Annotated in this window: 44 protein-coding genes and 1 tRNA gene (1 of these 45 running past the window's edge); 23 read left to right on the top strand and 22 right to left on the bottom strand. The window is 51.2% G+C overall.

Translation table 11 applies throughout. The features are described 5' to 3' along the window. Window positions 1-200: 200 nt before the first annotated feature. The gene (locus tag EZJ44_RS07815) at window positions 201-455 is read right to left on the bottom strand and encodes a DUF4235 domain-containing protein (RefSeq protein WP_131282109.1); all 255 of its coding nucleotides are present in this window, start codon (window positions 453-455) and stop codon (window positions 201-203) included. A 226-nt stretch (window positions 456-681) separates the two neighbouring features. Here EZJ44_RS07815 and EZJ44_RS08845 point away from each other — a divergent pair, with 226 nt between their 5' ends. Further along, complete coding sequence (locus tag EZJ44_RS08845; protein ID WP_206661884.1) at window positions 682-1,125, top strand: TM2 domain-containing protein; 444 nt, start codon at window positions 682-684, stop codon at window positions 1,123-1,125. A 100-nt stretch (window positions 1,126-1,225) separates the two neighbouring features. Here the strand turns inward: EZJ44_RS08845 and mnhG are convergent, their stop codons facing one another. The 7 genes from mnhG to dcd form a co-directional block, all read right to left on the bottom strand. Beyond that, window positions 1,226-1,612, bottom strand: coding sequence for a monovalent cation/H(+) antiporter subunit G (mnhG, locus tag EZJ44_RS07825; RefSeq protein WP_241658645.1), 387 nt, complete (start codon window positions 1,610-1,612; stop codon window positions 1,226-1,228). Continuing rightward, the gene (locus EZJ44_RS07830; protein ID WP_206661885.1) at window positions 1,609-2,013 is read right to left on the bottom strand and encodes an MrpF/PhaF family protein; all 405 of its coding nucleotides are present in this window, start codon (window positions 2,011-2,013) and stop codon (window positions 1,609-1,611) included. Before EZJ44_RS07830 ends, mnhG begins: the two co-directional genes overlap by 4 nt. Further along, window positions 2,006-2,797, bottom strand: a complete 792-nt coding sequence (locus EZJ44_RS07835; RefSeq protein ID WP_131282113.1) for a Na+/H+ antiporter subunit E — start codon at window positions 2,795-2,797, stop codon at window positions 2,006-2,008. Before EZJ44_RS07835 ends, EZJ44_RS07830 begins: the two co-directional genes overlap by 8 nt. Continuing rightward, window positions 2,794-4,347 (bottom strand): Na+/H+ antiporter subunit D, encoded by a 1,554-nt coding sequence (locus EZJ44_RS07840; RefSeq protein ID WP_131282117.1) that lies wholly within the window; start codon window positions 4,345-4,347, stop codon window positions 2,794-2,796. Before EZJ44_RS07840 ends, EZJ44_RS07835 begins: the two co-directional genes overlap by 4 nt. Beyond that, window positions 4,344-4,832 (bottom strand): Na(+)/H(+) antiporter subunit C, encoded by a 489-nt coding sequence (locus tag EZJ44_RS07845; RefSeq protein WP_165496151.1) that lies wholly within the window; start codon window positions 4,830-4,832, stop codon window positions 4,344-4,346. Before EZJ44_RS07845 ends, EZJ44_RS07840 begins: the two co-directional genes overlap by 4 nt. After that, window positions 4,832-7,945 (bottom strand): Na+/H+ antiporter subunit A, encoded by a 3,114-nt coding sequence (locus EZJ44_RS07850; RefSeq protein WP_131282125.1) that lies wholly within the window; start codon window positions 7,943-7,945, stop codon window positions 4,832-4,834. The genes EZJ44_RS07845 and EZJ44_RS07850 overlap by 1 nt, the downstream gene beginning before the upstream one ends. A 284-nt stretch (window positions 7,946-8,229) precedes the next feature. Beyond that, window positions 8,230-8,817 (bottom strand): dCTP deaminase, encoded by a 588-nt coding sequence (dcd, locus tag EZJ44_RS07855; protein ID WP_131282131.1) that lies wholly within the window; start codon window positions 8,815-8,817, stop codon window positions 8,230-8,232. A 264-nt stretch (window positions 8,818-9,081) separates the two neighbouring features. Between dcd and EZJ44_RS07860 the strand changes: the two genes are divergently transcribed. From EZJ44_RS07860 to EZJ44_RS07880, 5 genes are all read left to right on the top strand, one after another. Further along, window positions 9,082-10,410, top strand: coding sequence for a ferredoxin reductase family protein (locus EZJ44_RS07860; RefSeq protein WP_131282136.1), 1,329 nt, complete (start codon window positions 9,082-9,084; stop codon window positions 10,408-10,410). A gap of 158 nt (window positions 10,411-10,568) precedes the next feature. Then, the gene (locus EZJ44_RS07865) at window positions 10,569-11,147 is read left to right on the top strand and encodes an FMN-binding protein (RefSeq protein WP_131282139.1); all 579 of its coding nucleotides are present in this window, start codon (window positions 10,569-10,571) and stop codon (window positions 11,145-11,147) included. A 49-nt stretch (window positions 11,148-11,196) separates the two neighbouring features. After that, window positions 11,197-12,102 carry an FAD:protein FMN transferase gene (locus EZJ44_RS07870; protein WP_131282142.1) on the top strand — a complete coding sequence of 302 codons (906 nt, stop codon included), beginning with the start codon at window positions 11,197-11,199 and terminating at the stop codon, window positions 12,100-12,102. A gap of 154 nt (window positions 12,103-12,256) precedes the next feature. Further along, a tRNA-Gly gene (locus EZJ44_RS07875) sits at window positions 12,257-12,327 on the top strand. A 645-nt stretch (window positions 12,328-12,972) separates the two neighbouring features. Further along, the gene (locus EZJ44_RS07880) at window positions 12,973-13,152 is read left to right on the top strand and encodes a hypothetical protein (protein WP_131282145.1); all 180 of its coding nucleotides are present in this window, start codon (window positions 12,973-12,975) and stop codon (window positions 13,150-13,152) included. Between the two features lie 239 nt (window positions 13,153-13,391). Here EZJ44_RS07880 and EZJ44_RS07885 read toward each other — a convergent pair whose 3' ends face one another. Both EZJ44_RS07885 and EZJ44_RS07890 read right to left on the bottom strand, forming a co-directional pair. Further along, window positions 13,392-14,606 carry an AAA family ATPase gene (locus tag EZJ44_RS07885; protein WP_131282148.1) on the bottom strand — a complete coding sequence of 405 codons (1,215 nt, stop codon included), beginning with the start codon at window positions 14,604-14,606 and terminating at the stop codon, window positions 13,392-13,394. A 392-nt stretch (window positions 14,607-14,998) separates the two neighbouring features. Continuing rightward, window positions 14,999-21,556 carry a DUF7507 domain-containing protein gene (locus EZJ44_RS07890; protein WP_165496152.1) on the bottom strand — a complete coding sequence of 2,186 codons (6,558 nt, stop codon included), beginning with the start codon at window positions 21,554-21,556 and terminating at the stop codon, window positions 14,999-15,001. A gap of 330 nt (window positions 21,557-21,886) precedes the next feature. Between EZJ44_RS07890 and EZJ44_RS07895 the strand changes: the two genes are divergently transcribed. Continuing rightward, the gene (locus EZJ44_RS07895) at window positions 21,887-23,029 is read left to right on the top strand and encodes a hypothetical protein (protein WP_131282155.1); all 1,143 of its coding nucleotides are present in this window, start codon (window positions 21,887-21,889) and stop codon (window positions 23,027-23,029) included. Window positions 23,030-23,370: 341 nt separating this feature from the next. On the opposite strand, the gene EZJ44_RS07900 is transcribed toward EZJ44_RS07895, so the two are convergent. Together EZJ44_RS07900 and EZJ44_RS07905 are read right to left on the bottom strand one after the other, a co-directional pair. Next, window positions 23,371-24,468 carry an SdrD B-like domain-containing protein gene (locus EZJ44_RS07900; RefSeq protein ID WP_131282160.1) on the bottom strand — a complete coding sequence of 366 codons (1,098 nt, stop codon included), beginning with the start codon at window positions 24,466-24,468 and terminating at the stop codon, window positions 23,371-23,373. 203 nt (window positions 24,469-24,671) lie between these two features. After that, the gene (locus EZJ44_RS07905) at window positions 24,672-26,132 is read right to left on the bottom strand and encodes a peptidase U32 family protein (protein WP_131282163.1); all 1,461 of its coding nucleotides are present in this window, start codon (window positions 26,130-26,132) and stop codon (window positions 24,672-24,674) included. 259 nt (window positions 26,133-26,391) lie between these two features. On the opposite strand from EZJ44_RS07905, the gene EZJ44_RS07910 reads away from it, so the two are divergent. The 6 genes from EZJ44_RS07910 to EZJ44_RS07935 all read left to right on the top strand — a co-directional run bounded on the left by EZJ44_RS07910 (window position 26,392) and on the right by EZJ44_RS07935 (window position 31,717). After that, window positions 26,392-27,504 (top strand): ATP-binding protein, encoded by a 1,113-nt coding sequence (locus EZJ44_RS07910; RefSeq protein ID WP_131282166.1) that lies wholly within the window; start codon window positions 26,392-26,394, stop codon window positions 27,502-27,504. Beyond that, window positions 27,501-29,222 carry an aminotransferase class V-fold PLP-dependent enzyme gene (locus EZJ44_RS07915; RefSeq protein WP_131282169.1) on the top strand — a complete coding sequence of 574 codons (1,722 nt, stop codon included), beginning with the start codon at window positions 27,501-27,503 and terminating at the stop codon, window positions 29,220-29,222. The genes EZJ44_RS07910 and EZJ44_RS07915 overlap by 4 nt, the downstream gene beginning before the upstream one ends. Before the next feature lie 139 nt (window positions 29,223-29,361). After that, window positions 29,362-29,700 carry a helix-turn-helix domain-containing protein gene (locus EZJ44_RS07920; RefSeq protein WP_131282172.1) on the top strand — a complete coding sequence of 113 codons (339 nt, stop codon included), beginning with the start codon at window positions 29,362-29,364 and terminating at the stop codon, window positions 29,698-29,700. A gap of 12 nt (window positions 29,701-29,712) precedes the next feature. Continuing rightward, window positions 29,713-30,531, top strand: a complete 819-nt coding sequence (locus EZJ44_RS07925) for an ImmA/IrrE family metallo-endopeptidase (protein ID WP_131282176.1) — start codon at window positions 29,713-29,715, stop codon at window positions 30,529-30,531. A 17-nt stretch (window positions 30,532-30,548) separates the two neighbouring features. Beyond that, complete coding sequence (locus EZJ44_RS07930) at window positions 30,549-31,136, top strand: PIN domain-containing protein (protein ID WP_131282179.1); 588 nt, start codon at window positions 30,549-30,551, stop codon at window positions 31,134-31,136. Window positions 31,137-31,261: 125 nt separating this feature from the next. Beyond that, a complete protein-coding gene (locus tag EZJ44_RS07935) occupies window positions 31,262-31,717 on the top strand; it encodes a carboxymuconolactone decarboxylase family protein (protein ID WP_131282182.1) in 456 nt (151 codons plus the stop codon). Between the two features lie 59 nt (window positions 31,718-31,776). Here EZJ44_RS07935 and EZJ44_RS07940 read toward each other — a convergent pair whose 3' ends face one another. Then, the gene (locus EZJ44_RS07940; RefSeq protein WP_131282185.1) at window positions 31,777-33,114 is read right to left on the bottom strand and encodes an MFS transporter; all 1,338 of its coding nucleotides are present in this window, start codon (window positions 33,112-33,114) and stop codon (window positions 31,777-31,779) included. A gap of 410 nt (window positions 33,115-33,524) precedes the next feature. On the opposite strand from EZJ44_RS07940, the gene EZJ44_RS07945 reads away from it, so the two are divergent. From EZJ44_RS07945 to EZJ44_RS07975, 7 genes are all read left to right on the top strand, one after another. Continuing rightward, the gene (locus tag EZJ44_RS07945) at window positions 33,525-34,685 is read left to right on the top strand and encodes an ABC transporter substrate-binding protein (protein WP_131282188.1); all 1,161 of its coding nucleotides are present in this window, start codon (window positions 33,525-33,527) and stop codon (window positions 34,683-34,685) included. Continuing rightward, the gene (locus tag EZJ44_RS07950; protein WP_131282191.1) at window positions 34,682-35,752 is read left to right on the top strand and encodes a FecCD family ABC transporter permease; all 1,071 of its coding nucleotides are present in this window, start codon (window positions 34,682-34,684) and stop codon (window positions 35,750-35,752) included. Before EZJ44_RS07945 ends, EZJ44_RS07950 begins: the two co-directional genes overlap by 4 nt. After that, window positions 35,749-36,525 (top strand): ABC transporter ATP-binding protein, encoded by a 777-nt coding sequence (locus tag EZJ44_RS07955; protein WP_131282194.1) that lies wholly within the window; start codon window positions 35,749-35,751, stop codon window positions 36,523-36,525. The genes EZJ44_RS07950 and EZJ44_RS07955 overlap by 4 nt, the downstream gene beginning before the upstream one ends. A 78-nt stretch (window positions 36,526-36,603) precedes the next feature. Further along, window positions 36,604-37,635, top strand: coding sequence for an iron-siderophore ABC transporter substrate-binding protein (locus tag EZJ44_RS07960; RefSeq protein ID WP_131282197.1), 1,032 nt, complete (start codon window positions 36,604-36,606; stop codon window positions 37,633-37,635). A 15-nt stretch (window positions 37,636-37,650) separates the two neighbouring features. Continuing rightward, the gene (locus EZJ44_RS07965; protein ID WP_131282200.1) at window positions 37,651-38,640 is read left to right on the top strand and encodes a FecCD family ABC transporter permease; all 990 of its coding nucleotides are present in this window, start codon (window positions 37,651-37,653) and stop codon (window positions 38,638-38,640) included. Window positions 38,641-38,756: 116 nt separating this feature from the next. After that, on the top strand, window positions 38,757-39,710 hold the full coding sequence (locus EZJ44_RS07970; protein WP_206661886.1) for a FecCD family ABC transporter permease: 954 nt from the start codon (window positions 38,757-38,759) through the stop codon (window positions 39,708-39,710). A gap of 11 nt (window positions 39,711-39,721) precedes the next feature. After that, window positions 39,722-41,491: an ATP-binding cassette domain-containing protein gene (locus EZJ44_RS07975; RefSeq protein ID WP_131282203.1), complete on the top strand. Its 1,770-nt coding sequence runs from the start codon at window positions 39,722-39,724 to the stop codon at window positions 41,489-41,491. Window positions 41,492-41,512: 21 nt separating this feature from the next. On the opposite strand, the gene EZJ44_RS07980 is transcribed toward EZJ44_RS07975, so the two are convergent. The 9 genes from EZJ44_RS07980 to EZJ44_RS08015 form a co-directional block, all read right to left on the bottom strand. Further along, window positions 41,513-42,196 carry a response regulator gene (locus EZJ44_RS07980; protein ID WP_206661887.1) on the bottom strand — a complete coding sequence of 228 codons (684 nt, stop codon included), beginning with the start codon at window positions 42,194-42,196 and terminating at the stop codon, window positions 41,513-41,515. Next, entirely contained in the window at window positions 42,174-44,930 is a 2,757-nt protein-coding gene (locus EZJ44_RS07985; RefSeq protein WP_131282209.1) for an ATP-binding protein, read from the bottom strand. The genes EZJ44_RS07980 and EZJ44_RS07985 overlap by 23 nt, the downstream gene beginning before the upstream one ends. Before the next feature lie 68 nt (window positions 44,931-44,998). Beyond that, window positions 44,999-45,613 carry a potassium-transporting ATPase subunit C gene (locus EZJ44_RS07990; protein ID WP_131282212.1) on the bottom strand — a complete coding sequence of 205 codons (615 nt, stop codon included), beginning with the start codon at window positions 45,611-45,613 and terminating at the stop codon, window positions 44,999-45,001. A gap of 79 nt (window positions 45,614-45,692) precedes the next feature. Then, window positions 45,693-47,891, bottom strand: a complete 2,199-nt coding sequence (gene kdpB, locus EZJ44_RS07995; protein WP_131282215.1) for a potassium-transporting ATPase subunit KdpB — start codon at window positions 47,889-47,891, stop codon at window positions 45,693-45,695. Continuing rightward, window positions 47,888-49,531 (bottom strand): potassium-transporting ATPase subunit KdpA, encoded by a 1,644-nt coding sequence (kdpA, locus tag EZJ44_RS08000; protein ID WP_131282218.1) that lies wholly within the window; start codon window positions 49,529-49,531, stop codon window positions 47,888-47,890. The genes kdpB and kdpA overlap by 4 nt, the downstream gene beginning before the upstream one ends. Beyond that, window positions 49,528-49,617, bottom strand: coding sequence for a potassium-transporting ATPase subunit F (locus EZJ44_RS08005; protein WP_131282221.1), 90 nt, complete (start codon window positions 49,615-49,617; stop codon window positions 49,528-49,530). Before EZJ44_RS08005 ends, kdpA begins: the two co-directional genes overlap by 4 nt. Then, on the bottom strand, window positions 49,617-49,754 hold the full coding sequence (locus tag EZJ44_RS08770; protein ID WP_165496153.1) for a hypothetical protein: 138 nt from the start codon (window positions 49,752-49,754) through the stop codon (window positions 49,617-49,619). The genes EZJ44_RS08005 and EZJ44_RS08770 overlap by 1 nt, the downstream gene beginning before the upstream one ends. A gap of 119 nt (window positions 49,755-49,873) precedes the next feature. Further along, window positions 49,874-51,130 (bottom strand): Nramp family divalent metal transporter, encoded by a 1,257-nt coding sequence (locus EZJ44_RS08010; protein WP_131282224.1) that lies wholly within the window; start codon window positions 51,128-51,130, stop codon window positions 49,874-49,876. 296 nt (window positions 51,131-51,426) lie between these two features. Then, entirely contained in the window at window positions 51,427-52,467 is a 1,041-nt protein-coding gene (locus EZJ44_RS08015) for a LacI family DNA-binding transcriptional regulator (protein ID WP_131282227.1), read from the bottom strand. Window positions 52,468-52,585: 118 nt separating this feature from the next. On the opposite strand from EZJ44_RS08015, the gene EZJ44_RS08020 reads away from it, so the two are divergent. The 3 genes in view from EZJ44_RS08020 to EZJ44_RS08030 are tightly spaced (at most 54 nt apart) and all read left to right on the top strand, a layout consistent with a single transcriptional unit that may run on beyond the window. Beyond that, entirely contained in the window at window positions 52,586-55,858 is a 3,273-nt protein-coding gene (locus EZJ44_RS08020; protein WP_131282230.1) for an alpha-mannosidase, read from the top strand. Then, window positions 55,855-57,045, top strand: coding sequence for a glycoside hydrolase 5 family protein (locus EZJ44_RS08025; protein ID WP_131282233.1), 1,191 nt, complete (start codon window positions 55,855-55,857; stop codon window positions 57,043-57,045). Before EZJ44_RS08020 ends, EZJ44_RS08025 begins: the two co-directional genes overlap by 4 nt. Before the next feature lie 54 nt (window positions 57,046-57,099). After that, window positions 57,100-57,671 carry the beginning of an ABC transporter substrate-binding protein gene (locus EZJ44_RS08030; RefSeq protein ID WP_131282237.1) on the top strand. It continues 709 nt past the right edge of the window, so the window shows 572 of its 1,281 coding nt (coding positions 1-572); its start codon is at window positions 57,100-57,102; the stop codon falls past the right edge of the window.

Consider the following 57,671-nt stretch of genomic DNA (forward strand, 5'->3'; position numbering starts at 1 on the left):
TCCATCTTAGTACATTGTCGATTCTATTTCAAATCAACAATGCCCAACTCCTTGGAGATCTGTGCCACACGCTCGGGAAATTCGGTGTTTACCAACTTTCCGTTCGTTTGGCGACAGGAAAATACTTTATGTGGACACGCAGGTCAGGGTCAAATTCAGACGTCGTGTCACTACTCACATAAACGAAGTACTGGAAATTATTACTTGACGTTTGGGTCTTTGCCGTACGCCTTTGTTGCCTTTCGGCGCAAAATTTCCGTTACCGCAGCATTCACTGCCGCAGTCACAGCGGTAAATACAATAACCTGCACCGTTGGCAACTCGTCGTCGGACTCATCGCCTTGAGGCACTGTGTTACCTAGACCTTTTGACCAAACCGTCTCCACAATCTTTTGCGCAACGAAACCAGATCCAGCTGAGATTCCAAGCGTTACGAGCTTCCAGCCAATATTCATTTTTCCTCCACTCTTTCAAGACCAATCCATTATCTCAATATTTTGGAACAACTGCAGGTTTTCATTGGCATTCCCCTGTGCGCGCAAATGTTTTCTATAGTATTGTTCTAAAAAATGCACGAATAAGTTGACCTTTCAGAATGATGAGATCCTGCTTTCAAGCACGGATTGACGCATTCAACCAACAGATCAATCCATAGCACTACCAAACAGATAAGAGGATCAAATGTCCACCCCTCCGAGCGGAAACGCATGGCAAATGCCGCATGACAAGCAAAGCGGCACGTCACGGCCCTTCAACCCGCAACAGCAACCTTTCAACCCACAACAACCCTTCAATGCCCAGGAACCACAAGGCCAACCTTACGGTCAAACTCCGCCTTATACACAGACTCCCCCGTACGGACAGTACCCACCGCAGGGCGCATACTACGGCCAGCCACCTATGCAAGCTCGTTCACGACTTGTAGCTGGTTTGCTCGGGATTTTCTTAGGCGGATTCGGAGTACATCGCTTCTATCTGGGATACTCGAAGATCGGTATTCTCCAGATTGTCGTCACCATCCTTACTCTGGGTGTAGGCTCTCTTTGGGGCTTCATCGAAGGAATTATTATCATCGCAAACGCAGGTTTCCCAACCGACGCCGAAGGCGTTCCCCTTACAAATTAGTGTGGTTGCGAAACAACGCCCTCACAGTTAATAGCTTTAAGAGACTAGCGTCGGAAAAAACGAAGAGCTGCCGACGCTAGTCTCTTATTTCACGCGTCGTTCATGCTTCACGTCCAGTTGAAGCTCCCATATCCTCTCCGAGCTCGTCAATAACCAGCTCATTTTTACGCACATGACCAGCTCTATAGCCGGCACGCGACATCATATGAGCCGAAATTGGTGACGACACCAATTGGAAAGCAATCACCGCGAGAAGAGTCCATGTGATTGAGTTTTCCCGCACGAGCAGTATTACTCCCAGCAAAAACATAATCACCGAAAACACCTGCGGTTTCGTGGCAATATGCTGGCGTGACAACAGATCCGGATAACGCAGCATACCAACAGCTGCAATGACGGTGAACACCGTGCCAATACATATGAGGAAAAGTCCCACCGCGTCTGCTACACCAGCCCAGTTCACATACATAAAGTTCACAGTTTTCACTCTCCCTCGCTCATTTTCCGCGTTTCCTGAGATCCAATTCCCGATGATCTATTGGACGATGCCGATCCATCCGCACCCAGCGATTGTTCCGTCTGCTCTTGCCGCGTTTTTCGCTCACCTAATTCCCCTGGTCTGCGTCGGTTGTTGCCACGCACTGAGAAGCGCGCGAGCGTCGTCGATCCGAGGAACCCGACAATCGAAAGCACGATAAACACCGGCAAGAGATCCAAACGCCTCGTGTGAGCTGCGAGAAGGGAACACGCACCGACGAAAATCGCCGTCATCATATCTACGGCCACCATTCGGTCGAGCGTGCTTGGACCTCGCACGATTCGGATGAGTACCAATACAGCGGAGAGTAAGAGCAACCCGGCACACATTCCCAGAACGATATTAACCACGACGGCGCTCGCCCTCCTCTCGTATTTCCGCACGTATTTCGGTGTCTGTTTCGCCTTGCGTTCCGTTGTACGTGCCACGGCGTTCGTCGTCTGCCGCTACATGTTGCGTGCGATCTTGCCCTTCGTCACACGTGACGTCGTGCGCATCGCCGCGTTCGTCGTCGCCCGTTTGTGGAGCGTACGGCGTCGGCAACTTGCCTGATGACGGCGATGAGCCTGGCACGTATCCCGCCGCCACCAGCTCATCATGGGAAGCGAAAGCACGCAATACTCGTTCTTCTTGCTCTAGGAGCGTTCGATGCACGCCTTCCACACCTCCCACAAGCTCAGTGTCAAATACGTGAACGTACAACGTCCCAGACGCTTGATGTGAATCCACCACAACTGAGCCAGGCACCAGACCAGTCATTCCTGCCACCATCGCGAGGTACACATCAGAATGAGAACGAAGCTGCACGCGAATAATCGCACCATGTGGTCGTTTTTGGGCTAGTACGAATGCGGCTTGTATCCACGAAGCGCGCACGATGTCCCATAGAAAAATAGCTACTAACCGCACCACACCCCAAGGCCGGAATCGCCCATCGAAAGGCGCGGCAGGAAATGGTGCCACCGTCGTCACCAGAAGCGCAACGAGGAAACCCGCAAGGAAATTTCCAGTGGTGACGTCGCCCCACAACATAACCCACACGATTGTTAACCACACGAGCGTTCCCATTGAAGCATGCGGAAAGCGCCCCGGCCGCCGCGTGGCACGCTTGATCGTTTCAGCCGCTTTCGTCACTTGATGTCACCTCGCTCGCCAGACGTTACTTTCTCGGAAATTCCTGAGCCACGCAGACCGTCAGGCAGCACGGACGTTACATAACTACCACGTTCATAGAGTTCCGAAGCAGTTTTATAAGTAAAGTTATTGATTGGTCCAGCTAGCACCGAGATGCCAATAGTGACTGCGAGCAAGGTAGCAGTAGCACTCACCATGCCCGCTGGCGTTGGTTTTGACGGCAATTCTTCTGGCGCGTCTTGCCAAAAAGCCATATTCCAAGCGCGCATTACGGCATATAGCGTGAGCAGGGAAGAAATGATCCCTGCGGCCACGAGAATCCAGTCGATATGCGTTCCACGCTGAACTGAGGCCTGCATTAGACCAATTTTTCCGAAAAAGCCCGAGAAAGGAGGAACGCCAGCTAGGTTAAGCGCCGGCAGCAGGTAAAGCACAGCTATCACTGGTGCCGTTTTCGCTAATGCGCCAAGTTTTTCAAGCGACGTCGATCCACCGCGGCGTTCTATTAGGCCCACCACGAGGAACAATACTGTCTGGACGGTAATGTGATGGACGGCGTAAAAGATTCCAGAACTCAGCCCAATTGTTGAAGCAGTTGAGATACCCCAGAGCATGTAGCCGATATGCGACACAAGCGTAAATGACAGCAAACGCTTGATATCCACCTGAGCCACTGCGCCAAGAATCCCGATAATCATGGTGAGCACCGCAAAGATACCGAGCACATTGTTCAGATTACCGGACGGGAAGAGCAGAGTTTGCGTCCGAATAATCCCATACACTCCCACTTTAGTGAGCAAACCGGCAAATACGGCAGTCACTGGCGCAGGAGCAATCGGATAGGAATCAGGCAACCATGCAGATAGTGGAAATATCGCAGCTTTAATGCCAAATCCGATAAGTAGCAGAACTTGGATCAACAATCGGACGCTGGCATCTACCTCAGGAAGTCGTAGCGAGAGTTGCGCTAAGTTCACGGTGCCGGTAGCAGCGTAAACCATCACGATTGCCAGCAAAAACACTGCCGACGACACAAGCGATACCACCACATATACCGTGCCAGATCGGATTCTGTCACGAGTACCGCCAAGCGTAATAAGCACAAATGATGCGAGTAGCAGCATCTCGAAACCGACGTAAATATTGAATAAGTCGCCAGAAAGGAAAGCATTCGAAACACCAGCAGAAAGGATCAAAAACGCCGGATGATAAACCGCCAGCGTTACAGCTTCGTCGCCGTCTGAAACACCTTGGGAAATCGAGTAAAGCAACACCAAAAACGTGACACATACCGACGTAAGCAGCATAATTGATGAGAGTTTATCCGCGACTAAGGTGATACCCAGCGGAGCTGCCCAGTTACCAACGTCCAAAACCACTGGTTGCGAGCGTGCCATCCAAAGCAACGCCGCTGCCACAACGAGAACCGCAGCCATCACCGCAACCGAAACGATCAGTTGCAATTTTCGCCGCGACGCAAATGCCAAGGAAACGCCCGCTCCAAACAGCGGTAAGACGACGGGTAGTGCAGTTATGTAGTTCAACATCATCGATGCCCTCCCCACCGTTCACCGTGATCGTCGGATACGCCCAGCGCATCCTCAGTTTCGTCGTGGGAAGCCGGAGCATCTTCTTCGAGCGGAAGTGGCACGTCAGCGCGGGCAGCGAGTCTATCCTTCGCATTTTTCCGCGCTATACGGCGATCTTCCATATCGTCTTGTACTTCGTCGTTTCCGTCGAGTTGCCACGAACGGTATGCCATCGCAAGCAAGAAACCGATGGTAGACACACCAATAACGATCGCCGTGAGCATCATAGCCTGCACCAATGGGTCTGCCATTTCCTCAGCCTGGGCCTGCCCCACAATTGGTGGGGCACCTGCTTTTCCACCCGCCACTAGGAACAAAATATTTATTCCGTTAGTGAGATTGGCAAATCCGAGCACGACTCGAGCCAAAGAGCGTTCAAGAATCAAGTACACGCCAACTCCGATCAGCACCGCACCCAACATGAGAAGCGCAAATGAAACATTCATCATTGACCTCCTGCTTTGCGTGTTGACACAGTGCCCAATGACGTTACAGAGCGCGTACCGTGGTGAACAGTTGCGCCGTCGTCATCCTCCTGTTGTTTCGCTGCTTCCTGCGCGTCCCGTTCCTCACGACGACGGTCAGGCGCGGGCAAAATCTGCACCGAATCCGTATACATGCTCGAATCCATATCGCCGTGTCGATCGATTTCAGCACCTAGTGAGCGCAAAACTTCCAAAACCAAGCCAGTCACGATCAAATACACGCCCACGTCAAAGAACAGCGCAGTGGCAAGCTTGACTGGGCCAAAAGCGGGCAAAACGGCTTCCAATTTCACCGTCTGCATTATCGTTCCGCCAAAGAGTATGGGGAACAGCGCGTAAATCGCGGCGAGCAACAGGCCACTACCCATTAAATGACCTGGATGGAGTGGCAAAGCCGCACCCAGCTCATAGCGCCCGCCAGCCACATACCGCAAAACCAGCGCTACGCCGGCCATGATTCCGGCAGCAAAGCCACCACCTGGATTATTATGGCCGGCAAACAGGAAGAACAGCGAAACTATTACCATTGTGTGAAAAATGACCCGCGTTCCAACCTCAAAGATCTCCGAACGGCGCGCAGCCGGCAAAGTGCTTGATCCAGCAAGCCAAAGTCTGTTTCGTCTGCTAGGCAACTGCGTGTCAGAGTAACGCTCAGCGCCAGATTCTTGCGACACGCGCGTCTGTGCTCGCGTGAGTTGCGAATGGAGGGTGCCGACGGCGTCGTCGAACTTGGGGAGATTACGGAAACGGTCGATTCGTCCGCTGCGGTCACGGATAAATAAGAGGGAAGAGATTCCCACTGCTGCAGCAATCACCACTGAAATCTCTCCGAAAGTGTCCCAAGCTCGGATATCAACCAAGGTCACGTTCACGATGTTCTTTCCATAGCCGTAATGCTGGGCTTCGTCATGGAAAGTTTGCGTCATTGAAGCGGCCATGCGGGCATTTGCCGCCAGCCATGCCATCGCCGCTGCTACCAGCCCCACACCAGTTGCGAGAGCAATTCGCATCCAACGATTCCACCGGATCGGACGCGAGGAGAAATATTCAGGTAACCGCCGCAACACCAAGATGAAGACGACGAGCGCCATTGTTTCCGCCAGAGTTTGCGTCAAAGCGAGGTCAGGTGCGCCATGCAGGCCATAGATCAGCGCCACCGCATAGCCAGAGACGCCGGTAAGTAGCACTGCTTTCAGACGATGACGAGCACGCGCACTCAAGAGCGCTGCTACCGCAGCGATTACCGCGACGCCGAGTTGAGCAGGTGCGTCGTAAGCACGCAACTGAGCGTTGTTGATACCGCCCGAATAGATATAAGCTATGCCGATGCTGATCAGTATAAATGTAAAGATTGTGGACAAATACACTGGCAAAGAGCCACGTTGCACAAGTGACGTGGTGAGGCGTGAAATCTTTTCGAGGCCTTCAACGCAGAGTTGGAATACCCGATCGGCACGCACTGGAAAATCAAATTTGTGTAAAGCAGCGGCCCAACGGCCGTTAATCACAAAGAGCACTGCCCCCACCGTGAAGATTCCGAGACTGATCATTAGCGCGGGATTGACCCCACTCCACAGCGCAAGATGACCGGCCTTCCCAGGTAATTGCGCTGCATAAGGAGCAAAAATACTGTCAACCCAACCATAGAACGGCCCGCAAGCAATACCCGCGCCAACGAGCACCCCGATTGGGCTGAGCATAAGGGCCGAGTTCTTGTGGACGTCTGTAACGCCCGACCCTGACTTGTGCGCAAAAGCTCCCCACCAAAATCGAATCCCGTAGGCAACGGTAAATGCTGAACCAAGTGCAATGGCAATCAAAATCCAGTACGCCACTACGCCACCGTGGAGAAGCGCATGGAGGGCGGCCTCTTTCGCCACGAAACCCAAAAATGGCGGCAAACCTATCATTGATGCCGTGGCAATTGCTGCCATAGTTGCCACAACAGGCATCTTGCGCCCTAATCCGCTGAGCTGACGCAAATCTCGGGTTCCAGTTGCCCAATCGACCACACCCACGCACAAAAATAAGGCAGATTTGAACAGGGCATGCGCGACTATCATCGCAAGACCAGCGAGCATCACCGGTTCGGTGCCATAGCCCACGAGCAAACTCAACAGTCCGAGCTGGGAAACTGTACCGAACGCCAGCACCAATTTCAGATCTGTTTGTTTTAGTGCCCGATATCCGCCCAGTATAAGCGTGGCGCTACCCGCCAGAAGAACTGCCCACCGCCAAATATCAAGCGATGCGAAACCCGGCGCAAAGCGAGCGATCAGATATATTCCCGCTTTCACCATCGCAGCTGAATGCAGATAAGCCGACACTGGGGTGGGCGCCGCCATTGCCGCCGGTAGCCAAAAATGAAAAGGAATAATCGCCGACTTCGTAAAGGCGCCAATTAGCACGAGCGCCACAGCTATGCTTACCAGCGACGACGAAGCAAAACTACCGTTGGTGTACGCCATGCTTCCCGTGCCAAGGCGAGCATGCACAACCAACTCAGCAATATCAAAAGAACCGCCGGGAATTGTGCCAAGAATGATTAATCCCGTGAGCATGGCAAGTCCGCCGGTAACAGTGATGATGAGAGCTTGCATAGCTGCGCGACGCGAGAAACTCCGATTGTAACTATGCCCAATGAGAAGAAAGGACAATACCGTAGTGAGCTCCCAAAACATATACAGCGCCAGAGTATTGTTGGTAGTCACTAAACCGAGCATGGCACCGGTAAAAGCAACAAAAACGGCAGCAAAGCGCCCCAATCCCTGCGCCGATTCGGAAAAGTACCTGCTCGAATACACCAAAACTAGCGCACCGATACCTGTAACCATCAGCGCTAATACGAACGATAACTGATCAAGCCGAAAACTGAGTACGAAGCCTAGTTGGGGCGCCCACGCCAAACTGCTCGTTGGGAACGCACCGCGTACGACGTCGTCATAACAGCTTGCGACGTAAAGAAAAGATGCGGCTGAAACCGCTGCCAATATCAGAAAGCCGAGCCGACCACGACGCATAACGATAGGTGCAAAAAGAACGGTTACCACGTATAGCGTCAGCAGTGCGAGCATTGTCCTCCAAGATAGCAACAGTTAATACTCGCAAGTGCCATTTTGAGAGGTTTAATCCTTGTAGTTAGTGCGCAGTAAGTTCGCGACACTACACAGTGGCACCCACGAGGTGCGAGCCCTAGAAACCAGCGTAATTCCTAGCATTCAGCACAAGGCGTCGCTATTAGTTTATCGGAACGATGCTGCACCATTCGAGAGTTTGAGCTATCAGCTCAAAGCGCGCGGCAATGGCACATGGCTAGCGCACGGCGAGTCTCATAGCTAGAGGCATCAGCACGGCGAGCTCAAAGCTCGCGCGAAACGTCGATTCGGTGAAAGTTCAAGTGCGAGCGCGAAGCAGTTGGCCCACGTTGACCTTGATAACGCGATCCTGTTGCGCCTTGACCGTACGGCCGCTCAGCCGCGGAGGAAAGCTGGAAGAAGCACAGCTGCCCCACCTTCATGCCCGGATAGAGCTTAATCGGCATAGTTGCGGTATTCGAGAGCTCAAGAGTTACATGTCCAGAAAAACCAGGATCAATGAATCCCGCAGTTGAGTGAGTGAGCAATCCGAGTCGACCGAGCGAGGATTTGCCCTCAAGCCGCGCAGCGATGTCGTCCGCTAGTGTGACCTGCTCAAAGGTTGCACCGAGTACAAATTCGCCAGGATGCAGTACGAAAGAACCATCTGCGGGAACTTCGATCCGCGTGGTCAAATCGGACTGATCAGCAGCTGGGTCGATCACATCGTAACGATGGTTATTGAACAGCAAGAAATAGCGATCCAAATGAACATCGACCGAGGAAGGCTGGATCATTTGCGGATCCCACGGATCTAGCGCAATACGTTCGTTTGCAACAGCGGTACGGATATCACGATCTGAAAGTAACACCCTTAAATTGTGTCATGAACACCCGCGAATCGACAATAACGGTCAAAGAATAGGCCACCGACCAACTGTGCCACATGCCACATTCCCATCTTAGGAACCCCTTATCGCCAACAAACACTGCCACGACAAGCACGGCATTTCCCTGACGAACCGAGACAACCATCCGCCCAATTCTCAATAAGACCCCCAATAAGACAATCACGTCCAGATAACTCCCAGAAAACTCCTAGGGTTGCCAGAGTCTGCCATTCTCTAATTGATTTCATGAAAACGAAACGTGATACCCGGCGACTCGACCGCCGTGCGCTACTGGCTCTGTGCGGCGTCGGACTAATCGGCGGCATCCTACTCGGCCTCACTCTCCTCAATCTCGCGAGCGCGAGCGGGACATGGATTTACAATATGTCGGTGCTCGCCGCAGTTGTTGGTAGCTACGGCATTCTCATCATGTTGCTGCTCATATCACGTCTTCCGATTATTGAGCGTGCTTACGGTCAAGATCGACTCGTTGTATGGCACAAGCGTTACGCCCCATGGGCATTGTGGCTGATTATTGCACACGTTTTTCTGGTTGTGCTCGACGCCGCGGGCGGTTTCTCGGCTATCAGCGGCTGGTTTAGCGCTCTGTGGAACGACGTACTCACAATGGAATGGGTATTTGCCGCACTCATCGGCTTAATCCTTTTCTTCGTCGCTGGAATAACGTCGTGGAATCGCGCACGCAAGCACCTCAAGCACGAAACGTGGTGGACGATTCATCTCTACATGTATCTTGCAGTCGCGTTCTCTTTCCTCCACCAAGTCGAAATTGGTGGACCGTTCGCAGACGGCTTCGGCAAGGTGCTGTGGGCAGCGTGCTACGGCGTCGTCTTTGGCATGATCGCGTGGTACCGCGTTGCTGTGCCTTACCTGCGTTCACGTAAGCACAAGCTCACTGTTGAGAAGGTGATCCGTGAGAGCGACGACGTCGTTTCCGTGGTCGTACGCGGCTCCCAGTTGCGTAAGCTCAAAGTTGCACCTGGACAGTTCTTCAATTGGCGATTCGATGCTCCAGGCTTGGCCTACGAATCCCACCCATATTCAGTGTCGGGAACGCCCGTTAATGACCGGATGAGAATCAGCGTCAAGAATTTGGGCGATGCTTCAGGCGCGCTTGCGAGCATAAAGCCTGGTACGCGCGCTTATATTGAAGGTCCTTATGGCGCTTCCACTGATGCACATTCGCGCGATACGAAGCGCACGGTGCTGATTGCCGGTGGAATTGGGATTTCCCCAATCATCTCGTTGGCACGGGCTATTGCCGATAAGCAACCAGTTGACCTGGTGTATCGCGTGTCAAACAATGCAGAAGTTGCACTTCGGGCAGATCTCGAAGCGTTGGAAGAAATTCCATACGTTCGTGTGCATATTCTTCCTGGTTCGCGCGCCATTTACCCGATGGATTCGCAGATGTTAGGCACACTGCTTGGCGACGTGCGCAACGCCGCGGTATATATTTGCGGCCCAAATGCCTTTAACGAAACCGTTCACGGAGCGTTCAAAAAGCTTGGCACCCCCGCTGAAAACGTCCACATCGAGCATTTCGACTGGTAAGAGCGCTGTGGACGGTACGTATCAGAGCAAACGGTACGAAACCGGAAATCTAGACAACTTGCACTAGCGTTCAGCAAGTCTTCGAAACTCGAACGCACTCCCGAGCATTCACACTCAATTCACACAAACTCCACGACTTAACAAGATAGGAAAACATCATGAAAGCAACACGAAAAGGCATCGCTATTGGAAGTGCAACTTTGCTTGGCACGCTCGGCGTACTTGCCTCCCACCCGGTTCTGCAGCTCGTTCAAAACTCTCAAGGACCAGACCAAGGACCAGACGCTTTTGCTCAGGCAGAGCAAGACCCCGGAACAACGGTTGGTGCAAATGCTGGGCAATCCACAACGAAATCCGCACAGAAGGCGAGCACCAGCGCGAACAACTCGACAGTGTCATCGTCCGGTTCGTCGTCTGGTTCGTCATCGTCCGGTTCGGCGTCGTCGTCCACCAGCTCGGCACAAGGCACCGCCTACGAAGGTACCGCACGCAATAAATACGGAACCACACAGGTCCGTGCGTGGGTTAACAACGGAAAAATCACCGACATCAAGGTGTTGAAAGTTCCTGGCGACCACGAATCGCAGCATATCAACAGCCGGGCAATGCCAACTCTCGTGGAAGAGGCGTTGCAGAAGCAGTCGGCACAAGTGTCGGGTATTTCCGGCGCTACGTACAGCGTGAAAGCGTTCAAGCAATCGCTGCAGGCAGCTTTGGATCAGGCTGGCATTAATTAATTGGAACGTTGATTAACTGGAGACAAGCGACGGAAATCGAAATTGTGCTATGAATGTTGAACTTTTTCAGGCGAACACGCGAGCGCGTAGGCACCGCGAAGACATCTGGGGTACCGTGGTGACGATCGATGTGCGAGAGCTACCTAGTAGCGAACTACCAGCGGATTCGCAGATTGACCGAGCGTTTGCGCGATGCGTCGATTTCATGCACGACGTCGATGCAACGCTGTCTACTTTCCGCTACGATTCCGCCGTTACCGCGTATCGCAGCGGTTGGCGCAAACGCTACGAACTCAACCGGCATAATCGCGCCGACGCCATGCTGCTTGAGGTGATCGAAGCCTGCGAATGGGGAAAGGTAGCCACTCAGGGCACTTTCGATCCATGGGCTGTACCAGGAGGTTTTGACCCGTCGGGCTACGTCAAAGGATGGGCTGCCGAGAAAATGGCGCTCATTTTGGGCGAGCATGGGATACACAATTTCAGTGTTAACGCAGGTGGAGACGTCGTCAATCGCGGATATGCGGGAGTAGCTGGCGACAGTGTGGCTACTGAGACGGGTGGTACTGGTGAGCTGGTCGGTGAGGCAGGGCTGTACGGCGTTGGCGGGGAGTCGAAGGCAGAAAGCACGCTCGTACCGTGGCGGATCGGCGTGCGGCATCCCGACGACGCCAGCGCGATCGCGGCAAGTTTCGAGGTCACGAACGCAGCGATTACGACGTCGGGCACTTACGAGCGCGGAATGCATATCGTGAATCCGTTTGGCGCAAACGGATTGCGCGCACGCTCTGCCACAGTGATCGGGCCCGACGCCGGAGTGGCAGAGATAGCTTCAACAGCCCTAGTGGTTTGTGGACGCGAAGGAGCCCAATGGTTTGGTGAGCTTGGCGAATACAGCGCTTTCGGCGTCGACACTGGGGACACCGAGCATGCTTGGCGGATAGGTGCGCAGTGAACGTGGAGTGAGGCCGCAGTTAGTGCGCGGTAAGTGCGTAGTGAGATGGAAAGCGACGTGCGCTGTGCAGAATTGAAGGGACATGACGCGTGCTGCGCAGAATTGAATCTTCGCACGTGGATGGAATAAGATTTACTGGCACGCAAACGCGTTCGCGGGTGTAGTTCATCGGTAGAACGGCAGCTTCCCAAGCTGCAGAGGCGGGTTCGACTCCCGTCACCCGCTCAGATTATTTATCGGTTGGCATAAAGCTGGTTTTAGTGGCTGAAACAGGCTGTTTTTATTCCTGGGGCGAACTCTTTGTTGTTGGCTCAAAGTTAGTTGTGCTTTGTTGTGCTCTAACTTAGGCGCTGGTTTACTCATCGCGCTATATACGCGCGATGCCCCGAGAATTGCTTAACTTAGGGAAGACCTCACACACTATCCATGTCGGGATATGTTTATTACAATATATAACTAGGTTGCACCAGCCCCCGTCTCACGCAAAATCAATACGCGAGACAAATTCAGGCGTTCCGGCATCCAATTTAATGCAATGTGACTGGAGAGAAATGACTTCCGTATTGACTAGTTAAGCCAGGACGATTCGCATGCGGGATCAGCCCCGCGCGGTCGGCGCTATATGATGGCACAGAAGAACCGCCTAAACTAAGCGATAATCTTTTTGCTGTTTTCCACCTTTCGGCAAAACGGTACTGAACCGGTACTGAGCATACTGCTATTCGCACGAAAGCTACCGTGGTACAATTCTTTCAAGTAATTTGTTGTGCACGGAGTTGCCGCGACGCTGATCGCCTTAGCATTGAGCATCTTGGCAGCTGCATTTCATTGAAGAAATCACGGCACGGAATCAAGAAACCAAGGAAAACCATGAACAATAAACTTACATCCAAAATAATGCTTGTTGCTGCCGTTTTTGCGTTCATCCTTTCAGCAATTGGTTTTGCTCCAGGAGCTGGTCTTGCACTGCTTGTTTCCCTGTGGTGCGCTCTCATAATTGCCGGCACAAAAATGAGTAACATTTACCGGCGTTATCGGGCACGCGGCTAACATCACCTTAGCAATGTTTTTGGCAGATATCTCGGAGCGAAGTCACTTATTCGATTTACTCGGTTCTCAGTCAATTTCGTATGACATATAGAGTTCCTAGCAACTAGTCAGCTAGGTAGGAAGATCGGCAACATCGCGACACATTCACCTATTCTGATAACGCTACATAATTAAATGAGCTTGTGAAATTAAAAGGTGAAAGCCTTCAAGATAATGCGTTTTCCATATCCACGCGTAGATCATTTATATTTCTTGGATCGCACAGGGGGAACAACTAGCTCAGGCATAGCTCTTTTAAGGAACTGATCAAAATGCGGAACAGTAAAACTAGCATATCCGTGATCAGGTGCATACAGCAGCCCCATATCAATGAGCGATTTTCGAACTGGAGCTAGATTTTGCGAACTCCGTCCCATAACTTCGGCAACATCGGCAGCTTTTTGTGGACCCGCTCCCAACTCCGCCATTGCTCTCATGTATGCACGTTGAAGCTCAGTTGCCCGATCAAGACGGACTCTAAAAAACGATTCATCTAGTTTACTTTCATACCGCGGAATTACTTGGTCAATGTCAGCGATCGTAATATTGTCACCATCTGCAATAGACCACACCGCATATCCCAATTCTTGAAGGAAATATGGATATGCACCCGAAATTTCAACGGCTCGATCTAATGCATCCTCATCAAATTTTACACCCTCTTCTTCTGCAGGAAGCTTGAGAGCTTGTTTGGCATCCATGTATGACAACTCTTTAATATTCGGAAACTTAAATAACCGCTCGGCGTAAGACTTTGCATCTCCCGCAAGTTCAGCAATCTGAGGCAACCCAGCACCCACAAAGGTAATAGGAAGCTCTCTCTGGACACACTTGTGTAAAGCTTGAATTAACGCTTCAAGCTGATCTGCTGCGAGAAACTGCACTTCATCAAAGAGAAGCACCACTCCTCGCTTATTCTCTTTTGCAGCTTCACCAACCGCGATAAACAAGTCAGCAAGATCCATCGTCAAGTCTCCGTGGTCGGCATAACCATCAAGAGAATCGACATCGAACCCAAAGCTCATTGATCCAGTATCACTTACAGTAAAATTAAAATTCTTGAGCACCTGTGCCGCATGCTTAAGCCCTTCCGACCATTTTCTCCCAGGTGCGAGTTCGAAAAGCGCCGTCCTCATACGAGCTGCAATATCTCGACGAAAATCTCGGTCATTATGTTTCTGCGCTTCAAGTTCCACAACAACCCAACGTTGCTCCAAAGCCTTCATTCGGAATTGACCAAGCAAAACAGTTTTACCAACACCTCTAAGACCAGTGATAATCATCGATTGTTCCGTACGGCCTCGCTGCAAGCGTGCCAAGAGAATATCGAAAAGTTCAAGCTGATCATCACGGCCAACTAACACTTGCGGTCGAGCTCCAGCATTTGGCGTATACGGGTTTGTTCGTGGATCCATACAACAAGTTTATTTATTTTATGTAGGTTTATCAAGATCCAATAAACCTACATAAAATAAATAAAGTTCCATGAACGCATATATACGGAATATGAATTTAAGCTGCGTTACAGCTGCTTCAGGACGGGGCGAACACAAACTGCCCGCACACAAAACAAATCGTTTTAAGGCCTATCCCTACGGACACTTAGAATAGCTAGTGTTCAGTCCACAGACACACATTCTGGCCTTTAACCCTAAAAAGTGCTCACATCACGTAGAAGTTGGGCGACGTGGATTAACCGCGTCGCCCAACTTCTATTCACTGAGCTATCTCGTGGGAATGCACATTATTCAGATGTTTTCACAAAAAGCTCAGCCATTTTGTAGTGCAGTTCTTGCTAATGCCTCGTTCAGTCCAAGCGGCGACGACGCACTACTAATACGCAACCTCCAGCAAGCACGCTCAAGATCGCCGTCATCACCATCCATATAGGCAATGAGCTTCCAGTCTTGGCAAGACCCTGCGGATCATCAAGAACAAGTGGAACATAATCCGGATCGCCAGGTTCAGGGAACGACGGCGCAACCACTGGGTGCACGACGTCGTCGGGATTCGAGACTACCTCTGTGCCATTCGAAAACAACGGAATCGAAATCGAATCAGGCAAGCCCGGAGCTGGTGGCGGCACAACGACCTTTCCCTTTGCCACAGCGATGTTGTACACACGCTTTGCATCCACTTCTTCGCGTTTCACAACATACGGATCCGCAATACACGTCACCGAATGACCAGGCAGCAATCCGCCATGCGGACAATGGATGGAAATACCCTCATCGGCTAGTTTCTTGTCTTCAATCCATATGTTGTCTACTGTCATCGAGCCGACATTCGTCACCACGAAACTGTAGTTGACAGTTTCATGACGATCAGCGCCTCCGTTATGATTCACGTCGTTGAGCACGCCCTGTTTTTCCAAGGCAATTTTAGCAACGGAATCTGTTGGAGTCTTTGTATTTGACGGCGGTGACGAAACTGGTGGCCGCGGATTGTTGCTGTCAGCTGGGGGTGGATTTCCAATCGCCGTGGCGATGTTTTTGACTTCCCCGCGGTCGACGTCGTCTTGCGTCACTGTGTACGGTTCAGACACGCACTCGATGGTTTCCCCGACACCTAGAACCACTTCTGGACATTTGACTGCAAGATTATTTTGCTCCAGCAAAATATCGTCGATTGTGGTGTTCGAAATATCCAGTGTTCCGACATTGGTTACTTTGAACGTGTAAGTGATCATCTCTCCTAGATCGGCCTTTGCGTCACCATCTTCGTCGTCTAGAATCGCTTCCTTTACCAAATCAATCTTCGCCACACTATTAGTTGGTGTTTCCGTTGTAGAAGGAGGCGTTTGTGGCACAGGAGAAGGAGTTGTCCCAGCCGGTGGAACAGTTGTTGCATCTGCGGTTGCAAGGTTATATACCTTGCCACGTTCAACATCCTGTTTTGTCACCTTGTAAGGAGATGCACTACACGTCACCTCCTCACCCGGAAGAAGCACTTTATCAGGGCACGACACAACAACTGATGGGTTCACAGCCTTTGCAAGCATGTCATCTGTAATTGCCACTTTCGTGACTTTCATCGTGCCAACATTTTCAACTACAAACTCGAAGTTGATTATCTCATCTTGGTCTGCCAAAGCATTTCCATTAGCATCTTCCAACTTCGCGTACTTCTTCAGTGTAATTTTTGGCTCACTGTTAGTTGGAGTGTCCGTGGTGGATGGCGGACTCGGCGGAACGGGATTACCCTTGGGGTCGTTCGCCGTAGCTACCGCTGAATTGTGCACATTGCGTGCATCCACATCATCCTGAGTCACGACATACGGTTCTGCTTCACACCGCGTCGTTTCTTCTGGCGCCAAAGTTGTCTTGTCACATACCACAGCTAATGGAACCGGAAGCGCCGCCAGCATCGAATCATTTACTTTAACATCAGAAATCGTTACCACGCCCGAGTTCTTGATAGTAAACGAATAGATAATAGTTTCACCTTTATCTGCAAGTTGATTTCCGTTGCCATCTTTCAACTCTGCATGCTTCGCCAAGGACAAGCCTGTTGTGGAAAGCATAGGCGTATGGGTAGACGATTCATTCGATATTGTTGGCGTTCCATTTGGGGTAATTCCCGTGGCTGTGGCCTTGTTGTCGACAGATCCGTTATCCACATCTACCTGTTCTACAGGAAGTGGCGCGGATGTACACGTAATGGTTGCACCCACAGGAAGATCACCTTGTGGACAGGTAATCGCTGTCACGAGCCGACCTGCCAAGAATTGGTCTTGGATAGTAATGTCATGCAAAGTTACTGAACCAGTGTTCGTAACTTCAAAAGTGAACACAATCGAGTCACCCTTGCGACCGAAACCATCACCATCAGACTCATTGAGTTTTGCCTTCTTAAGCAAAGTTATCTTCGCAGCAGAATCAGTCGGCGTCTCCGTGGAATCGGGCGGGGTCGTCACGCTTGTGGACGGAAAATTCGGAACTGCAGGAGTCTGTCCCGACGCCGTTGCCACATTGGCAACCTTTCCAGCATCGGCATCAGCTTGTGTGACGACGTAAGGCTCAGACTCACACGTCGCCAGACCACCAGGTTCCAAGCTCACGTTCGGACAAGTCACGTTCACAGCACTAGGCAATACTTTCGAAAGCATGTCGTCGGTAACCGCAAGCTTTTCTAGAGTCACATTGCCAGTGTTACGGATGTCAAAGTAGAAAACAATCTTCTCACCCTTATCTGCGAGATTATCTGCATCCAGATCTTGCAGAACTGCACGTTTATCTAGCGTCGCCTTTGGATCACGAGCAGTTGGCGTAGACGTGTTTGACGGATTCGACACTACGTCTTTCGGTGGATCGTTAGGAAGATTTGGAGTGGTTCCGTGAGCTGTCGCTTCGTTAAACACTAGCCCACGATCAACATCCGCTTGCGTAACCGTATAAGCGCCCGACTTACATACAACTGACGCTCCTGCCGCCAAAGAAGATGGTGCACATGTCACCGACACCCCGGCATTTTTCAACATAGGATCGTCAATAGCTATCGGATCGAGCGTCAAAGCACCAGTGTTACGAACCGTGAACTCAAAGAGGATTGTTTCGCCCTTGTCCGCTTTCTGATTTCCATTCACGTCATTCAGAAGCGCTTTTTTGACAAGCGACAAGCCAGAGGATCGATCAGTCGGAGTATCAGTTGAACTAGGGTCCGACTTGATATCTTCACCCGGAAATACGGGAGAAGTTCCGTGCGCAACTGCTGTGTTGTGAATGTCCTGGCCTTTATCAACATCCGCTTGAGTAACTCGATAATCGGAAACTGACTGACAGGTAAGTGTTGCTCCTGGGGCAAGAACGTTTGATGGGCATGTCACGGAAATAGCCACACCGCTGAGCAATTGATCTTCGACACGAATGTCACGTAGCTCAACTGTGCCTGTGTTCGTTACATCAAAGTAGTAAGTGATCGTATCGCCCGGAACAGCTTTGCCATCTTGGGTTCCAGAAAGCTCATGAAGCTCAGACCTCTTTGCAAGGCTAATACCTTTTTGTTGGTCGGTCGGAATTGATTGACTCGATTCGTTCGAGGTCACAGAGCCGGCAACACTTTCAGCCACAAATTGCGCTGTGTTGTTTATTTTTCCTGCTTCAACATCACTTTGGAGAATTACATAGTCGCGGGATGCACGACAGGTTACTGTTTCGTACGCAGCTAAGCTTGTTTTATCGCATGTAATGGCAATTCCAGAATTTTCTGCAGTAGTATTGCCGACCAGCAAAGTTTCTTTCGAAACACGAAGCTTATTCACTGGAACAGGTCCATTTGTTAGTTTGAATGTATAGGTAATCGTCTCACCTTTATCACCCAAATTCGCATCGCTATCTTTATTGTTAAGCTTAGCTTCTTTGACGAGTGACAATGTTGGAGTAGAGGCAATTCCAAAATCGACATTCGTCAAATTCGACTCTACGGGAAGTGTCACTGATGCATTATTAACGGCGTTAGGAAACTTCTTATCCGGATAACTGAAGGTGTACTCCGCTCCTGCTGGGATATCTGCGACTTCCACTCGGTAGATCCCAGAATGCAACTGATCAAATAGATAGGTGCCGTCAGCACTCGCTTTTCGAGCTATTTCATGACCCAGCGCATCTTGCAGAATGAAAGTTACATTTTGAGCCAAGGGTTCACCTGAATCCCGAGTCCCGTTCTTATTAAAATCTTCAAACAGGACGCCCGCGATTGACGAAGCAACAACGTCCACTCGTACCGGAACTGTTTTGTCGAGTGGCTGCGGGAGGCTCGGAGTTGTAGAAATGCCAATATTATTCATCAGCACATCATTAGCTTTGGCTCCCGGTGTATCCACCGAGATTTGCACGCCCTGAACAGCTCCGGCATCTAGCGATGCGATATAACCGTAAATCGCCGTGTACTTACCACCAGCTGGGCATGAAGCAGAACCATATAGACACCAGATTGGCTGACTCGGATCATTCATCGGATCGGCGGTATTTTCCGAAAGAGTTCTAGGATCCGCGTTCGTAACATAAATCTTTACACCAGCCGGTGCGGAAACACGCACGTTACTAAATGCCACCGAAGTTTTCGTCCCACGCGCATCACCGTCATAAGGAAGTATGTCGATGAATTCGAAATCTGTGAGCGCGCTCGCTGTACCGTTTGAAATCGCTAATGACCAGTCGACTTGGTCGCCAGTTTCAATACGGCTCTGTTTCACCGTCTTAGTTTGGCTTACCACAGCCGGAATTGTAATGGCACGTGCGATTTGGTTTATCTGAGTTACTTTCTGCCCCTCGACAGAAGTGTATTCAACCGAAATATTATGTTTAAAAGCAACTGAAGATCCAGAAGGAGCCAAGTCGGCTACTTTAACATTAAACGTGCCTTGAATTGGAATGATCTGGCCTTCACTTGCGGTTCCCTCAGTGGTTTTCGAAAAGATCCAACCGTTAACATCATCTGCTGTGCATGCCAAGCCATCCGGTCCGAAATCTGCCTTCTGTGTCAAAACATAGCCGCTGTTCACATCAGCAGTCACCGATTGAGCACAGCTCGATATCTCCACATTTGTAATCGCTCGATAGTCTTGAGGCGACGCAATTTTTTGGGGAACAACCGAGAAGGAACTGAATAGGCTTGTTGAAGAACCCGCAGCGACGTTACCTGTGGCAGCATTAGTTCCATTTAGGGACAAGGAATCAGTTAGATCGAAACTCGGTGCCACTACATCGAGTTCGGCGTAATCGCTCCCAGACGTGGCTGTTCCAGAACCGTCGGGTTGTAGGGCGATGTGTAAGTCTGCCTTCAAGAATCCGACTGTAGGGGCCGGCCAACTCGAATAATCTGCACTAGTTGTGGTCTTTAAGGGAAACGCTACTCGAAATGAGTCCGTACCGTCACCAACAAGACTTTGTGGTGGTAAAACAACACGCGCACCCCGCGGACCGCCGCTAATTTGCGTAGGATCAGTTACCCAAGTCGCTGTGGACGAAGGCTGATCCGCTGTGTACTCTAAGCTGTAAGATCCTGTATATTTTTGCCAGCCTGTGGAAGTAGCTTGCCATATCTCCGGCTGACGATTTGAATCCCACTGTGCAACAACACCGTTCGTGTCACCAGCGGCTTTAAGTTCCGCGAGTGATCTGTGCCAACCGGACGTCATGGTAATGGATCCTGTTGGATTATATAGGCTCGCACGTAGATAAAGCACGTCCCAAAAAGCTCTGCTTGTAGTCGTAACTTGCTTAGGATAGGCCTCAATCATGTCGTACGTAGCATTGTTCGTTACGCGCAGATTGTGGTCGAATAATACGCCTGCCGGAGAGAAATCCTTAGTTAAGTGAACATAGTTGTTATTGGGCAAGTACTGATAGGAATCCCACGAATATACGGGCATATTCCAAGGCGATGCCGTCCCGTCTGGATTTCCGATTCCTGCATCAGGGGCAAATCCAGCATTCTGGGCGGTTACTAAATACTGTGAGGAATCTGCAGTAAACTCTGCCTTTGAGATATTCGGAGCCCATGTTTGGACGCCATTCCACGATGGGTCAACGGGAATCTGGATTTTGAACGCAGGGAGATTTGAAGTGCCTGCATCAATCATCGATCCTATTGAGGATACACTTAAACCGTATTTGTTGGTGGCTGTAGGCGTCCACCCTGACGGAGCCGTAATCTGCGTGCCAGCTGGCAGCATCGAAAAATCTACCTCGAGATTAGCCGCCACTTTGTTCCGGTCTCTCGTGAAATTTCTGCTATTTCCCACGATCGGAGCAGTTCCGCGAACTGCACTATCTCCTATATTCACGCTGATGTCATACTCTAAATAGTTCTGGCCACCGATTGTGACAATCTTGTCTGGAGAGTTACGTAGACGCGCATCTGGGAAAATAGCATCTAGAACTTTTACTTCTTCAAGCATGTTAACCAGTGGCGTCGCACCGTCTACAGTGGTGGTGATGACAGGAGCCAATGTGGTGCCGGTTGCGGGTGGCGTCACGTTGAGCTTTAGAGTGCCGCTATACGAGCTACCAGCAGGAAATTTTAATGTACACACGCTCCCCGATATAGAAGCAGTCATACCAGTCGTTCCGTCGGCAGTACAGAATGACATTTTTTCGGATGTGTTTCCGACATTCATATCTTTGGTGTCGATTGTCAGAATATGTTCGCTGGTCGACGCAGCCACGTTGAAGTCAAGATTGTAGCCAACAGTGTCATAGCGACATACATAACCATCATTAGGGGAATTATCTGCAAGTCCGGTGTAAGAAGGATTGATAGAGGATAAGGCACATTGGCTCGAAGTTCCATGCCCTGTTCCGTCAAACCCAACGCTACTGGTGAGCTTGACGTCACCCTGGTCGACTATCGTAAGTGTCGCCATACTAAGAGGGATTGCGCTACGCATCACAGCATAGGCAGGTAATGGAATTATTGCACTTTGAACTAAAGAAATAGCAAGTAGAACAGAGACAACAAGTAGTTGTTTTGCACGAGTTTTGGCCACCATAACCTCCAAATAACACGGTGGTCCGATATTATACAACCGTTATTATATAGAGATAAAAAGGTTATTAAAAATTTGTTTATTTCCATATTGTCCGATATAGTTAATTAATTGGTTTACCTGCGTGCTGAATGTTAAGTATCCAATTTTAAAATCTCATATTCCACGTATATTTATTTGCGTTTATATTCGAAACGGAGACCGTTCATGCTCGATCCGGATTGCATCCCAGCACTTGCCCAAACAGGCAATACTTCCGGTTGGAACCTCATTGCCATTACGTGCATCATGATCGCCATTGGAAGCACAACCCTGTACTTCCACAAGAAAAAAGCAAAGGCAATGCTCGTTGCTATGGCACTTTTCATCACGCTAGGAACGACAGCCGCTACGCCAAACATCGCCAATGCTGCAGAAGCAAAAGACGGCGTATGCCCATCGGCGCCACTCACGCCCAACTCCGTATCTTCACCCGCAACAGAACCAACACCAGCACCGCAAACCTCTACAACACAGCCAGCAGACACTAGCACTACGCCAACACCTCCGACTAATCCGGTTGTCCCACCACCTGCTACTGGTTCGCTCTCAGGTCGAGTCTTCTACGAACGCGACTGGTCAACGAGCATTAAAGGCAATGGCATTCTCGACAAAACAGCTTCGATAGGTGAAGACTACTTAGAAAATGTCACTGCGGACATGTATCCAGTTCCATCACTACAGGCACAAGTCATTGATGCAACCACAAACTCACCAGTCGGAACGGCCATTGACGTTCAAAACGGGTCGTTCAAAGCAGATGGGTTACTGCCTGGAACGTACAAAATCGACTTCGACTATAAAGACATCCTCGGCAATACGGGAGATTCAATTTCTTCCCAATGGAAGTACTGGACTCTTACATCGACACCTTCCGCCCCAAATGATATTCAAGTTTTTCCAGAGCAAACAATTGCAGCACGAGCACACTTAACTAACGGAAAAATTCTTGACAAAGTTTGGACTCAAACCACTGGATCATCTTCTGCAATCTTGAATTTCTATTTCATCTCTGGCAAAACCGCTCCAGTTGCATCGATAGAGTTTTATGACACGCAGACCGGCAGAACCATCGTGACCAAGCCTGGATCTGATATGAATGTCGATCCCAACGGCACCGGTTCCTTTCCTTCGTTTCTTGATGCTCAGATGGGATGGACCACTCTTCCTACAAATCCATCCCCTACCGAAGTTGTGAACCACGTGGACGCAAACGGCATCACCACCGACACATTTACAGTGATCGCAAATCAAGAAACCACCGGAGCTGATGCCGGCATCAAAATCTTAAAGATGGCCGCACCAAAGTAAACTGAGGGATACAAAGGCTTAAAGTCCAAAACTGAGCACTTCATAGAACTGGGTTCACGCATAAATTTAACAATTTGCGTGAACCCACTTCTTTCACTATTTTCGCAGCCCTGCCGTGAGTAGGCTTCACCCTCGCTTCATCTGTACACTAATTTTATATTTCTTGGATCGAACAGGAGAATAAGTTTCCACAAAGAATAGCTCAAGGAAATTCTCAGTCCGGACTCGTCAAAGGCAACACGAATCTGCAATTTTCGCCGTGCATGAATAATGCTCAACAAATCGGCTGTGTAAGTCTTGTAAGCATCCAATAACGATGTTCGCTATGAATGCACAAAAGGTTAGCGTCGTCGGAAGCTAAATCGCTTAACTCCAAATCCGAGCGCACATAGCATTCCGCCCATAACCAACCACGTTAACCCATCATCAAATCCAGTTTTTGCCAGCTCTGGCTCACTGCTCAGCTCAGCTTGCGGCTCCACTCCAGTAGCAATAGCAGTGGAAGGCGTCCCCACCGTCGCAGGCACCCCTGCTCCAACCGGAGGAGTTGCCTGCAGCGGCGGCACCGGCGTCGACAAATTTGGGACAGGCGCCGCTATCGGTTCTTCTGGAACACTTTCAGGAACAGTTCTCGGAACAACGGCATGAAACTGATCTGTTGCCGATATATCGCGACCGGTGTTGAAACCACGCGCCGTCACTGCCAATTCATTAATAGTCTCAGTCGTGTTGATATTTGAAACTTGCGACGTGCATGTGAAGCTTTTACCAGGTGCAATCTTCCCATCAAAGGAGGTACCGGCAGCCGGTCCACCTACCGCTGAGAAGTCACAGTTCAAGTCTTTGGAAATTTGCCCTGACATGTCTCCCAATACTCGGTAATCCATTTTTGTGAGAGTCAAATCGTCTACTCCCACATTCGAAACTGTATGTACAAGATCTACTGATGGTGTATCTGCGCCCACTTGCAGAGGCGAAGACGCTGGAGCAGACCGTCCGGCGACATCCGTCGTCTTGACACTTAATTTGGGTGTGGGGAAAAATCCCACATCGACCAAGTCGTTATCAATAGAGAAGTTTATGGTAGTTTCGACGGTATTCGTACCTGAGGCAACGCTATTGCCGTTCACCCAGGTCGCAGCGTATCCTTCCGGTGCAGTGAATGTTAGTCGAAAAGACTCCGGTTCAGACTTCAAAAAGGAGTCAGTCATTGGAACTTTAAACTGATAAAATCCAGTGTCATCGGTGGTCACCGGAGAAACCGGCCCGGAGAACAGATCATTAACAGGCTTCCCGTCGAGAGTAGATATCGAAACCTCTATACCAGGCATGCCTGGCTCGTTATCGTCTTGAATGCCATCCCCGTTGTAATCAGCCCACACAAAGTCACCAACGAAAGGTAACTCCGAGGCCGCCTGCACATTAGGGTTGCCAAGCATCACAAAAGTAAAGCACGCAACAACGGAGCTTAAAAGAGCTACAAAGCGAGAAATTCTCTTCCTTTTTATCAAATTCCACCCACAATATCCGAAAAATAATCTACTACCCGAAAGTATAATTTTATTTCCTTGTAAGTTACACCCAAGATAGGAGTTTCGTTTACTCAATTTTAAGCGCCATATTGCTCTAGCAATTCAGCGAATCAATTCTGGCGCATCCGCGCGCGGATCATCGACCCAGCCGGGATCGCGTCGTCGCATGGAATCGAAAACTCATGCGCTGGGTGATTAATTTCCGCTACCGCGTGCCCACGTTCGTCTTGAAGTCCCTGTTCAGGCACAACGTAGACGACGGGCGCGTGGTTCGGGAACAAAAATTCTATTTCCATTCCTGGTGCGATTTTGTTTTTCGCATAGATACGCAGACGGCGTTCAGTTGCGTCGTAACCAACCACGTTTCCAAGCCAACGCCACGTGTTGATATACCCACCGGACACAATGTTCTCACTAGCAGGCTTTTCAGGGTAGTAGAATCCTGTGCAGTATTCGCGGTGCGTAACTTTTTCCGGTTCTTCAAGCAGCCACTGTGGGAATTCCACCTTTGGCAAGGCACTTTGCAAAGAAACTGCACCTTGTGGACGCAACGCGGCTCCGGCGTCGTCTACCGCATCCGCGCCGCCGATACTATCTGTGCCACCGATGCTATCCGTCTCAAGCGCTCGTTCCGCGCGTGCCGCTAAGGAAGCCTCAAGAACTTCGCGGCTATCAAAAGGCTTCAGCACATTGCCGTCACTATCCTCGTAGCCACGCTGCACCATATACTCATTAACAGCGCATTTATACGCATTGGCCATCGCTGCAACATAGTAGGCGCCTTTCGCTCGACCCTCGATCTTCAAGCTGGTCACGCCAGCGTCGAGCACGTCGTCCACATGTGCGAGTAGATTCATATCTTGGGAATTGAACAAGAACGTGCCCTGATCGGTGATCTCGACCGGAATGAACTGCCCCGGCCGTTTCTCCTCTACCACGTGATACTTCCATCGGCACGATTGCGCACAATCGCCATGATTCGCATCGCGCCCGGTCGTATGCTGAGAAATTAAACATCTACCCGAAAATGCCATACACATCGAGCCGTGCACAAAGGCTTCAATCTCCAACTCTGGCGAAACATTAGCTCGAATATCGCGTATAGCAGCCAAATCGAGCTCGCGCGCCAAAACCACACGTGAAGCTCCAAGCTGCGCGAGCGCATTCGCTGCCTGATAGTTCGTTACACCAGCCTGCGTGGAAATATGGATTTCGGTGTTCGGGGCCACCTGTCGCGCCGCCATGAGCACACCGATGTCTGAGACGATAAGTGCATCCACACCAATCTCGCCAAGTTGCGCCATATATGCATTCATATCTGCAACTTCGCTACTTGTGGGCAAAATATTGCAGGTCACGAACAGGCGCGCGCCACGTTCGTGTGCATATTTCACACCTTCATCGAAGTCTTCGAGCGTGAGGTTTCTCGGTGCCGTTCGCATTCCAAAAGCCTGTCCACCACAGTAAACAGCATCCGCGCCGTAGTCGATTGCGGTTTTCAAAGTTTCGAGATTCCCAGCCGGAGCGAGGACTTCTGGTTTCTGACGTCGAGTTATCGGTGGAAAATTCATCAACACGTACCCCAGTCTAAAGGTTGGGCGGTGAATACTTCGAAGCGAGAACAGCTACTCTCATCACAGCGGCCGTATTGACTTCATAGCAGCGACACTTTCCACTTGCTAACCGTTACTAACCACTTTTAACCATTCCTAACCATTGCTAACTGTTACTAACCGTTACTAACCACTTTTAACCAAACATGTGCGATACTTGTAGTAAGGGACAAGACAATTTATAGAACAACATCTACAACGATTAGGAGCTTTAGCTGTGGAAGAACTTCCCAACCCGTTCACGCCGAGTTTTGGGCAAACTCCTGATCGCCTAGCTGGCCGCACCTACCTGATGCAACAAATTGACCGGGCGTTTAGTTCAAACTCCCGCCACCCAGAACTTACTGCAATATATTCGGGAGCGCGCGGCACTGGAAAAACTACTCTTTTATCGGAAACAGCCCGAATTGCTACTGAACACGGATGGATAACAGCAAGCACCACAGCCTTGCCTGGCATGCTTGACGATATCGAATTAATTGCAAAGCGCCAAGCAAATGACCTAATTTCCGACACCAAAACTACAGCGCGCATCAAAAAGCTCGGCATCCCCAAACTCGTCGAAGTCGAATTCACTAACGAGCAAACTCCGCTTTCAAACTGGCGAAGCCGGATGACTCAGTTACTCGACGCTCTCGAACAGTTTAGCTCAGGGCTGCTCATTACTGTCGACGAAATCGATCCCACTCTCGACGAGATGATCGAGCTCGCGGCAGTGTATCAACATTTCGTGCGTGAGAATCGGCGAGTAGCGCTGATCATGGCCGGCCTACCACAAGCAGTTTCCCAGCTACTTAGCAGTAAATCAGCCTCATTCGTACGTCGTGCCAATATCCATAAATTAGGAAACATCCCAGACTTCGATGTGCGTTCAACTCTTCTCAAAACAATTAACGACGGCGGGCGTACAATATCCGACGAGGCTCTCACCTGCGCCGTTTCTAATATCGGCGGCTTCGCCTACCTCCTCCAACTAGTCGGCTTTCGGGCGTGGGATATCTCCCCCACCCAAGTAGAAATTACCTTGGAAGATGTTCAACAAGGCGTGAGAATTGCTCAAGTAGAAATGGAAGACCGGATTCTACGCACTACATACAACGAACTCTCGCCAAGCGATATTAAGTTCCTCGAAGCTATGCTACCTGATGCCAACGAAAGCGCAATTTCCGATATAACCACAAGGCTAAACTGGTCAAGCGCCCAAGTGGGAAAATATCGTCGGCGCCTTATCGACGCGGGCATTATCGGCGAACGGCGTCGCGGTGTCGTTGGTTGGGATCTACCATTCTTCCGAAACTTTATTGAATCAATGACACAAGGAATCTCATGAACAACCAAAAGCTCACGCAGCACAGCTCACCAATCCGAGTTTCGTCTATCGACGCGCTACTGCTCAATATCCGCAGGTCAGTGATTGGCGACGGCGAGCCAATCGAAAGCCCGTACGGCGTACGTCCGCTCATTTATGCCGATTACACTGCATCGGGCCGCAGCCTCACGTTCATTGAGGATTTCATTAAGGACCACGTGCTTCCGTGGTACGCCAATACTCACACCGAAACCTCGAGCACCGGTGCGCAAACAATGCAGTTTCGCGAAAATTCTCGCAGTATCATTTCCGCAGCTCTTGGCGGCAGCGCAGATGTGAGCGTCATTTTCACCGGTGCAGGCGCAACCGCGGCCATCGACAAGCTCATCGGCATATTGGGGCTGCGTATCCCCAGCGTTCTGGAGGATCGTTACCAACTTTCCCAACATATTCCTGACGCCGAACGCCCAGTTGTGTTCGTCGGCCCCTACGAACATCATTCCAACGAACTTCCGTGGCGCGAATCAATTGCCACCGTCGTCGCCATTCGGGAAGACTGTGCTGGGCGAATCGATCTCACCCACCTCGCTGAAGAACTCGAGAAATACGGTGATCGACCACTCAAGATTGGCTCATTCTCGGCCGCCTCGAATGTGTCGGGAATCCTCAGTGACGTACACGCAATAGCTGAGCTACTCCACAAACATGAAGCGCTCGCGTTCTTCGATTACGCAGCTTGCGCGCCGTATATTAGCCTCGATATGACTGCGTGCGCCGAGGGTCCCGCTGCCTATGCCGACGCAATTTTCTTTAGCCCGCACAAATTTGTAGGTGGGCCAGGAACTCCCGGAATTTTGGCGGTGCGAAATGAACTCGTCAAGAATCGCGTACCTGTTGTGCCAGGCGGTGGCACAGTTGCTTATGTTGGCCCGCGCGATCACGATTACCTCGCCGACATCATTCACCGCGAAGAAGCAGGCACACCGGCAATTGTGGAGTCAATCCGTGCTGGACTCGTCATGCAGCTCAAGCAAGCCGTTGGAGTGCATGAAATCCATGAACGCGAACAAGAGTTTCTACAGCAGGCGCTGCGTGTATGGAACAAAGAGTCAGGAATTTGCATCCTCGGCCCGCTCGACGTGCCACGACTTCCAATCATTTCTTTTGTGGCTCGTGATCCACAGGGAAACGCGCTCCACCACGGATTCACAGTTGCCCTGCTCAACGACCTTTTCGGTATCCAAGCACGCGGCGGCTGTTCGTGCGCTGGCCCATACGGACACCGCCTTCTCGGGATCGACGAATCCCTCACGCCACGTTTTGAGGAACTTATTACCACAGGTTATGAAGGTATCAAGCCCGGTTGGGCACGCCTAGGTTTCAATTATTTTATCGATGAGGCCACGGCGGATTTCATTATTGAAGCAGTGCGTATGGTAGGTGAACACGGCTGGCGTCTCCTGCCCGATTATCGTTTCAATACCCAAACCGGCGTGTGGCGCCATCGCGACCTCGGCGAAGACCATTCCCTCCATCTCAACCAGCTCGCCTACGACCAAAACGGCGAATTGGTGTTCCCGCAGCGTCCGCGCCCAATCACGCCCACGATGGAGCAGATTCTCGACGACGCGCGGGAAGTATTTGCCAAAGGCGCCACGAGCATTTCTGACGACGGCGTCGTCAACGAGGCTTTCGACACGTTACGTACGTTCGTGCTTCCTGCTGCTTGTTTGGACTGAAACAAAACATCACGCATATCAAATATCGCACCGTACTCACGCCTCTAAATTGGGGGCGGGAGAAGTTTTCTAAATCATATTGCGCCAAGATTCCGCATGCGCGTATTCTTGAATCAGAAAGAAAGCAAGGTGATTCACTATGATTCCAGATGATTTTGGAAGCCGCTTACGGGAGATCCGTGAGCAGCGCAATCTTTCCGGTCGCGACTTAGCACAACAGCTTGATAACGTCATTTCACAATCGGGAATTTGCCGCCTTGAAAAAGGAACAAAGCTTCCGACTGCCTCTGAATTATTGGCTTTGAGTTGGGCACTTGGTGTGAGTATTGATGAACTGATTGATGAGCATAAACTCAGTGATCGGGTTCGCTATGTTGCTCGTTCAACCAGCAATCCAGATTTGAAGTCTGCCCGCGATGCACTTCTTCCATATCTGCAGCTGAGGATCACACTCAACCAAGTTAATGATTGTCACTAAAGGTAGTTTTATATGGCAAATAAAAACGTTTCGCCTTCAATAGAAGGCAGAGTGTTAGCGGAGAATTTTCGTAACATACACAGTCTTGGGACTGGGCCGCTTCTAAACGTTTTTGATGCAGTCAAATTTATTAGTGTAGATATTATTGTGTTGCCATTAGGTGACAACACTGATGCGCTTACGATTTCTGATCCACAATCGGGATTAATGACGATCGGAATAAACACCACTAATAATGCGTATCGCCAACGGTTCAGCATCGCACACGAAATTGGACATATAGTCGCCGGTGATTTGTCACCTTCTACGGAGATATTTGAATGCCAATCACAGAGTCCCGAGGAAACACGAGCACATTCTTTTGCTAGACATCTATTATGCCCAATTACTGCTCTACATAGTCATTTTGACAGCACAACCAAGGTCACAATCGAGGATCTCTCTCATGTTGTGCGCACATTCAAAGTGACACCACACGTTGCCGCTATACAACTTAAAGATGCAGGGATCATCAACCAAATACAATCTGACGAATTTTACAAAATATCAACGCGAACACTTGCTTCGCGATTCGGTTGGCGCGAAGAATTTGATATTGACTGTGAAATATCCCAGAAGTTTTTCCCATCTCCTCAGCTAGTTCTGGATGCAACTAACGCCTATCGCCATGGACTCGTATCGATTGGAGCTGTTGCAACAGCGCGAGGAAAAGATGTTGATGAAATTCAAAAGGAAATTGCTGAAGCTATGGAAATTGATAGCTCCACACCTCAGAAACATGCGCCACGAGACACGCATCCTTTTGACGAGCTGAACGACTTCTTCGGCTGATTAGAGGAAGAACACACATGAGCAGTCGGAGTTCTTTCATCATTGCAGATACGAGCGTTCTTCTATGTTTTATATGCTCGAACAATGAAACATTGCTAATAAACTTCGACCCCCAAAGAGTTATATATGTTCCCCAGGCAGTTGCTGACGAAATGGAACGCAAGCTCACAGATAGGCAATTTAGTTGTGGAAGCCTCACATGGAATACGCTAATTTCAAGCAATCGTATCCACATTCTTGAAGAACCACCGACTCTACTCAAGATTGTGCGCGGCTGGGCAGGTGTGCGTTTTTCAAAGGAAGGTGGACTTGCTAAGAACCTTGGAGAATACATGGCGATCGCCCATTGTATAGAACAGTCTCAACAAAATCCGCATCATAATATTGCACTAATTATTGATGACGGCGGTGGACAAGAACTTGCACGTAAGCGACAGGTGAAGACTTTTGATTCAGCGTATGTCATAGCACGTGCCGTCCAACTTAAGCAGATAAACACAAGATCTGAAGCAAAGAACGTATGGGAGCAGCTCAACAAATTTGGCATTCTGGATCCATTCGACCGCACGATTCTCAATGACCCGAGACTATATCGGCAAACATAATGCATTCAGGAAATATTCAGGAACGCACGCAATCATGGAGTATGTCCGTTTCACTCCCTGTCGCATAAGCACGATAAGCAGGGCATAAACACCAATCTACGAGCCTCAGAAAGGATAAGTATTTTATGAAGCTCTACCTAGACAAGACATTCCCGCAAATCTACGAAGCACTGAACAATGTTTCGGAAATTTCGAAGCAAGTGAGCAACGAGGTTGGTCTTGATCCCACTACTGTGGAACTGGCATTAATCCGCGCAAGCCAGCTGAATCAGTGCGCAACGTGCCTATCTGTTCATATTCCGCGGGCACTTCAAGCCGGTCTACCTCAACAGAAAATCGATCTGCTTCCATCCTGGCGTGAAGCTCGAGATACCTACTCCGACGAAGATCGTGCAGCTATTGAGCTTGCTGAAACTATCACGTTGCTCCCACCACGCGAGAAGAATAGCAAGGCTGCACAGCGTGCTGCGGAAGTCTTTTCGCGCGAACAAGTTGCCGCCTTGGAGTGGTCAATCATCTTGATCAACGCCTACAACCGGATCTCGATTATGTCTGAACATCCAGTGCGCAAGGCTCGCTAGGCCAGCCCTTTAGCGAGCTAGTTCGCCAACCAGTTGCGTTAGCACAGTACGTTAATGAGCTAGCTAACCAGCTCGCTAATCAGCTCATTGCCCAGTTCAAGCTCCTGAGCTGCAGCTACCCGCTTGTTCATCCATACAAGCAAACCCGCTGCAAGTGCGCCAACGGCACTAACCACAGCCATCAACACAAAGATCTGCGTAAACGCTGCTCCTGGTTCCGATTCATGTGCATCAAGAATCCGACCGTTAATCGTCATCGCCCACAATATGCAGGCGAAACCAAGAAATGAATTAACGGCCATCGCTGAACCAACCTGATAGCTAGGCAGGTGCAGTTCCGCCACGGGAGCTTGCTGGATGCCAGTGCCCATAATCACCACAAAAGTGAGTGCCACGATTCCGACGATGGCTCCAACGAGCCACGTCGGATTCTTGGGCAACACAGCCAAATAAACCATGATTGCAGTGGCACTAAGCGAGACGATAAGTAGCGTTTTTGCGGCAGACTTTACGATCTTATCTGAGATCAATCCGCCAATAATTCCGCCACTCACACCAAAAATAATCGTGCTCAGCACTGAGAACCACGAGGCATTCGCTTCGCTCATTCCATACGCGCGGGTGAGGAAAGGTTCCGTGTAGAAGATCGTCATATAAACCCAGTACACGCACATACCACAAATTCCAGCACTCCATACTCGCGCAATTTTCAGCGTTGCAACCAACGCGAAAAACGCCTGTTTCGCAGAAACCTGAACGGCGTCGTCGTAATCTGGAACGTGCCCTTCCACGCGCGGATCGCCCGGAACGAAACGATAAATAAACACAATCATCGGAATGGTGAGCAGGGCATATACAATCATGCCGCCTTTGAACACGAGCATCGATCCGCCGGCGAGGGTCAAAATTCCAATGAGGATACCGTTGAGCACAGCCTCGCCGCCCGCCCGCAGCGCAGCGAGCGTACCAAGCCCCACGCCTTTATTGGCGCGCCCTGAATAGAGCGCCACTCCTTTAACCACCGCCGGCCAAAATATAGCGTCAAGCACTCCCCACGTGAATGTCACGAACATCAAGATGCTGAATGACGGACGAACAAGAATGATAAACAAGGAGCTGAACAGGCGATATACCAAGCCGCTGATCAACACCACTCGCACATTAAACCGGTTGTTGACCCAACCTCCGGGGATGTAGAAGAACATCGCCACACCGAGCATCGTGAAGAGCAGGCCAAATTGGGTGTCGGTGAGGCCGTAGTAGTCGATGAGTTTGTCGTAAAACGGAATCTTGAGCGACTCGAAGGCCGAATACACAAGCTGACCTGAGAAAACGATAGTGAAGAAAGCCGAAACCTGCTCTCGAGTTTCAAAGCCGTTCTTGCGCAGTATGCTCACGTATTCACCTCATGTTTTATTGCTGCTCTGTAGCGTCTGCCTACAGTTTTTTGGACGACGCCGATCTGGGGAGTCCACGCTCTTACTCACCCACGCCTGACGCCGTTCACCACAGGTGAGACTACCGTGCCATAGCTCTATTTGTGAGGACAAAACTCCGCTGTTTCGCAGGTGCCTACGCTCGTCATTTACCTCCTAATCAGGAACGATCCAGCTACGCTCACATTGCATTGTGACGAAATCCGCTCTAGTTTATTTTCGCAAGAAATTGCTTGCTTAATTCCGCATCCGGAGCTCTTTTCCACATCTATCTTCTTGAACCTGCACCATATGATTGATAACTTAGGTGAGCCTAAGTTTAAGCGATACAGGTGTATTTGTATCAAACAAGTATCTCGGAAAGGACACCCATGCGGTCCCTCACAAAGCTCGTGGCGCTATGCGCCACGACAGCTATCTCTCTCGCAGCGTGCTCAGGAGCATCTCAATCCTCAAAGTCGTCAACCAAAGACTCCACCGGCATCGTGCTCAACGACGCAGCAGGCCGGAAGATCGAACTCGACAAAAAACCCGAGCGCGTAGTCCTTGGCGAATCGCGCCAAGCCTACTCTCTCCTGTTCCTCAACAAAAAGGATCCAACCCAAAAGGTTGTAGCTTGGGGAACTGATATGAAACGCGCGGCGCCCGACGTCTGGAACAAACTGGTTGAGAAATTCCCCAAAGCGAACGATATTCCTACCATCGGCAGCGTCTACACCAACGACCTCTCCATTGAAGGCCTCATTGCCCACAAACCAGATATCTTCCTTATCACCCTCGACGCTTACGAAGCCGCCAAAAAGTCTGGACTTGCCGATAAGCTCGATTCCTCCGGTATCAAATACGCCGTTACAGACTTCCGCTACAAGCCACTGGAGAACACAACCCGCACCGTCACTTTGCTAGGCAAGGTCTTCGGCTACGAAAAGCAAGCCGAAAAATTTAACAAGTACTACGCAGAGCAAGTAGAACCAGTGCTCAAGAAGGGCGAATCACTAAAGAACAAGCCCACGTCGTTCTTGTGGCGCGCCCCCAGCATTTCACCATGCTGCAACACCTATTCCACGGCAAACTTCGGCGCAATGCTCACAGCAGTTGGCACGAAGAACATCTCCGACGATCTCTTGGCTGGTCAAGAGGGCGCACTTACCCCAGAGCAGATCATCACTTCGCAACCAAATATGATCGTAGCTACGGGCGGCGAATGGGGAGGTATGAAACCCAAGGACGACAAGGTGCGTTTCCTCCACCTCGGTTACAACGCCGACCCTGAATCGGCGCGCAATTCACTGCTCGCCTTGCGTTCCCAGCCCGGTTTCGATCACCTCAAGGCGTACGACGACGGGCGCGTACACGGCGTCTACCACCAGTTCTACGACGCTCCGTACAACTTCGTCGCAATCCAAGCCTTCGCAAAATGGGCACATCCGCAGGAATTTGCAGATCTCGACCCGCAAGCAAATTGGAAGTCATTCCATGACCGCTTCATGCCTTGGCCAGTATCAGGAACCTTCATCACTTCAATCAAATGACCATTAATAACGCCAGTACAACTGAGCGCCGCCACGCCGTCAACGCGTGGCGGCGCCGGCGCCAACGACGCATCATCATAATCGCCGTTCTTGCCACAATTGCCCTCATATCGTTCTTTATTTCACTGATGGTCGGTCCACTTAATCTCAGTGTGAGCGAAGTTTTCAACGCCCTCATTGATCCCAATGCACCATCTGAGCATCGCACTGTAGTCGTGAATCTCAGACTCCCCTCGGCACTTCTCGCATTCTTGGTTGGCGCCACATTGAGCATCGCCGGACTCGAAATGCAAACAATCTTAGATAACCCGCTGGCAGAGCCTTTTACTCTCGGAGTTTCCGCAGCTGCCGCCTTTGGTGCCGCACTTGCTATCGTGGGAAATCTCAGCTTTGCAGGGCAGTGGACAATCACCATTTCCGCTGGCCTTATGGCATTACTTGCCGCGTCTATCATCGCCGCAGTATCTGCCAGCCGTGGCGGTTCAGCCGAGACAATGGTGTTACTGGGGATCGCGTTGGTCTTCGGCTTCCAAGCACTCCTGGCATTGATGCAATACCGTGCCAGCACAGAATCACTTACCCAGATCGTATTCTGGACGCTCGGTTCGCTCACCCGCGCAACCTGGACGGCCGTGGTCGTTATGGCAGTGCTACTCGCTATCGCATTGCCGATTTTCCATGTGCTCGGTTGGAGTCTTACGGCGCTTCGATTAGGCGAAAGCCAAGCACAGGCCTTTGGAATTCGCGTTGGAAACCTCCGCATTGGCGTACTTATGGTCTGCTCAATTCTCGCTGCAGCTGCCGTATCGTTCGTCGGAATTATCGGATTTATCGGACTTGTAGGTCCGCACGTGGCGCGGATTCTCGTTGGCGACGACCAACGGTTTGTACTCCCCGCCTCGGTACTCTCTGGCGCTGCATTGCTATCCAGCGCACATGCACTGAGCCAAATTCTTGTGCCGGGTGTTTCGCTCCCAGTTGGAATCGTAACGGCTCTTGTAGGCGTGCCGGTGTTCCTCATGATTATTCTCGGCAAGAAACGTACCTCGTTTGGAGGAATCCGATGACAACCACTGAACCAACAACTGCATCAATTTCAATCTCTAATCTATGCAGCGGATATCGCAAACGACAGGTGCTTAACGGGATCGATTTGCCCCACCTGAGCTCAATGGTTGCTTTGATCGGCCCAAACGGTTCTGGAAAATCCACGCTCGTAAAATCAATCGCGGGACTCCAACCTCATACTGGGGAAATAGCCTTCCACGGCACTGAATCGCGCGGATCGACGCCGCCCGCTCGCCGTTTAGGATATCTCCCACAGGGGATTCCAAGCGGCGTATCGCTGACGGTGCTCGAATCGGTGATGGTTGCGGCTCGTCGTACTGGCGGCTTGCGTCTGAACAGCGAATATATTGCCGACGCCGTCGAGGTACTTGCCGATGTCGGCATCGCCGATCTTGCCGATCGCTACTTAGGTGAGCTCTCCGGGGGCCAACGCCAGTTGGTGGGTCTAGCGCAACTTCTGATTCGCAAGCCGGACATTATGCTGCTTGACGAGCCAACTTCCGCACTCGATTTACATCATCAATTAGATGTACTGCGCATTGTGAAACGCACCGTGAACAAGCAATCTGGAACCGCGCTCGTCGTCTTACACGATCTCAACCTCGCAGCAGCTTTCTGCGACGAAATCGTGCTCTTGAACAAAGGCCAGGTTGCGGGGCGCGGAACTCCTGAGGAAGTGCTCAATCCCCGATTACTCGCCGAGGTGTATCACGTTGAAACCACGATTATCAAACAGAACAGTCGCGTGGTGGTATGCCCAGTGATTTCCTAAACACGATATCTCAACCACGAACAAAAATACGTGATAACCGTCTTCACAACAACTACTGCTAACACAAAAGGAACACACATGAAAAAACTTAAAAAATTTACCGCTGTAGCATGCGCTGCATTTACTTCAATATTCGTGCTAACCGGTTGCGGCACATCAACCACTTCGACCGGTCATCAATCAAGTACATCGGACGCGCCAGTTGAAATCAAACACCAATACGGCACCACCACTGTGAAAAACATACCGCAACGAATCGCTACGGTGTCATGGGTTAACACTGATACTGTACTTGCGTTCGATGCTGTACCCGTCGGAGTTCCTGCGGTGGAGTGGGGTGGGAACAAGAATAAATCTACTGACTGGATCGACTCAAAGCTCAAAGAACTGGGCGCACAATGGGGAAGCTCAAAGGCACCCAAACAGTATTCGGAAGTAGACGGCATCAATTTTGAGGCAATTGCCCAAGTCAAGCCGGATCTCATCGTAGCCGCATACTCTGGCATGTCGAAAGAACAATACGACAAACTCAGTAAAATCGCACCAGTGATTGGACCAATCGAGCCAAATTACACAACTAAGTGGCAAGACGCCACTCGAGCTGTCGGCAAAGCACTCCGTCAAGAAGACAAAGCTACAAAGATGATCACTGATCTTGAAACGAAACTGAAGAATATTGGCGAGAAGAACAACTTCAAGGGTATCAATTTCATCGCAGGAAACCTCGATCTCGCCACGAATAACATCAGTATTTACACTGGTGGGGACACTCGCGGACGTTTCTTCTCATCTATCGGTCTCACCGAAGCACCCGTAGTCACCGCGAATACCCCCGCAAGTAAATTCTTCTTCGATTGGTCTCCCGAACGTGCCGATGAGCTAAAATCCGACATTTTCTATTCGTGGATATCCGCCGACACAAAGATCGCAGACGTGGAAGCACATCCACTTTTTGGTCAAATTCCTGCTGTGAAAAATCGCCACCTCGTGGTCACAAACGATGACCATGCCACGTTGTCGATATCCGCAGCGTCAGTTCTTAGTCTGCCGTGGGCAATCGACAATTTTGTACCGCAGATAATCAAAACTGTGCAAAATATTCGCCGCTAATAAATAGGTGCACATATGCGTTGGTATCTCATCACATGCACTGCGCTTGTCGTGGTGGCTTGTGTTGTCTCAGTGGCAGTTGGCGCACGACCAATATCCTTAACTGTGCTCTGGCATTATTGGAGCGATCCCACTCTAGTTTCAAGCACCGATCTTGCCATAATACATGCCCGCTTTGCTCGAACACTCACAGGACTATTGGTGGGTATTGCACTTGCCGTCTCCGGCAGTACGATGCAAGGAATGACTCGTAACCCTCTAGCTGATCCTGGTCTACTCGGTCTCAACGCGGGCGCGGCCAGCGCGGTGGTACTCGGCATTTACACATTCGGGATCGGATCAGTGCTTGGCTATGCAAGCTTTGCTTTCATCGGCGCAGCTTGCGCAACTGTGACAGTGTATGCGATCGCTTCATATGGCAAGACAGGTGCCACTCCCGTTCGACTCGCGCTTGCCGGAGCAGCACTTTCGGCCGGACTTAGTTCAATAACCAGCGCTATATTGCTAATTGATCAACAAACAGTGAATCAATTCCGCATGTGGCAAATGGGGATTCTCGGTGCACGTGGAACCGGAGAAATACTCATTATTGCACCATTCATCGTTGTTGGCGCGTTCGTCATGTTAATTTTCGGATCGCGACTACTCAATATACTTGCTTTAGGCGATGCTACCGCTACCAGCTTGGGAATTAGACCGAATCGTGCTCGGATGTGTTTGGCACTTATCACAGTGCTTCTCGCTGGATCGGCCACTGCGCTTGCAGGACCTATCGGTTTTTTAGGACTCATTGTGCCGCATGCTGCAAGGTTGCTCGTAGGCGGCGATTACAAACATATTCTTGCACTGAGCCTTCTCCTTGGTCCGCTTGCGCTTTTGACAGCTGATGTGGTCGGGAGAGTCATTATGTCACCTGCCGAAATACAAGCCGGAGTTATGACTGCACTGCTTGGAGCGCCGGTATTTATTGCTCTTGTGCGTACTCGGAAGCAGGTACAACTGTGATAAGCACGAGTTCTTACAGAAGAAAAACTTTTTATCTTCGCCAACGTCCCGCTGATTTTCATCGGAGATCCCGCGCCGCACGAACGACGCTCACACTGTGTGGAATTGCCTTTTTAGTGTTTGTTGTGTTCGCGCTTCGGGTGATGCTTGGTGATCCGCTGGTTCGCACCGGCGATCTCGCCTTACTGATCAATGGCAACGACATTCCATCGCTACACTTCATCGTGTTCGAACATCGCCTACCTACCGCTATAGTCGGAGTTCTCGCTGGTATTTCATTCGGCGTTTCAGGTGCGATATTCCAAACTCTGCTACGCAATCCACTCGCATCTCCTGACATCATCGGCGTTAGTTTTGGAGCCTCAGCTGCAACTGTACTGGCAATAACACTATTTGCTATTCAAGGAATAACGCTCTTTGGCATCTCGATAGTTGGCGCTGTCTGCTCGGCGGGTCTTGTGTTATGGATTTCCCGTGGTCACGGTAGTCGTTTCATACTCGTTGGAATTGGAGTGGCGGCAGCGTTGCAAGCAACAATCACTTTCGCACTTAGCCGTACAGACGTGCGCTTAGCTCAAGACGCTCTCCATTGGATGATTGGCTCGCTGAGTACATCAACATGGGAGCGCGCAATTATCCTTAGCTGTTGTTTAATAGTTCTGTTCGGCACGGTGGCTTTGTTCGCATCCCGCCTCGAGATTTTGGAATTGGGTGACGACGTCGCAACCTCGCTCGGTGTCCGTAGTTCTCGTTCGCGTACAACACTGATTTTATTAGCAGTAGCCATAAATGCAGTATCCGTGGCGGTAACTGGACCGATTTCTTTTATCGCTTTTCTCAGTGGGCCTATCGCACGGATTATTCTCAGAGTAGCAATAGATAGACACTGTTCAGCTGGAGTTTTTATGTATACCAGCGGTGCAGTAGGTGCATTTCTTGTGTTGTTTTCTGATCTAGTTGGGCAAACTTTAACCCCAGTTGCCATTCCTGCTGGTGTTATCACTGGTCTAATAGGCGCGCCTTTCCTCCTCGTGCTCCTCATGAAAAACACACACCTTCGTAACGAATGATGAGGTACTTTATGAAAACTCCCACTACGTTAGAAGCCCGCAATCTCACTCTTGGATATGGAAAAAGTCCGATCCTCCACGATGTAGATTTCGTTGTTCCGCCAGGAAAAATCACAATCATTGTGGGAGCAAATGGATCAGGAAAATCGACTCTATTGCGTGGACTTTCTCGTTTGCTACCGCCATCACGAGGAGAAGTTTTACTCGATGGTAAAAATATTCATAAGGAAAACCCCAAAACTGTGGCACAAAAGCTAGCCTTGTTACCTCAGCACCCTATAGCTCCAGATGGAATTCGCGTTCGAGATCTGGTGGCGCGTGGACGCTTTCCCCACCAAGGCTTGTTCGCTGTTGCAAGCCAAACCGATCATGCCGCTGTGGAGCGAGCAATGACAGCCACAGGAATTCTTGAATTGGCAGATCGCAATGTACATGAGCTCTCAGGCGGCCAGAGACAACGCGTCTGGATAGCATTGGCACTCGCTCAAGAAAGTGATGTGTTGTTGCTTGATGAACCCACCACGTATCTCGATCTCACCCACCAACTCGACGTACTCGACGTCATCACTAAATTAAACCGCGAACGGGGCGCCACCGTGGTGATCGTTCTACATGATCTCAATTTAGCAACTCGATACGCTCATCACCTCGTAGCATTAAAAGAAGGCAAAATATATGCTCAGGGATCACCGAGTGAAGTCGTCACCGCTGAGCTAGTTCGTGAAGTATTTGAGCTGGACGCCACCATTATTCCGGACCCCCATACTGCCACTCCACTCGTGGTTCCTCAACCTAAACAATTGGCACTTGACGTGGCCCCGACCTTGGCATTTACAGTGAACGTAGCCAAAAAGGTGCGCCTGTCGCCGAATTTTATGAGAATTACATTTCACGGTGCAGCACTGGAAAATTTCGGCACCAATTCACACCCGCGGGACTTACGTATCAAAATCGTTATCCCGGGAACTGCAGATTGTCTGCAAATCTTGCAACCCGCTGCCAGTGTCACCAGCAATGATATACATTCGTGGTACAAAAACTGGCTGAAAATTCCACAGTCGCAGCGCGGCGTATTGCGCACCTACACTGTGCGAGATTTTCGCCCTGGCAAGAACACTAATCCGCTCATTTCTGCCGTCTTACGAACCTCTATGCAACTACCCGAATTGGATATTGATTTTGTGATACACGAGGACGGTCACGCAACCCAGTGGGCTATAGATGCTCAAGTTGGTGACTCTGTGGTGATATTAGGTCCCAATAAGCGGCTTGCTGATGCAGATTACGGTGGCATAGAATTTCGACCCGGATCGGCACGTCGTATCTTCCTCGCAGGTGATTCCACAGCTCTGCCAGCTATTTCTGGCATCTTAGAATCACTTGACAACACCTATACCGGATACGCTTTGATAAAAGTCAAAGATGAGAGAGACATTCTTCCGATTCACACGGAGTCACATGTGCAGGTCACATGGCTCATCGGCGATAACCCACACCTACTTTTCAACGCAATTCGCGATGCCAACTGCCACGAACTACCCTGCCAACAAATCGTGTCCACCGCAGGGGAAGAAGACCGTGAATTGACCGACGTCGATGTGGATTCCTCAATCTTGTGGGAAACAGCATCTAACTGCACCACCTCGTTTTATGCGTGGCTCGCCGGCGAAGCAGGAGAAATCAAAGAAATCCGCCGTTATCTGGTACAAGAAAGAGGCATAGATAGGAAAAGCATCACTTTTATGGGGTATTGGCGACGAGGCCGCGCCGAAGCATCTTAGGTTGACTATAACCCTTCCGAACTAAAGAACGAAGCGATACCCGATACCCGCTTCGGTAATGAAATGCTGCGGATTGCGTGGGTCTTTTTCAGTGCGCGCCCGAATCTGAGAAAGAAATACCCGCAAATAGTTCGTTTCTTTCTCGTAAGCGTCACCCCATACTGCTTTTAACAACTCTCGTTGCGGCACGAGGTGATCGTGGCGATGCGCCAGATAAGACACGATTTTCCACTGGGTAGGGGTCAGTTTCACCAATTCTCCGCCTACACGGAGATTACCTGCGGGAATGTCTATTTCGATCCATCCGTCATGGGTGACGATTACTGGATTTTCTTCGCCACTTGGATGGACTCTCCGAAGCGCCGCCCGGATACGCGCAAGCAACTCCCCCGCATCAAAAGGTTTGGTCACGAAATCATCGGCACCTTCGTCTAGAGCGTTTATTCTCGCTTCAATTTCATGGCGAGCCGACACCACCACAACCGGCATTTCGCTCCAAGTTCGCACAGTTCTCAAAACATCTAAACCGCTAATATCTGGCAAGCCTAAATCGAGCAACACCAATTGCGGATTCTCCTGCGAAGCTGATTTTATCGCCGCTGTTCCACTACGTGCATATACCACTTCATATCTATGCGAGTGCAAAATAACACCAAGAGTTGAGGCGAGCTGAGCGTCGTCTTCAACAACCAGTATTTTTGCCATCACCATTACCCTTCACCAATTTCAAAGCCTTATCCGTTCCGGTTTTTGGCACTTCACCCTTCGCTGTTTTCAGGGTCAAGACGAACGTTGCCCCACCACACGGCGTCTCCTCGATGGTGAGATCGCCTCCCATTTCCTCGGCAAAACCGTGGGCAACCGCCAAGCCTAATCCCAAACCAGCATGTCGATCAGAGATATTGTGGAAAGGCGTGAACAAATCAGCCCACTTCTCACGTGGTATTCCAGGGCCGTGATCAACTACCCGCACTTCCACCGTATCCCACACAGCACCAGCCACAATACGAATCCGCGATTGTGAAGCGTGCCGACGGCAGTTGTTCACAAGATTAGCCAGCACTCGCTGAATCAAACCGGGATCCCCTTCCACCAATGGCAGATCATCAGGCAGATCGACGTCGATCCACGGAGCAGCGTCATTCAGTTCCGTAAGCATCGCATCAATGACGTCACCAATATTGGTTGGCACCCGATGTACGTGCACTGCATTTGAATTTAGCCTGCTCATATCGAGTAAATTGCCTACCACGATGTCGAGGTTATCGGTAGATGCGCACAAGCTCGTGATCAACTGTCGCTGATCTGCTGCTGAGAGCTGCACTTCCTCCAATGCAAGTGTGGAGGCGGCCGCTTTAATTGCTGCAAGTGGCGTACGTAAATCATGCGAGACTGCAGCAAGAACCGCGCTTCCCACTCGGTTTCCTGCCTCGAGCGCCGCAGTAGCTCGGCGCATCGCATCAATTTCTTGCCGATCCAAGATAATCACAATACGTGGTCCATGAGCTTCAATAATTTCAATGTCCTCCGCGGTGAGCACACGCCCTTGAGCTACAAAACGCATCGTATCGTCAATGGGAATCTTCGTTTGCGAAGTGTCTGGAACAGGAATTTTTTCACTGCTCGCGGAAGAATCAAAAGTGCAGTTTTGGCTACCAATCCGGGCGCGATCACTCGATGCAACAGTTATCCAGCGGTTATATCGCTTGTCATAACGCTGCAGATCAACCGCTTCAAGGGTAAAAGTCTCTCGTAACCGCTCCAATAAACCACGTAAATCATCGCCACCAGAGATCACTCCCGAAGCTAACTCCGCGAGCAAAGTGGCGCGGCGCTGCGCTCGCGCCGCGAGCGCAGCGCGCCGATCAGCAATATCAACAACCCAGGCCACTGCCGAAGCAATAACGAAGAACAGCATAATCTGTGCGATATTTACCGGCTCAGTAATAGTGAGCGTGTGCACCGGCGGCGTGTAGAACCAGTTCACAAGGAAGGATACCAGCAGCACAGACACTATTCCGGGCCACAACCCGCCCAGCAATGTCGTAAACACAACCACCGTTAGATTGCTGAGCAAAATAGTGCTCAAGTATTCCTCAGATGGATTCCATAGCGACACCAATCCTGCGAGCGCCACCGGCCCGATAAGAGCAACCAGCCAGCTCATCGCCCTGCGTAGAATCGATCGCGCGTGACGTTTATGAACCAATTTCTCACGCGCAGAATGACGCGCCGGCTCAGCCGACACGATATGTACGTCGATACCCTTAGCCGCTTTAATAAGTCGCTTCGAGGTCAATCCACCCACAAAGCCCACCGCACGCCTCGATAGCCCTACAACCAGCTGCGATGCGTTCACGCTCCGTGCAAAATCAACCAAAGTTGAGGCCACGTCGTCGCCCACAATGAGACGCCACTGCGCACCTAAGGATTCGGTGAGCTCCTGCAATTTCTCCAAATGATCGTTGTTTGCGAGCTGAATCCCATCTCCGCTCGCCACATGTACCACGATCATTTCCCCTTCAGGAATACGCCCAATAATGCGCGCACCACGGCGAATAAGCGTCTCATCACCGGGAAGCCCCCGCACCGCAACGATGAGGCGCTCACGAGCAGGCCAGTTATCCTTAATTTCTTTCGCGGCGCGATACTTGGCAAGTCCCTCATCTACGCGATCTGCCAGCCAAAGTAGTGCCAGTTCGCGCAATGCCGAGAGATTTCCGAGCCGAAAATAATTTGAAAGCGCCGCTTCAATCTGTTCTGCTCGATAAATATCGCCTTTTGACAAGCGTATTCGCAGCGCATCGGGGCTAAGATCGATCAATTCAATCTCATCAGCGTTGCGTAACACGTGGTCGGGCACGGTTTCGCGCTGGCGTGTGCCCGTCACTGCCGCCACAACATCATTAAGCGACTCAATATGCTGCACATTCAGCGTCGATACCACATTAATTCCGGCGTCAAGCAGGCGTTCGACGTCGTGCCAACGCTTCGTCTGCACAGGCTCACTCGCGCTCGGCTTGGAAGCGTTCGCCGCTGTCGCGTCCGGCGTCGTAACGTGCTGCATCGTAACGCGCGGCGACGTATGGTTCGGCACAGCGCGGTTCTGCGGCGGCGCTTTTGGCATCGTCGTTTTTGGCGGAACTACTACCGTATGGGCGAGCTCATCAACAAGCACAACCTCGGGGGCAGCAGCGATGCAGGCATCAACGTCCAGCTCGCCGAAAGTGGATTGCCCAATATGCACCTCTTTGCGTGGCATGACGGTAAGACCATCAATGAGAGCTTTAGTGTTTGGCCGTCCGTGATCTTCCACCACGCCAACGATTACTTTCGTGCCCCGAGCTTGTAGTTCATGTGCTTCGCGTAGCATCGTGTACGTTTTTCCCACGCCCGGTGCAAATCCAAGGTAAACCTTGAGATGCCCACGTTCTACCATGGGCGATTTCCTTTCCACCAAACCACACATTCCACATAAATCGCGCTCGCTAGGATCACGTTCTCACCCTACTCCTCAGCATGCCTTTGGGCTAGGTCTAAGGCATGGTTGAGCGCCGTCACATTCACAATCTGACCGTCTTTGAACCCATTGAATACGTGTTCAACCTGCTCATTTATAATGCGATCAATCTGAGCCTGTGTCATTCCCCGTTCGCGCGCTACCCTCGCAGCCTGGATACGCGCATAAGCCAGCGAGATATGCGGATCGAGGCCAGAGCCAGACGCCGTCACCGCATCTGCGGGAATAGCATCGGCATTCACGTGCTCGCGTTGCGCAATATCACGACGCCGTTGCGCAGCGAGCTCTTGCAGCTCAGTGCTCGCCGGAGAAAGATTCGAAGCACCCGATTGCATTGGATCCCATCCGTCACCAGCGCTTGAGGCGCGGTAAAAGAAATATCCAGGCTTGGTCACGGGCTGAGCGAGCAATTCTGACCCGATCACCTCGGCAGTTTCGGAATCACCCCCGTTGCTCATCAGATACGAACCTCGCGATTGACGCGCAAAAATCTGCCCCACACCCACGAATACCAGTGGATACACCAAGCCTAATAGCAGCGTAAATACGATAAACATTTTCGTGGCGGTGAGCACCACGCGCTTCATTCTACTGAGCGACATCACGCCCTCCTCATTTCTTCAACGCCATCAATGTCGATTTGCAAGTTCTGCACTGTGTTCCTGCTCCTCCTAGCGCCGGCTAGATTCCCAGTCCCGTACCCACCACAAGATCAATGAGCTTAATTCCGATGAATGGCGCAACCAAACCGCCCAGCCCGAATATCGCCAAATTGCGAGCTAGAAGCCGCGCCGCCGATCCCGGCCGATACTTCACCCCTCGCAACGAGAGCGGAATCAACGCCACAATGATCAGCGCATTAAAGATCACCGCAGAGAGAATCGCAGACTCTGAACTGTGCAAATGCATCACATTAAGGATTTCCAATCCCGGAAAAGCCGCCACAAACATCGCCGGAATAATCGCAAAATACTTCGCAACGTCGTTTGCTATCGAGAATGTGGTGAGTGCGCCGCGGGTGATGAGCAGCTGTTTTCCAATGTGAACAATATCGATCAGCTTGGTGGGATCTGAGTCGAGATCGACCATATTCCCAGCTTCTTTCGCTGCCGACGTGCCTGTATTCATCGCAACTCCAACATCAGCTTGCGCCAACGCTGGAGCGTCATTCGTACCGTCACCCGTCATGGCAACCATGTGGCCACCAGCTTGTTCACGTTTAATGAGCGCCATTTTATCGTCTGGGGTAGCCTCGGCGAGTACGTCGTCTACACCTGCCTCACGTGCGATAGCGCGCGCAGTGAGCTCATTATCGCCAGTAATCATCACGGTACGAATACCCATGGCACGCAGTTCTTGAAAACGCTCCGCCACGCCGTCTTTGACAATATCTTTCAGGTGCACAATTCCCAAGAGTCGCGCAACGACGACGTTCGGCAGCTCGCCGCCAGCACACGCCTCGTTCGTCATTGCTTCAGTTTCAATTTCAGCCACACCGAGAGCGGTACCGCCACTGCGACTGATCTGTTCAACTACGTCTTTGCACTGTTCAGGCACTGTACCGCCGCTGCGTTCAACGAGGGCGAGAATTTCTTTTGCAGCGCCTTTAACAATTCCTTTCGCTGATGCGCGATCTCCAGTTTCTCCACTTGTGGCAACGTAGCTACCCTCTTGACCAGCACCCACACTCGCGTCCGCGTCGAAAAGCACCCCACTCATTCTCGTTTTTGCTGTGAAAGGAATGAAGCGTGCGAAGCGGTAATCGGCATCGCGCAGTTCAGGTGCGCCAAGCTCCTGGGCAAGTTTCATGATTGAACGCCCTTCGGGAGTTTCATCAGCAGCCGACGCGAGTTGGCAAGCGCGCGCCAAATCTGGCTGGGCAATATCCGGTGCCGCCTCGAAAGCTACCGCCTGCCGATCTCCCACCGTGATCGTGCCGGTTTTGTCTAACAACAAAGTGGATACGTCACCTGCAGCTTCAACAGCGCGCCCCGACATCGCCAATACGTTGTGTTGCACCAGCCGGTCCATACCAGCGATACCAATTGCAGAGAGTAGCGCGCCAATCGTCGTCGGAATCAAACAAATCAGCAGCGCAACGAACACAATCGGAGTTAAGCGCACACCCGCGAAGGCTGCAGCAGGTCCAAGCCCAATCACCACCACAAGAAATATCAAAGACAATACGATTAAGAGGATCGAAAGCGCCATCTCGTTCGGCGTTTTCTTTCGTGACGCACCCTCAACCAGCGCAATCATGCGATCGATAAAACTTTCGCCAGGCTTACTGGTTACGCGCACGGCAATCTGATCCGAGAGCACACGCGTTCCTCCGGTGACGGCACAACGGTCGCCTCCTGCCTCGCGAATCACCGGTGCCGATTCGCCAGTAACGGCAGATTCGTCCACGCTTGCCGCACCAAACACGACGTCGCCGTCCGCCGGTATCTGTTCGCCTGCACTCACCAGCACGACGTCGCCCACCCGCAAATCTTCCGAGGGGAAAGATTCTGTGTGCAGATTGGTCAAATCGGTAATCGTACCGGCATTCACCACGCGATTTGCAATCAAACTGGTACGCGTTGCGCGGAGCGAGGCGGCCTGCGCCTTTCCGCGTCCCTCCGCGATGGCTTCTGCCAACGTGGCAAAAAATGCAGTGAACCACAGCCACGCCGTAATTGACCATGAGAACACAGAAGGATGAAAAATTGCCAACACCAGGGTAAATGCCGCTCCTACCTCCACAAGAAACATCACTGGAGTGTAGATCAGCAAGCGCGGGTCAAGTTTGCGCAAAGCAGTGGGAATTGCCTCCCAAGCCTGCGTAGCAAGAGCCTTGTAATTATTCGTTTTCTGAGCATGTAGATGCGAACTGCTCATAGTAATGCCTCCGCAATTGGGCCAAGTACGAGGGTGGGAAGGAATGTTAATGCGCCAACAATCAGGCAAATTCCCACCACTACCGCAATGAATAAAGGACGGTGAGTAGGTAGCGTTCCCGCAGTCTCGGGGATCGACGCCGCGCGAGAGAAACGCCCCGCCAGCGCGAGTGCGAAAATAATTGGCAGAAAACGCCCCAAAAACATGGCCACTGCCAGCGAAATCGTGAGCCAAGGAGCATCGGCATGAATACCGGCAAAAGCCGAGCCATTATTATTCGACGCACTGGTGAACGCATAGACGAGTTCAGAAAAACCGTGTGGACCGCTGGTAGAAAGCGCATCGCGGATTCCTGGTATCACCGTAGAAATTCCTACGCCTGCAATCACCAAAACTGGCATAACGAGGATAAACAGCGACACCAAGGTAATTTCCGGCACTTGAATACGCTTACCCATAAATTCTGGGGTGCGCCCCACCATCAGGCCGGCGATAAACACCGAGAGCACGAACATAATCAGCATCGTGTACATGCCAGTCCCTACTCCACCTGGGGAAAGCTCGCCAAGCATCATATTGAGGGTGAGCATGCCACCACCGATAGGCGAGAAGCTGGAATGTGCGGAGTCGATTGCACCAGTAGATGTGCTGGTAGTAGCCACGGCGAAGAGCGACGACGGCGCCACCCCGAAGCGAAGTTCCTTCCCTTCAAGCCCGCTACCAGCAACAGCACCAATATGGCTTTCCGCGTAGCACACCACAGCAAGCGAGGCTGCAAAAATGCTCGCCATCACGCCCAAGACGGCGCTACCTTGCGCTTTGTGGTGAGCCATCACGCCAAAGGTTCGAGTCAAGCACACCGGTATAACCAAAATTAGGAGTATTTCGAGCATATTGGTGTACATGGTGGGGTTCTCAAATGGATGAGATGAATTTGCGTTGAAAAATCCACCACCGTTCGTGCCTAGCTCTTTTATGGCTTCTTGGCTCGCCACTGGGCCACCGGGCAACATTTGAGTGGCATCACTCGAGAACGAATGATAAGAAATTGGCGCGTGCAGATTTTGGATCACGCCTTGACTGATGAGGAGCACAGTAGCCAAAGCCGCAATCGGTAGCAGAATGCGAATGACGCAGCGGGTGAGGTCTACCCAAAAATTTCCAATTTCCCCACGTCCTTGCGTATCTGCCAAGGAACGAATGAGTGCAATCGCAACACAAATGCCTACACCTGCGGAGAGGAAATTTTGTACCGCCAGCCCAAACATCTGCGAGAAGAAGGTCATCGCCGTCTCCCCTGAATAAGACTGCCAGTTCGTATTGGTCACGAACGATACCGCCGTATTCCACGCCTGATCTGGGCGCATCGACGGCACATCAAAATGCCATGGTAAAAATATTTGGAGTCGGATAATGGCATATAGCGCCACAACGCAAACGATTGAGAATGCCACAACCGACTGCGCATAGCTACGCCAGCCCACGCTCTGCTGGGCGTTTACTCCGACTACACGGTAGAACACACGTTCAACGCGCCAATGCTCTTTGCTGGTGAACACATACGCCATATAGTTTCCCAATGGCACGTAAACCGCGGCGAGCATCGCAAAAACAACGAGATATGGTACGTATCCGCTCATGAGAAACGCTCCGGATCAAATAAGGCAATCAAGAGGTAAACGATTGCGCCAATTCCCAATCCGAGCGCTAGTACTGATTCCCACATTAGCGCCTCCCCGACTGCTGCCGAGCAGATTGTTCAGCGCTTTCAGCAGGTGATTCTGTGTACAGGGAATGAATGATTCGCATGAGCAACCCACCCAAGGCGAGCGTCACGGCCATTAACAGAACGTCGTAAATCATGACTTCATTACAACGCCGCCAAATGCGTTCGAGGGTTGATCTTTACGCGCTCTTAACGTGGTGTTGGGCAGATCTCATTACAGCGTGCGCACAGTTTTCGCTGTGATTTAGCCAGATCTTCACTGCAACGTGAGTACCACAAGCCACAGATTGAGCGCCACGATGAGCACCGATACGATTGCCATCAACGCGCCTACCACACGGCCGTCGCACCACTTACCCATCACCTTGTTGCTTCGGGTGAGGAGCGTGAGCGGAATGATCGCCATCGGTATACCAAACGAGAGCACTACCTGTGAAATCACCAGTGCCCACGTGGGCTCGGCTCCCATGCCTAGGATCACGATTGCGGGGATAATGGTGATAATTCGCCGCACATAGAGTGGAACCTGGAATTTCAGCAAACCACGCATAATCTCAGAGCCTGCATAAGCACCCACCGACGTCGATGCCAAACTTGACGCGAGCAGTCCGAGCGCAAAAAGGAGGCCGATTCCCGTCCCAAAAGTCGACGAAACCGCAGCGTGTGCGCCCTCGATTGTGTCGGTGCCATCCGCTCCACGCAAAGCCGAGGCTGCGAGGAGCAAAAGTCCAATATTGACGACGCCCGCGAGCGCCAGCGCGCCCACGACGTCCACTTTCGAAGCGTGCAATAAGCGTCGAATCGAGGCATCGCTATGATCGCGCCCGTAACGATCACCCACGAGTGAGGAATGAAGATAAATCGCATGCGGCATCACGGTTGCACCCAGCATCGAAGCCGCCACCAGCACCGACTCTTGGCCTTGGAAGGTAGGAATAAGACCGCGGGCCACATCGTGTGCAGCCGGGGGACTCACAAATAAGCCCGCCAGGAAGCCCACCGCGATAATCGTAAGAAACACAATCACTGCGTTTTCGAAGATTTTTTGGCCGCGGCGATCCTTGAGCACAAGGAATAGCATTGACGCAGCTCCTACGATCACTCCACCCCACACGAGCGGTAGATCGAAGAGCAGGTGAAGCGCAATTGCCCCGCCGATTACTTCCGCGAGGTCGGTAGCGCCGGCCACGATTTCAGCTTGAAACCAGTACAGACGACGCGCGGTTGGTGGCAGCGTATCGCCCAGATACTCCGGTATCGATTTGCCGGTCACAATCCCAAGTTTGGCTGACTGGTATTGAATCAGCACCGCCATCGCCGATGCCGCCACCAGCACCCAGGTGAGCAGGTATCCGTATGTTGAACCAGCAGTGATATTAGCAGCCACATTACCTGGATCAACATAAGCAACAGCCGCAACGAATGCTGGGCCGAGAAGTCCGACGATCCGGTTGGATAGGGGCTTGATAGCTGGTTGTGGAGACGATTCACGAGTGGAGGTAGAGGCGGACATAATCACTTACTTTTCGCTACGTTGAACTTTTATTTTCGGATAACCGAAATCTTATACTGAGCAAAATAATTTTGTACATAAATACTGGTTAGGAGCGTGGTCACGAAATAGATAAGGTCAGTAGAGTGAATGGCAACTTGGTAGACAAGCGAGCCAGTCAGGTTGTCCAGTTGGGAAAGCTGACGGAATGCGTACCCTAACTTAGGCACTTGCTTACTCATCGCGCTATATAGCACCAATGCCTAAAGAATCGCCTAAGTTCGGGCACGATATGAAACAATCAAAGCAACAATGCGCTATTTTTTATTAAGACGCCGGGCGCTTGATTCGCGTTCTACCAGTTGCGCACGCTCCTCAACAATCGGATGATATTCGCCGTCGTTAAAGTACCGAGCAAGCACAATACCAGCGTGTTCACCGAGGGAACGAGCAGATTTACTCATGGCCGAAATCGACGGTGTGAGCACTCTACACACGTCAGAATCTTCACAGGAAATCACCAAAACATCTTTTCCAACCACAAGACCCTGATTTTGGATTGCCTGCACACCACCCAAGGCGAGGATTTCGTTATCAAAAACAAGGGCGTCTGGTGGCGTTTTCCCACTGAAAAGGCGCTGAACCGCCTCACAACTGGCAACCTCCGTAACTTCAACACCGTCGGCAATAACTACTTCAATATCACGAGCTTGTGCACCTTCGCGCAATGCATCAAACCGTTTCTGGGTATGGAGCAAAGCAACATCTCCAGCCACATAACCAATCCGCGTCGCACCTTTTTCGTACAAATGCTCCACAATCGTTGCCATCATTGCCGCATCATCAGCGAGCACCGCACCAAAACCATTGACCTGTTCACCAACAATAACTGCAGGCAAACCAAGTTTTTTCAACAAATAGGGCCGCGAATCATTGATATGTGGATCAATAAGCACTACCCCGTCAACCTTGCGCTCACCAACCCAACGCTCATACATATATTTCTCTTCAGCGAGTCCCGACGAACTATGAAACACGAGGTCAAGCCCATTTTCCCGCAAGGATCTTTGCAAACCTACGATAAATTCAAAAAAGAATCGCTCGTTGGAATAGGCGGATTCAGGGCGAGCGATCACCAGACCCACTGCTCCAGCCCGCATTCCAGAGAGGGCAATTGCCGCAGAATTTGGCACCCACCCCATCTTCTTGGCGGTGGCAATAATCCGCTGCCGCGTATCTTCAGAAACTCCCGAACGCCCGTTAAGTGCGAACGAGACAGCGGCAGGGCTAACACCCGCCAATTTGGCTATATCCTTGATCGTTGGTCGCGACACAGGTACTCCTATGTACTTAATCATTTATTTCCCTATAAATACTTTCGCATAAATTTGGCTTAAAGTCTTGCACTAAAACGGTTTAGTTCCTATGCTACAGAAAGTAAGAGATTTCAAAGAAGCCATCTCATAAGGAGCATCGATGCACGATAATCGCCAGATTCTTACGCAGCGCGTGGAACGCACTCTGCGCGAGAAGATTCTGCCCGCGCAGCACACCGTCGTCGCTCCGCTGGATGTGACCTATTGGCGAGTCCCCCGCGAAAGCTACGCCAACGATCGCCAGACGAACCGAACGCCCAACCACCAAGTCCACAACCGTGAAATCATCGGTGAACCATTGCCATATAACAAGATTCCATGGAACGAATTTGAAAGCATCACCGCAGGAACATCTTGGGGAGCGCCGTGGGAAACTGTCTGGTTTTCGGTGCGTACCACCATCCCAGAGCTGGATCTGCACAACAAAGATGTTTTCGAAGCAGTGATCGATCTGGGCTGGGCGGATCATTCCGCAGGCTTCCAATGTGAAGGGCTTGTGCGCAACCATGCTGGCCAGGCAATCAAGGCGCTCAACCCCAAGAACCGCTGGATTCCATTGCCGCAAAATCCAGGTGATACAGCCGAGTTTAGCATCGAAGCCGCAGCAAATCCCCTGCTCCTAGCCGTTCCTCCGTTCCAGCCATCTTACGACGGCGATAAACTTACGTCGTCGCTCAACGATCTTTACACTCTGACACAAGCCGACCTTACGATCCGCCACACCGAGGTCTACGCACTCGCACTGGATATCTCAATCTTGATTGAGCTAATCCAGGCACAACCACATTTTGGTGATCGCGAGTGGCGCGTACTCCACAGCCTCAACAAGGCACTTGACGCCCTCGATCTGGCAAATATTCCCGCTACTGCTGGCGCCGCGAGGGAAATACTTGCCCCTGAACTGGCAAAACCGGCACTTCCAAACGCACATCGACTCAGCGCCGTGGGGCACGCACACATCGATTCGGCATGGCTCTGGCCAATTCGCGAAACGAAACGCAAGGTTGTTCGCACGCTAGCGAACGTCGTCCGACTCATCGAAGACGGCACGGGGCTCGTCTTTGCGTTTCCCGCCGCGCAGCATCTTGCGTGGGTAAAGGAGCTGGATCCAGAGCTATTTGAGCGTATTCGCGAGTGCGTGCGCTCAGGTTCAATCGTGCCGGTGGGCGGCATGTGGGTGGAGCCCGACGCCGTTCTCCCAGGTGGCGAAGCCATGTGCCGGCAGCTAGTCGAGGGCTTGAGTTTTTTCCAAGACGAACTCGGCGTGCAGTGCGAAGAGATCTGGTTACCTGATTCTTTCGGCTATTCTGCGGCACTTCCACAGCTTGCCAAAGAGGCCGGAATCGAGCGTTTCCTCACTCAGAAAATTTCGTGGAATCAGGTTGACACTTTCCCGCATCATACGCTGGCATGGGAAGGAATCGACGGCACCCGAATTTTCACGCATTTTCCACCGGCCGATACGTACGGCTCGGAGGTTACGGGCGCGCAGCTCATCCACGCCGTCGAAAATTTCAAAGACAAAGGCAAAGCTACGTGCTCGCTTCTTCCCTTTGGTTATGGCGACGGCGGTGGTGGGCCTACCCGCGAAATGATGGATCGCCTGGCGCGCGTCGAGAATCTGGAAGGTGCACCGCGCACGGTTGTGGAATCTCCACATAAGTTCTTCGAGCGTGCCGAAAACGACTACACAGACCTCCCTGTTTGGGTTGGTGAACTATATCTTGAGCTTCATCGCGGAACATTCACGTCACAAATATCTGCCAAGCAGGGAAATCGTCGGAGTGAAGCGCTCTTGCGCGAAGCTGAACTGTGGTGTGCTACGGCTGCAACTCGTGGATTGATAGATTATCCTTACGATGAATTGCGCCAGGCGTGGCACGATCTGTTGTTGTGCCAGTTCCACGATATTCTCCCTGGTACATCGGTTGCTTGGGTATATCGAGAAGTGTGCGAACTACACACGAAGCTCGCTCAGCTGTGCGAGCATCTGATCACCCAGGCTCTCTCAGCACTTTGCGCAAGTAATAACGCACAAGGTACCGATAACGCTACAGACGACGTTTCGCTAGGCACCCACGACGCACATGACGCGAACGCCACGGGTACAACGAACACCGCCGCGACCAGCATTGTTGCAAACGCGTCGTCATTCCCATATCGCGGCGTACCTGCCCTCAGTGCGGGAATACCCACGAACGTCGCACCTCAAATTCAGGTTGATAGAGACGCACGGACGATCATTACCCATGGTCTTACGGTTGTTTTTGATGAATCCGGCTGTTGCACAAGCATGCGCGACCATACCGGAACCGAATATATCCCCGCAGGTGAGCGAGCTGGTGAACTCCATCTTCACCAAGATTTCCCCAATATGTGGGACGCTTGGGACATCGATCCTTTCTACCGTAGTTCACGCACGGTTATCAGCGATATGACCCTCGATTCCATCAAGGAAGACGCCGGCGAAGTGCGCGTTCACGCCAGCGCTCGCTTCGATTCTTCTCAAGTTCGGCTTGTGTGGACGCTTCGAGCCGACACAATTGATCTGCATGTGGAAGCCGATTGGCATGAGCAGGAAAAACTCCTCAAAATGGCCTTCCCCACGAATATCCACACGGATCGCGCGCAATACGAAACCCAGATGGGGTATATCGAGCGAGCCACCCATGAAAACACCTCATGGGACGCCTACCGCTTCGAAGTCTCAGCACATCGTTGGTTGCGCCTTGCGAACTCAACACAGAGTCTTGCCATAGCAAATGACTCCACCTATGGCTGGGATGTGACACGGCATGCCAATTCGCAGCGTGGCACCTGGAGCCTGGTGCGCGCCACGTTGGTGAAGGCAGCAAAATTCCCTGATCCTGAGCAAGATCAAGGTAGCCACGCATGGAATTTCCGCGTTATTCCTGGCGCCTCAATTCTGCGCGCCACGCAAGAGGGGCAACTGCTCAATATCGGCGAGCGGCAAGTGAAGTGCGGCGGAGACATTAGTGGGAAGATCAGCCGGGATATATGTAACGCAGAACGCACTGCGAACTCAACACACAGCGCGAACCCAGCACACATCCCCAGCCCAGATACGCAGTGCGCCGTCGAACCACTCATCCAAGTTGAGGGGGCAATTGTTGAGTCTGTCGCGCTAGCACCAGACCGTTCGGGCGACGTCGTCGTGCGTCTCTACGAAGCGGAAGGCGGCCCACGAACTGCGAAACTGCGCATCAACCACGCTCGTAACGTGCGCTGTACGAACTTGCTGTATCAAGACTCCCCGATGTCACCACACGTCGAATATGACGGCGAAAATTACACGCTTGAGCTGGGAGCATTCCAGATCGCAACGCTGCGGTTCAACATGGAGGAACGATGAAATTCGGAGTTAATTACACGCCCCGCCAAGGCTGGTTCTATTCTTGGCTCGATTTTGACGCCGGCGCAGTGTCCGCAGACTTTGCGCAGATTAAGAGTATTGGCGCAGATCATGTGCGAATTTTCCCGCTATGGCCGCTCTTGCAGCCCAATCGTAATCTCATTCGCACTGCGGCAGTGGACGCAGTGGTCACAACCGCGCAACTAGCGCATGAAGCAGGATTAGAGTCGAGTATCGACGTGCTTCAAGGGCATCTATCGTCTTTCGATTTCCTCCCCTCGTGGGTTTCCACCTGGCATGATCGCAATATTTTCACCGATCCGCAGGTGGTTGCCGCTCAACAAGATCTCGTGCGCGTGCTCGGTGAAGCCCTACGAGATATTCCAGGCACAACTGGATTGACCCTCGGCAACGAATTTATGCAGTTCGCTGCTCAACGCCATCCCCACCGCCACGAAACTTCTCCCCAAGGGGCTTTGACCTGGCTTGATTCTCTGTTGGGCGAAGCGAAGCGAGTATGGCCAGGCGGGCGTCATGTTCAATCGCATGACGACGATTTGTGGTTTGAACCCTCGCAGCCATTTGGCCCACACGCGGCAGTGACACGTGGAGATTCCACTACCGTGCATTCGTGGATATTCGGCGCACTTGGTCCGCGCTACGGCGTTGACTCTCCCCTACTTCCGTGGTTTGCTCGCTATTTATGCGAGCTAGCTGCGGCGTGGAGCAACGATCCACACCGGCCAATCTGGCTGCAAGAGGTCGGCGCTCCCGAAAACTACGTGTCGGTTGCGAAAGCTCCTGAGTTCCTTATCGACACTGTAGACACCCTCATGGGCGCTCATGGTGGTGGCGTTAGCCCGAATCTTGAGGCAATAACCTGGTGGTGCTCGCACGACGTAAACTCTGAACTCGTCGATTTCCCATATTTCGAGCACACACTTGGTCTTATTGACGAAAACGGAAAGACGAAACCAATCGGCGATGCTTTCAAGGCATCGGCGGAAAAATGGGCCTCAGTTGATAGCGACGCCGGTAACGAACGCGAGTCCGTCGCCGTCGTCGTCGATGAAAAAACACGCAACCTCAGCAATCCTTACGGTCAGATCTTCGACGCTTGGATCGGCCATGCTCTCGACGGCGATGTACGGGCGCTGCGGTTAGCTGATCGAGGAGGTGAGGATTAGTTTCTTTGCCGTCACGATCAGAAAATTATCCCCTCAATCTTCAAAGGAGAAGAAATGCGATTCAAAAAGATTGCTGCTATTTCGGCAGTATGTGCTCTCGCATTGACCGCCTGCACGGGCGGTAGCTCAGACAATAAATCCGATTCGGCTTCCGGTAAGGGAGAAGTTTCGGGAGATATCACGTTCCAGTCGTGGAGCTTGAAGAACGACCGTTTCACACCGTACTTTGAAAAGGTGATTGCCGATTTCGAGAAGGCAAATCCAAAGGTCAAGGTCAAGTGGATCGATCAGCCAGGCGATGGCTACGAAGACAAGATTCTCCAGCAGGCTAACTCCAACGAACTGCCAGATGTTATCAACCTTCCACCTGAGTTCGCTTATAAGTTGGCGCAGGTAGATATGCTTACCGATCTTGAGAAAGCGGATGCAAAAGCGCTTGATGCCTACGTTAAGCAGGCAACGGACGCCTACCGCTACCCAGGTATGAAGGGTCAGTACGCCTACGCTTGGTACTTGGGTACCGATCTGAACTGGTACAACACTGATTTGCTCAAGAAGGCAGGCATTGATACCAACAAGCTTCCAACCGATCTCGATTCTCTCTTCGCTATGGCAAACCAAGTTGC

It is taken from the genome of Arcanobacterium bovis, assembly GCF_004331995.1.
GTDB lineage: Bacteria > Actinomycetota > Actinomycetes > Actinomycetales > Actinomycetaceae > Arcanobacterium_A > Arcanobacterium_A bovis.

Bases quoted from the DNA above. Each gene is read 5' to 3' on its own strand.
- EZJ44_RS07865 (WP_131282139.1), top strand. From the start codon at position 10,569: ATGAAAGCAACACGAAAAGGCATCGCTATTGGAAGTGCAACTTTGCTT.
- EZJ44_RS07870 (WP_131282142.1), top strand. From the start codon at position 11,197: ATGAATGTTGAACTTTTTCAGGCGAACACGCGAGCGCGTAGGCACCGC.
- EZJ44_RS08020 (WP_131282230.1), top strand. From the start codon at position 52,586: ATGCACGATAATCGCCAGATTCTTACGCAGCGCGTGGAACGCACTCTG.
- EZJ44_RS07880 (WP_131282145.1), top strand. From the start codon at position 12,973: ATGAACAATAAACTTACATCCAAAATAATGCTTGTTGCTGCCGTTTTT.
- kdpA (WP_131282218.1), bottom strand. From the start codon at position 49,531: ATGAGCGGATACGTACCATATCTCGTTGTTTTTGCGATGCTCGCCGCG.
- EZJ44_RS07850 (WP_131282125.1), bottom strand. From the start codon at position 7,945: ATGCTCGCACTGCTGACGCTATACGTGGTAACCGTTCTTTTTGCACCT.
- EZJ44_RS07960 (WP_131282197.1), top strand. From the start codon at position 36,604: ATGAAAAAACTTAAAAAATTTACCGCTGTAGCATGCGCTGCATTTACT.
- EZJ44_RS08005 (WP_131282221.1), bottom strand. From the start codon at position 49,617: ATGTGGGAATCAGTACTAGCGCTCGGATTGGGAATTGGCGCAATCGTT.
- EZJ44_RS07905 (WP_131282163.1), bottom strand. From the start codon at position 26,132: ATGAATTTTCCACCGATAACTCGACGTCAGAAACCAGAAGTCCTCGCT.
- kdpB (WP_131282215.1), bottom strand. From the start codon at position 47,891: ATGAGCAGTTCGCATCTACATGCTCAGAAAACGAATAATTACAAGGCT.
- EZJ44_RS08770 (WP_165496153.1), bottom strand. From the start codon at position 49,754: ATGATTTACGACGTTCTGTTAATGGCCGTGACGCTCGCCTTGGGTGGG.
- EZJ44_RS07935 (WP_131282182.1), top strand. From the start codon at position 31,262: ATGAAGCTCTACCTAGACAAGACATTCCCGCAAATCTACGAAGCACTG.
- EZJ44_RS08025 (WP_131282233.1), top strand. From the start codon at position 55,855: ATGAAATTCGGAGTTAATTACACGCCCCGCCAAGGCTGGTTCTATTCT.
- EZJ44_RS07895 (WP_131282155.1), top strand. From the start codon at position 21,887: ATGCTCGATCCGGATTGCATCCCAGCACTTGCCCAAACAGGCAATACT.
- EZJ44_RS07845 (WP_165496151.1), bottom strand. From the start codon at position 4,832: ATGAATGTTTCATTTGCGCTTCTCATGTTGGGTGCGGTGCTGATCGGA.
- EZJ44_RS07860 (WP_131282136.1), top strand. From the start codon at position 9,082: ATGAAAACGAAACGTGATACCCGGCGACTCGACCGCCGTGCGCTACTG.
- EZJ44_RS08845 (WP_206661884.1), top strand. From the start codon at position 682: ATGTCCACCCCTCCGAGCGGAAACGCATGGCAAATGCCGCATGACAAG.
- EZJ44_RS07930 (WP_131282179.1), top strand. From the start codon at position 30,549: ATGAGCAGTCGGAGTTCTTTCATCATTGCAGATACGAGCGTTCTTCTA.
- EZJ44_RS07945 (WP_131282188.1), top strand. From the start codon at position 33,525: ATGCGGTCCCTCACAAAGCTCGTGGCGCTATGCGCCACGACAGCTATC.
- EZJ44_RS07990 (WP_131282212.1), bottom strand. From the start codon at position 45,613: ATGTCGCTCAGTAGAATGAAGCGCGTGGTGCTCACCGCCACGAAAATG.
- EZJ44_RS07975 (WP_131282203.1), top strand. From the start codon at position 39,722: ATGAAAACTCCCACTACGTTAGAAGCCCGCAATCTCACTCTTGGATAT.
- EZJ44_RS07925 (WP_131282176.1), top strand. From the start codon at position 29,713: ATGGCAAATAAAAACGTTTCGCCTTCAATAGAAGGCAGAGTGTTAGCG.
- EZJ44_RS07915 (WP_131282169.1), top strand. From the start codon at position 27,501: ATGAACAACCAAAAGCTCACGCAGCACAGCTCACCAATCCGAGTTTCG.
- EZJ44_RS07950 (WP_131282191.1), top strand. From the start codon at position 34,682: ATGACCATTAATAACGCCAGTACAACTGAGCGCCGCCACGCCGTCAAC.
- EZJ44_RS07900 (WP_131282160.1), bottom strand. From the start codon at position 24,468: ATGCTTGGCAACCCTAATGTGCAGGCGGCCTCGGAGTTACCTTTCGTT.
- EZJ44_RS07890 (WP_165496152.1), bottom strand. From the start codon at position 21,556: ATGGCGACACTTACGATAGTCGACCAGGGTGACGTCAAGCTCACCAGT.
- EZJ44_RS07980 (WP_206661887.1), bottom strand. From the start codon at position 42,196: ATGGCAAAAATACTGGTTGTTGAAGACGACGCTCAGCTCGCCTCAACT.
- EZJ44_RS07815 (WP_131282109.1), bottom strand. From the start codon at position 455: ATGAATATTGGCTGGAAGCTCGTAACGCTTGGAATCTCAGCTGGATCT.
- EZJ44_RS08010 (WP_131282224.1), bottom strand. From the start codon at position 51,130: ATGTCCGCCTCTACCTCCACTCGTGAATCGTCTCCACAACCAGCTATC.
- EZJ44_RS07985 (WP_131282209.1), bottom strand. From the start codon at position 44,930: ATGGTAGAACGTGGGCATCTCAAGGTTTACCTTGGATTTGCACCGGGC.
- EZJ44_RS07885 (WP_131282148.1), bottom strand. From the start codon at position 14,606: ATGGATCCACGAACAAACCCGTATACGCCAAATGCTGGAGCTCGACCG.
- EZJ44_RS08015 (WP_131282227.1), bottom strand. From the start codon at position 52,467: ATGATTAAGTACATAGGAGTACCTGTGTCGCGACCAACGATCAAGGAT.
- EZJ44_RS07955 (WP_131282194.1), top strand. From the start codon at position 35,749: ATGACAACCACTGAACCAACAACTGCATCAATTTCAATCTCTAATCTA.
- EZJ44_RS07965 (WP_131282200.1), top strand. From the start codon at position 37,651: ATGCGTTGGTATCTCATCACATGCACTGCGCTTGTCGTGGTGGCTTGT.
- EZJ44_RS07840 (WP_131282117.1), bottom strand. From the start codon at position 4,347: ATGATGTTGAACTACATAACTGCACTACCCGTCGTCTTACCGCTGTTT.
- EZJ44_RS07920 (WP_131282172.1), top strand. From the start codon at position 29,362: ATGATTCCAGATGATTTTGGAAGCCGCTTACGGGAGATCCGTGAGCAG.